The organism is Collinsella sp. LCP19S3_C9 (assembly GCF_052121575.1).
In the GTDB taxonomy this organism is placed as follows: Bacteria; Actinomycetota; Coriobacteriia; order Coriobacteriales; family Coriobacteriaceae; genus Collinsella.
This window is the reverse complement of record NZ_JBQKDZ010000010.1, coordinates 1-57,671: the sequence shown is the minus strand read 5'-3', so window position 1 is coordinate 57,671 and position 57,671 is coordinate 1. Positions and strand designations below refer to the sequence as shown.

The 57,671-nt window shown below is 61.2% G+C and carries 39 protein-coding genes, 1 tRNA gene and 1 pseudogene (1 of these 41 running past the window's edge); 15 read left to right on the top strand and 26 right to left on the bottom strand.

All coding sequences use genetic code 11. The features are described 5' to 3' along the window. From ACTQXI_RS06065 to ACTQXI_RS06055, 3 genes are all read right to left on the bottom strand, one after another. Positions 1-1,139: the 5' portion of a sensor histidine kinase gene (locus ACTQXI_RS06065; RefSeq protein WP_427728891.1), read on the bottom strand. Its footprint begins 247 nt before the window's first position; only the first 1,139 of its 1,386 coding nucleotides appear in the window; its start codon is at positions 1,137-1,139; its stop codon lies off the left edge, out of view. A 117-nt stretch (positions 1,140-1,256) separates the two neighbouring features. Next, the gene (locus ACTQXI_RS06060; RefSeq protein WP_154518625.1) at positions 1,257-2,534 is read right to left on the bottom strand and encodes a metal-dependent hydrolase family protein; all 1,278 of its coding nucleotides are present in this window, start codon (positions 2,532-2,534) and stop codon (positions 1,257-1,259) included. A 131-nt stretch (positions 2,535-2,665) separates the two neighbouring features. Beyond that, positions 2,666-4,117 (bottom strand): APC family permease, encoded by a 1,452-nt coding sequence (locus ACTQXI_RS06055; protein ID WP_427728889.1) that lies wholly within the window; start codon positions 4,115-4,117, stop codon positions 2,666-2,668. Positions 4,118-4,840: 723 nt separating this feature from the next. Here ACTQXI_RS06055 and ACTQXI_RS06050 point away from each other — a divergent pair. Continuing rightward, complete coding sequence (locus ACTQXI_RS06050) at positions 4,841-5,473, top strand: C39 family peptidase (RefSeq protein WP_441548422.1); 633 nt, start codon at positions 4,841-4,843, stop codon at positions 5,471-5,473. A 278-nt stretch (positions 5,474-5,751) separates the two neighbouring features. Here the strand turns inward: ACTQXI_RS06050 and arcC are convergent, their stop codons facing one another. After that, entirely contained in the window at positions 5,752-6,714 is a 963-nt protein-coding gene (gene arcC, locus ACTQXI_RS06045) for a carbamate kinase (protein WP_006235166.1), read from the bottom strand. Between the two features lie 602 nt (positions 6,715-7,316). Here arcC and ACTQXI_RS06040 point away from each other — a divergent pair. From ACTQXI_RS06040 to ACTQXI_RS06030, 3 genes are all read left to right on the top strand, one after another. Next, a complete protein-coding gene (locus ACTQXI_RS06040; RefSeq protein WP_154518619.1) occupies positions 7,317-7,733 on the top strand; it encodes a DUF3830 family protein in 417 nt (138 codons plus the stop codon). Between the two features lie 5 nt (positions 7,734-7,738). After that, positions 7,739-8,260 (top strand): hypothetical protein, encoded by a 522-nt coding sequence (locus ACTQXI_RS06035; protein ID WP_271758658.1) that lies wholly within the window; start codon positions 7,739-7,741, stop codon positions 8,258-8,260. A gap of 242 nt (positions 8,261-8,502) precedes the next feature. Then, positions 8,503-9,864: an ATP-binding protein gene (locus ACTQXI_RS06030; RefSeq protein WP_441064199.1), complete on the top strand. Its 1,362-nt coding sequence runs from the start codon at positions 8,503-8,505 to the stop codon at positions 9,862-9,864. Here ACTQXI_RS06030 and ACTQXI_RS06025 read toward each other — a convergent pair. The 8 genes from ACTQXI_RS06025 to dnaX all read right to left on the bottom strand — a co-directional run bounded on the left by ACTQXI_RS06025 (position 9,861) and on the right by dnaX (position 21,824). Continuing rightward, entirely contained in the window at positions 9,861-10,043 is a 183-nt protein-coding gene (locus ACTQXI_RS06025) for a hypothetical protein (RefSeq protein ID WP_427729279.1), read from the bottom strand. The genes ACTQXI_RS06030 and ACTQXI_RS06025 overlap by 4 nt on opposite strands. 191 nt (positions 10,044-10,234) lie before the next feature. Further along, complete coding sequence (gene nifJ / locus ACTQXI_RS06020; RefSeq protein ID WP_427748167.1) at positions 10,235-13,774, bottom strand: pyruvate:ferredoxin (flavodoxin) oxidoreductase; 3,540 nt, start codon at positions 13,772-13,774, stop codon at positions 10,235-10,237. 476 nt (positions 13,775-14,250) lie between these two features. Next, positions 14,251-15,189 (bottom strand): FHA domain-containing protein, encoded by a 939-nt coding sequence (locus ACTQXI_RS06015; protein ID WP_441548421.1) that lies wholly within the window; start codon positions 15,187-15,189, stop codon positions 14,251-14,253. Between the two features lie 3 nt (positions 15,190-15,192). Next, positions 15,193-17,034 carry a serine/threonine protein kinase gene (locus ACTQXI_RS06010; protein WP_441548420.1) on the bottom strand — a complete coding sequence of 614 codons (1,842 nt, stop codon included), beginning with the start codon at positions 17,032-17,034 and terminating at the stop codon, positions 15,193-15,195. Then, on the bottom strand, positions 17,031-17,933 hold the full coding sequence (locus ACTQXI_RS06005; protein ID WP_441083519.1) for a hypothetical protein: 903 nt from the start codon (positions 17,931-17,933) through the stop codon (positions 17,031-17,033). The genes ACTQXI_RS06010 and ACTQXI_RS06005 overlap by 4 nt, the downstream gene beginning before the upstream one ends. Before the next feature lie 243 nt (positions 17,934-18,176). After that, positions 18,177-18,773 (bottom strand): recombination mediator RecR, encoded by a 597-nt coding sequence (recR, locus tag ACTQXI_RS06000; RefSeq protein ID WP_099432550.1) that lies wholly within the window; start codon positions 18,771-18,773, stop codon positions 18,177-18,179. 13 nt (positions 18,774-18,786) lie between these two features. Then, entirely contained in the window at positions 18,787-19,107 is a 321-nt protein-coding gene (locus ACTQXI_RS05995; RefSeq protein WP_427719331.1) for a YbaB/EbfC family nucleoid-associated protein, read from the bottom strand. Between the two features lie 221 nt (positions 19,108-19,328). After that, positions 19,329-21,824, bottom strand: a complete 2,496-nt coding sequence (gene dnaX, locus ACTQXI_RS05990; RefSeq protein ID WP_441548419.1) for a DNA polymerase III subunit gamma/tau — start codon at positions 21,822-21,824, stop codon at positions 19,329-19,331. Between the two features lie 115 nt (positions 21,825-21,939). Here dnaX and ACTQXI_RS05985 point away from each other — a divergent pair, with 115 nt between their 5' ends. From ACTQXI_RS05985 to pknB, 7 genes are all read left to right on the top strand, one after another. Continuing rightward, the gene (locus ACTQXI_RS05985) at positions 21,940-22,665 is read left to right on the top strand and encodes a hypothetical protein (protein WP_427719328.1); all 726 of its coding nucleotides are present in this window, start codon (positions 21,940-21,942) and stop codon (positions 22,663-22,665) included. A gap of 144 nt (positions 22,666-22,809) precedes the next feature. Then, entirely contained in the window at positions 22,810-24,663 is a 1,854-nt protein-coding gene (locus ACTQXI_RS05980) for a serine/threonine-protein kinase (RefSeq protein WP_441548418.1), read from the top strand. Beyond that, positions 24,660-25,667: an FhaA domain-containing protein gene (locus ACTQXI_RS05975; protein ID WP_427719325.1), complete on the top strand. Its 1,008-nt coding sequence runs from the start codon at positions 24,660-24,662 to the stop codon at positions 25,665-25,667. Before ACTQXI_RS05980 ends, ACTQXI_RS05975 begins: the two co-directional genes overlap by 4 nt. Positions 25,668-25,673: 6 nt before the next feature. Continuing rightward, entirely contained in the window at positions 25,674-26,090 is a 417-nt protein-coding gene (locus ACTQXI_RS05970; RefSeq protein WP_055250779.1) for an FHA domain-containing protein, read from the top strand. After that, complete coding sequence (locus ACTQXI_RS05965; protein WP_441063848.1) at positions 26,087-28,024, top strand: Stp1/IreP family PP2C-type Ser/Thr phosphatase; 1,938 nt, start codon at positions 26,087-26,089, stop codon at positions 28,022-28,024. The genes ACTQXI_RS05970 and ACTQXI_RS05965 overlap by 4 nt, the downstream gene beginning before the upstream one ends. A 16-nt stretch (positions 28,025-28,040) precedes the next feature. After that, a complete protein-coding gene (locus ACTQXI_RS05960) occupies positions 28,041-30,911 on the top strand; it encodes an FtsW/RodA/SpoVE family cell cycle protein (RefSeq protein WP_441041749.1) in 2,871 nt (956 codons plus the stop codon). Between the two features lie 133 nt (positions 30,912-31,044). Beyond that, complete coding sequence (gene pknB, locus ACTQXI_RS05955) at positions 31,045-32,994, top strand: Stk1 family PASTA domain-containing Ser/Thr kinase (protein WP_427795137.1); 1,950 nt, start codon at positions 31,045-31,047, stop codon at positions 32,992-32,994. Between the two features lie 595 nt (positions 32,995-33,589). On the opposite strand, the gene ACTQXI_RS05950 is transcribed toward pknB, so the two are convergent. The 11 genes from ACTQXI_RS05950 to ACTQXI_RS05900 all read right to left on the bottom strand — a co-directional run bounded on the left by ACTQXI_RS05950 (position 33,590) and on the right by ACTQXI_RS05900 (position 47,352). After that, entirely contained in the window at positions 33,590-34,507 is a 918-nt protein-coding gene (locus tag ACTQXI_RS05950; protein WP_441067381.1) for a toll/interleukin-1 receptor domain-containing protein, read from the bottom strand. Between the two features lie 24 nt (positions 34,508-34,531). Further along, a complete protein-coding gene (locus tag ACTQXI_RS05945; RefSeq protein ID WP_441067383.1) occupies positions 34,532-36,301 on the bottom strand; it encodes a GmrSD restriction endonuclease domain-containing protein in 1,770 nt (589 codons plus the stop codon). After that, positions 36,294-36,737, bottom strand: a complete 444-nt coding sequence (locus tag ACTQXI_RS05940) for a hypothetical protein (RefSeq protein WP_441067385.1) — start codon at positions 36,735-36,737, stop codon at positions 36,294-36,296. The genes ACTQXI_RS05945 and ACTQXI_RS05940 overlap by 8 nt, the downstream gene beginning before the upstream one ends. Next, a complete protein-coding gene (locus ACTQXI_RS05935; protein WP_441535752.1) occupies positions 36,734-39,565 on the bottom strand; it encodes a DNA methyltransferase in 2,832 nt (943 codons plus the stop codon). The genes ACTQXI_RS05940 and ACTQXI_RS05935 overlap by 4 nt, the downstream gene beginning before the upstream one ends. A 510-nt stretch (positions 39,566-40,075) precedes the next feature. Continuing rightward, positions 40,076-40,151: transfer RNA gene (locus tag ACTQXI_RS05930), tRNA-Arg, on the bottom strand. Between the two features lie 135 nt (positions 40,152-40,286). Then, on the bottom strand, positions 40,287-40,685 hold the full coding sequence (locus tag ACTQXI_RS05925) for a DUF956 family protein (protein ID WP_117646410.1): 399 nt from the start codon (positions 40,683-40,685) through the stop codon (positions 40,287-40,289). 120 nt (positions 40,686-40,805) lie between these two features. Next, positions 40,806-41,726: a PTS system mannose/fructose/sorbose family transporter subunit IID gene (locus ACTQXI_RS05920; protein WP_154518429.1), complete on the bottom strand. Its 921-nt coding sequence runs from the start codon at positions 41,724-41,726 to the stop codon at positions 40,806-40,808. Between the two features lie 16 nt (positions 41,727-41,742). Continuing rightward, positions 41,743-42,561, bottom strand: a complete 819-nt coding sequence (locus tag ACTQXI_RS05915) for a PTS mannose/fructose/sorbose transporter subunit IIC (protein ID WP_055285302.1) — start codon at positions 42,559-42,561, stop codon at positions 41,743-41,745. Positions 42,562-42,579: 18 nt separating this feature from the next. Then, the gene (locus ACTQXI_RS05910) at positions 42,580-43,569 is read right to left on the bottom strand and encodes a PTS sugar transporter subunit IIB (RefSeq protein WP_154518426.1); all 990 of its coding nucleotides are present in this window, start codon (positions 43,567-43,569) and stop codon (positions 42,580-42,582) included. 378 nt (positions 43,570-43,947) lie between these two features. Continuing rightward, a complete protein-coding gene (locus tag ACTQXI_RS05905) occupies positions 43,948-44,376 on the bottom strand; it encodes a hydrogenase maturation nickel metallochaperone HypA/HybF (protein ID WP_441041753.1) in 429 nt (142 codons plus the stop codon). Positions 44,377-44,574: 198 nt separating this feature from the next. Continuing rightward, positions 44,575-47,352, bottom strand: coding sequence for an FAD-dependent oxidoreductase (locus ACTQXI_RS05900; protein ID WP_441548417.1), 2,778 nt, complete (start codon positions 47,350-47,352; stop codon positions 44,575-44,577). A gap of 189 nt (positions 47,353-47,541) precedes the next feature. On the opposite strand from ACTQXI_RS05900, the gene ACTQXI_RS05895 reads away from it, so the two are divergent. The 3 genes from ACTQXI_RS05895 (at position 47,542) to ACTQXI_RS05885 (ending at position 50,994) form a co-directional block, all read left to right on the top strand. After that, positions 47,542-48,204 carry a TetR/AcrR family transcriptional regulator gene (locus tag ACTQXI_RS05895; protein WP_427727359.1) on the top strand — a complete coding sequence of 221 codons (663 nt, stop codon included), beginning with the start codon at positions 47,542-47,544 and terminating at the stop codon, positions 48,202-48,204. Between the two features lie 62 nt (positions 48,205-48,266). Continuing rightward, positions 48,267-49,274: a DUF5692 family protein gene (locus tag ACTQXI_RS05890; RefSeq protein WP_154518417.1), complete on the top strand. Its 1,008-nt coding sequence runs from the start codon at positions 48,267-48,269 to the stop codon at positions 49,272-49,274. 232 nt (positions 49,275-49,506) lie between these two features. After that, positions 49,507-50,994, top strand: a complete 1,488-nt coding sequence (locus ACTQXI_RS05885) for a hypothetical protein (RefSeq protein ID WP_427795141.1) — start codon at positions 49,507-49,509, stop codon at positions 50,992-50,994. Positions 50,995-51,126: 132 nt separating this feature from the next. Here ACTQXI_RS05885 and ACTQXI_RS05880 read toward each other — a convergent pair whose 3' ends face one another. From ACTQXI_RS05880 to ACTQXI_RS05870, 3 genes are all read right to left on the bottom strand, one after another. Further along, positions 51,127-51,321: a hypothetical protein gene (locus tag ACTQXI_RS05880; RefSeq protein ID WP_229770727.1), complete on the bottom strand. Its 195-nt coding sequence runs from the start codon at positions 51,319-51,321 to the stop codon at positions 51,127-51,129. A 144-nt stretch (positions 51,322-51,465) separates the two neighbouring features. Continuing rightward, positions 51,466-54,093, bottom strand: coding sequence for an ATP-dependent chaperone ClpB (gene clpB / locus ACTQXI_RS05875; RefSeq protein ID WP_154518122.1), 2,628 nt, complete (start codon positions 54,091-54,093; stop codon positions 51,466-51,468). Between the two features lie 624 nt (positions 54,094-54,717). Then, on the bottom strand, positions 54,718-57,018 hold the full coding sequence (locus ACTQXI_RS05870; protein WP_441049043.1) for a hydratase: 2,301 nt from the start codon (positions 57,016-57,018) through the stop codon (positions 54,718-54,720). Between the two features lie 383 nt (positions 57,019-57,401). Between ACTQXI_RS05870 and ACTQXI_RS05865 the strand changes: the two are divergent. Beyond that, positions 57,402-57,671: pseudogene (locus ACTQXI_RS05865) on the top strand (IS110 family transposase); the annotation flags it as partial.

Here is a 57,671-nt window from a genome sequence, read left to right as displayed (position 1 = left end):
ATGCCGTCATCTTCGACGATGATCTCCAAGCCGTCATCGGTCTCAAAAGCCCTAACACGAATGGAAAGCGGCTCGGTCTCGCGCTGCGCATGCTTGATGCAGTTTTCGAGCAGCGGCTGCAAGATAAACGGCGGCACCAGGCTGTCGCGCACCTCAAAGTCGATGTCGACCGAAACGCGCAGACGGCCGTCGCCATACCGGGCCTGCATAAGATTGATATAACGGGTGCCCTGTTCCACCTCGTGCTCGAGCGTGGTGAGCGTATCGGAGTCAGAAAGCGTCTGACGATAGTAGTTGGAAAAGTCGATCAGCAGCGATCGCGCCTTGTCGGGCTCGGTTCGAACGAGCGAAACGATCGTGCTAATGGTATTGAATAGAAAATGCGGATCGACCTGCGACTGCAGAGCGCGGAGCTCAACGCGGGCCGTGAGCTCATCCTGGCGCTCGAGCTCAAAGCTGGCGAGCTGCGTGGAAATGAGATCGGCGAAACCCGAGGCAAGCGCCGTCTGGCGCATATCGATGCTGCTCAGGCGGGGGTAATACAGCTCGAGCGTGCCCACGCAATGCCCACGCACGCTAAGCGGCGCGACAATGCCGGCACGCAGACGGGGAAAATAGCCGCCCGTCTCATTGGAGGCATCACGCGAAAACACGCTCTGCTCGCCCGTCTCAATCACGTTGAGCGTGGTCTTGAGCACTACCGGGGTTCCGGCAGGGCACTTTGCCGAGTCCTCGCCCCAGCTTGCCAGCACCTGCCTGCCGTCAGTAAAGCAGATGGCAGAAGCGATGGTCTCGGACAGGATGATTTTAGAGGCACCCAGGGCCGCTTCGGGCGTAAGGCCGCGCGACGTGTAGGCGAATATTTTTGATGCGATGGCGAGCGTGCGGTCGGTTGCGCTCGATGTGAGGTCATCGGGGACCACAAAGACATACGAGAAGAAGAAGCACAGCATGACCAGGCCGGCAATAACGACAACGCCTGGAACGGGATTGGGATTATCGGTTAAATCCCAGATAAGCAGCAAGATAAGCGCCGGAACGACAACACCGAGCAGGATGGCCTGGACCACATGCTGGGCCGTACGAAAGACCTTGGTAGAGTTGTAACTCTTGCCCAGAATCAGCCTATTGAGATCCACCGTCATCCCCTCTTGTCCGTAGTACCGATAGCAATAAAGAGGGCCGCAAGCGACCCTCTCCATTGCATTATGCAATCAAAAACTGTGTTTTACATCCAGCCATCGACTAACGGTAGCTTAGGCGCTGTACTTGTTTGGCTCGCCGAAGGTGCCGGCCTCGACAATCCAGCCGTCCTTCATGATGACGTCCATGTTGTCGGTGTTGAGCACGTGGATGTCGGCGGCGACGTCACCGTTGACGACCAGCAGGTCGGCGCACTTGCCGGCCTCGATGGAACCGGTCTCGTCCTCGATGTGGCACATCTTGGCACCGTTGAGGGTGGCGCAGGTGATGGTCTCGACCGGGGTGAAGCCGATCTTGTCGACGAACTCGTACATCTCCTCGATGGAGCAGGTGCCGTACGGGGTGACGAAGGAGAAGGAGTCAGAGCCGATCGTCATGACGACGCCGCGCTTCTTGGCCTCGCGCAGGCAGTCATAGTTGCGCTGCAGCTCCTTCTCGACCAGGGTACCCTCGTACTTGTCGTGCAGCTCGGGGACATAGACGGGAGGATAGGTGGCGTACCAGGTGGGCAGGAAGGCGATCGTCGGGGTGAAGAAGGTGCCCTGCTCGGCCATAAGGTCCATGGTGCGCTCATCGATATCGAAGCCGTGAATCAGCTGCTCGCAGCCAAAGCGAACGGAATCGTAGGCGGCGGCGTGGTTGTTGTAGCAGTGGCTCCACACGGGGATACCGACCATCTTGGCCTCTTCGACCACGGCCTGGATCTCCTCGGAGCAATAGTGCTGGTCGCGACCGGAGTCCCAGCGCCAGATGCCGCCACCGGTAGCCCAGATCTTGATGGCATCGGGGTTCTCGCGCAGGCGACGACGGACGGCCTTGCGCAGATCCCAAGGACCGTCGACCTGGTCGCCCCAGGGATGGGATTCCTTGTTGAGCTCCTGGGTGCAGTGGTGGGAGTCACCGTGACCGGCAACACGGCAGAAGCCGAGGCCGGTGGCCAGAACGCGCGGGCCCTTAAAGACGCCCTTGTCGATGCAGTCGCGAATCTGGATACCAAAGCGGCCGATCTCGCAGACGGTGGTGAGGCCGTGGGTGAGGCAGTCGTAGGCCTGCTTGACGGCGACGGCCTGCTTCTCGAGGAGCGGCTGCATGACCCAATCGGTGTCATCGTCGGTCAGGTTGCCCGAGAAGTGCAGGTGGGTGTCGATCAGGCCGGGAAGGACAGTCTTGCCGGCGGCGTCGATAACCTCAACGCCCTCGGGAAGGTCCTGCATAACACCGGCGTACTCGATCTTGCCGTTATCGTCGACGAGAACGAGGGAGTTCTCGACCGGCTCGGCACCGGTACCGTCGATGAGCTTGCCGCCAACGATTGCATACTTAGTGGACATGGTTCCTCCTTATGGATCCATATAGTGGGTGAGGCCGTGTTGGGTTAAGGCCTCACAAAGCTACCCAAGTGATGCCGGGTTCGGTACGCGGGAGAGAGGGCACCGCGCACCCAATCCGCCCCGGCTCGGCGTTACTTTTTACGGGAATTGGTGAAAGCCATGAGAGCCAGGCCAATAGCCAACCAGCCGATCACGATGCTCCACTCCACCATGTTGAGGGAGGCGGGAGAGAACGGAATCACGAGCAGGCCGATGATGATGGCGCAGGCAGCGATGGCGAGGCTGATGCCAAACTTGCCGCCGGGCACCTCGTAGGGACGAGGTAGGTCGGGCTCGGTGAAGCGCATGCGCAGGCAGGCAAGAGCGACCATGCCGCAAGAGAAGATGAAGGCGAGAGCCGACACATTGGTCAGAGGGATGAGCATGTTCTTGCCCAGGAACGGACCGACGACGGTGATGATGGCCAGAACGACGCAGGCGAGCTTGGGAGCGCCGGAATTGGGATCGACCTCGGCAAACTTCTCGGGCAGCTGGCCCTTGCGGCCCATGGCGAGCATAATGCGGCTCGTGGCGCCGTAGAAGGAGTTCATCGGGCCCATGGGTCCAAGCGTGGCGATGACGAGCATGGCCAGGTACAGGAGCATGTTGATGCCCTTAAGACAGGCAAGCGCGGGAACGGGGCTCTTAACAAACTCATGCCAGTCAAGGATAGTGCCGAACGAGTAAATGCAGACCATGTAGAAGCCGCCGGCGGCCAGCAGGGCCAGGGAGATGATCTTGCCGAACTTGTTCCAGTTAAGGCCCTCGGCTGCTTCCTCAGCCTGCTGAGGAATGGTGTCGAAACCGGCGTAGAAGAACGGGGTCAGAACCAGGACCGACACGATACCGGCGAACAGGCTGGTGCCCTCGGTGGCGGCCTTACCGCCGCCAGCACCGGCGACCTGGGAGAACACAGGCATGGCGTTGTTCGGCGAGCCGGTGAACAGCGAGACGCCCATGGCGAGTAGCATGCCGCAGAGCAGGGCCTTGGTCAGGAAGGCTTGGAGCTTGGCGGCCGAGCTGGCACCGCGGAAATTGAGGAAGATGACGTAGACTGCAAAGCCGAGCGCGATCAGCGTCGGGAACAGGTAAACGTCGGCGCCCAGGATGGTGTAGAGCTTGATGGCGCGCAGCCACTCAAGACCGGGCAGGCTACCGAACATCTCGGACACGAGAGTCGAAATGGCAATGGCCTCCCACGGGCACAGGATGCCGTTGCCCAGGGCCAGGAGCCAACCGGTGATGTAGCTCAGTGTACGGCCAAAGCTACGATCGACATACTCGACGATGCCGCCCGAGATGGGGATAGCAGCCGTAAGCTCACCGAAAACAGCTCCGACGGGCACGAGGAAGATTGCACCCAAGAGGAATGCGATCATAGCGGGAACGGGACCGCCGCCCACGACCATCCAGTCGCCGACCTGCAGAACCCAACCGGTACCGATGATGGCACCGAAACCGATGGTGAAGAAGTTCCAGAGCGAAAGCGTTTTCTTCATGCCGCCGGTATCCTCGACTGCAACTTCTGCGTTCTTGTCCGCCATTGTTCCCCTCCTTTCCTTTCTGACGCCCCTTGGCGTCACCCCTTGCACGGCCTGTTTTGCCGCGCACTTTTTATTTCATGGCTTTAAGATACGGCCTTGGCACAGCAACGCCACTCGTAGCTCGACCGAAGGCAGAACTGCAAAACGAGCGGCGCCGTTTTTGGGACGAACGGCGAGGGGCGCCACTCGGTGCGGGCGTCCGTTTTGATGACGCGACTCAATCGCTCGCGGAGGGCGTCGCTTTATGGCGCCAGGCTCGCTCCCGTCCATGCCGCTTACCGAGGTTTTGGTGTATGTCCTCATTTGCTGCACGTCTTTTTTGTAGGATGGACGGGTTATACATGAGACGAGGCGGTGCAAATGGCATACGAATACAACGGCGGCGAACGACAGCGAAACGTTCGCCTTGCCGGGCGTACCACGCCAGCATCCAGGAGTGTTTCTGACAACGACGGGCCGCAGCGTCCGCAGGATCGCCCCTTGTCGTCTATGCCGCAGAATACCAGCACGCGTCAGGCGGGTCGCCCATGCTCGGGCACCCGTCAACGCCGGGCCGAAGTGCCTCGGCGGCAGAAAATCGATCGGCGAAAGCCTGACAACCACATCAGCCGTTTCTTTTCGAAGCCCCGCGGCGGACGCGGCGCAAAGCAGCCACGGCCGCTGGGACGCGGCCGGGCCGCCAATCCGCAGATTCATCGTCTCTGTCTTGCCCTGTGCTCCATCATGGCATGTCTGGCCTTTGTGTATCTGGGGTCGTGTGCCTCGCATGGCTCTGCCGGCCTAGAGCCCACCGCCGAGGAAAAGCTCCTCAAAGCCCCAGTCGCACCCGGCTACTCGTTTGCTTTTTCGACCCCACGTTCGCAGTGGAGTGCCGGCACCATGCCGCATATTTACCAGATCGACCCCGCATGGTCGGAGCTGCCCTACGCCGGCGGAACTATCCGCCAAAACGGCTGCGGACCCACCTGCCTCACCATGATCTACATCTTTAAAACGGGGCGCACCGATATGACACCGGTCGATATGTGCGCCCTTTCCGAGGCGGGCAACTATGCCCCCACCGGTGCCACCGAGTGGTCGTTTATGACGAGCGGCGCCGCGCAGCTGGGGCTTAACGGGACGCAGCTCTACAACGACCGAGACTCGATGGCCCAGGCCTTGCGCTCGGGTGCCCCCGTAATCGCCGTCGTGCGTCCCGGCACGTTTACCAACGTGGGTCATTACATCGTGCTTTACGGCATTGACGACGCCGACCAAATCGGTGTCTACGATCCCAATTCGCCCAGCCGTAGCGCCCGCCGTTGGGGCGTCGTAGAAGTCCTCAACGAAATCGAAACCATGTGGGCCTACTACTAGTCATTGGGGACAGACTTAAATGACCAGCCATTAAATGACTAGCCACTGGGGACGGTCTTTGCAGACGACCGCTCGCGCTGCCGAAAAGGACTATCCCAAGATGCCGGCAGAAAAGGAACGTCCCCAAGTGCCGGGTTTCCGCGGTCTTCAGCGCTTCTCATGAACAGTCACCTCAATAGCAAAAGCCCCGCAGTCGGAGCGGACTGCGGGGCTCATGAAGAGAGGCTAGTTTGTGGGCGCTTTGCCTGGCACCCACAAGAGAGGCAACAGAGTAGAGACTACTCGTGGATGCGGGTACCGGAGAGGCCGGCCATGGTCTCGGCGGCCTTGTCCAGGGCGCCGATAATGCAGGTGCGGCCCTTGCGGGAACGGGCGAACTTGATGGCAGCGCGGACCTTGGGCTCCATGGAACCCTTACCGAACTGGCCCTCGTCGGCCAGGCGCTCGGCCTCGTCGGCGGTGAGGTCCTCGAGCTCCTCCTGGTTGGGCTTGCCAAAGTTGATGGCGACATGCTCAACGGCGGTCAGCAGGAACAGAACGTCGGCGTCGCAGTCCTCGGCCAGCAGCTCGCCGCCCAGGTCCTTGTCGATGACGGCGGGAACGCCCTTGTAGCAACCCTTGTTCTCGTAGTCGCGGACGACGGGAATGCCGCCGCCACCGCAGGCGATGACGATGAACTCGTTGTCGAGCAGGTTGAGGATGGAGTCGGCCTCGACGATCTTCTTGGGATCGGGGGAGGCGACGACGCGGCGCCAGCCGCGGCCGGAATCCTCGACGAAGACCTTGGAGGGATCCTCGGCCATGAACTCCTTGGCCTGCTCCTCGGTGTAGAAGGGGCCGATCGGCTTGGTCGGGTTCTTGAACGCGGGATCGTCGGGATCGCACTCGATCTGGGTGACGACGGTGGCGGCGTGCCAACGCTTATAGCGCTTGTGCATCTCGCGGCCGATGCCCTGCTGCAGGTGATAACCAATGTAGCCCTGGGACATGGCGCCGCACTCGGGCAGCGGCATCTCGGGGGTGCCGATGGCGTCGTGGGCGGCGGCGAAGGCATTCTGGATCATGCCGACCTGCGGGCCGTTGCCGTGGGTGATGATGATCTCGTTACCCTGCTCGATGAGACCAAGGAGTGCGTGGGCGGTGTTGCTCACGGCCTCGATCTGCTCGACGGGGTTGTTGCCGAGGGCGTTGCCGCCAAGGGCGACGACAATACGATCGGGCTTGCCAAGAGGCTTAGACATTGCTGGAATCCTTTCTGTAAAAGGCCTACATCCCATTAATAACCCACGTCCGTGCAATACGCGAGTTTATTAAGGTTTATATTCTCTTTATCGCTCATTTTATTCATTTTGAAAACAGTTGAACGGTGAACGGTCGTTTTTACCCGTTCAGCGTAAAGATGCCCAGCTCAAGCATATCTAAGCTATTTACGTGCGACTTTATTTTGATAGAGCAGGGATTAGACCAGATTATGCAAACTATATCTTTGCTAAACACAAAACAGACAGCGCAATATCTTACTCACACTATACGAGATTCTATACATTTATAAGACGAGTATGCAGCCCTGCAATAACATAGCGTTTTTCATCCAACTTAGGGAATAGACGAGCACCTTTACCGCGCGTCGGCCGGCAGCCGGCGAGCCGTCTCGTCGATTGCCGCTTCCAGAAATTCAAAAACTGATATTGCGCGCGCAATTACGGCATGGTACTTTAGCGAAGAACAGCGCGGGCTGGGGCGACAGAGATCTGTCGTGAAGTTTGGGTTCGGCGACCCCGCTGCTGTCTTCTCCTTATCCGCCAGCGAACCCCTTGAGCGACGGATTGAGGAGGTCCTTACTATGACAAAAATGCTCAAGATCACGCTGAATGGCGAGACGTTTCTCGCCGACATGCTCTGGGACAAGGCTCCCGAGGCGTGCAAGCTGTTCGAATCGTCCTGTCCGGTCGAGTCACGTATCTTTTCGGCCAAGATCTGCGATGCCGAGGTAACCTATCCCGTATCGGGCCCCATCGCCAATTACGAGCACATCGAGAACCCCGTCTTTCACGAGCCAGCGGGCGCCGTGAGCTGGTATGGCGGCTGGTCGTCAATTTGCATCTTCTTTGACGTGTGCGAGCCCTTTGGCACCTGCAACATGTTCGCCCGCATCTGCGAAGCCGACCGCGAGCGCTTTGCCGCCGCCTGCCGCAATGTCTGGGACAACCAGGGCATGTACATTAAAAACGAAATCGTCGAGATCGAAACGGAGGCCTAAAGATGATGGATATCAACACCCTGCTCGCACTCGACCTTGCCGAGTACACCACTGCACTTGAGGCCCTCGCTGACCAAATGATGCTCGAAGAACCCCGTGACATCGACTACATGCGCCGCCGCAAGCTCGACACCGGCCGCGAATTCGCCGTCTGGAACTTCACCGTCGGCTACTGTATGAACGCCGCCGACGCTCTCTCCCTCCTGCGAGCCCAGGCCAACGAAAACGCCAACGACGGCACCGCCGACCTCGCAACGATCAACAACAGCGCCGCGCGCCTGTGCGACTGGTTCTCGGGCGCCTTTGACGTCACCGGCAAAATGGATGACACTACGGCAATCCTCGCCCACAGCCGCGACCTCTACGCCCAGGTAGAGACTCACGAACAGTTCGCGGCCCTCACCCGTGCCACTGAGCGCTATCTGGTCCAGCTCCAATTTTGGGTCGACCGCCAGATTCCCTGGCCAGCTATTAGCGACCTCGTCCACGGCTACCGCCTACGCACAGAGAGCGGCGAGACAAGGTAAAAACAGCCAGGTAGCACCAACATAGTCCCACCACGGGACCCAAAGTAAGAATCAGAGGGCTGGAGACGCACGCAACAGCGTCCCCAGCCCCTTCGCAAAGTAGAGCGCTGTTTCAGTGGCTTTGAGACCTTATCGGACCTTTGCTATCTTCCAATTTTTGTATATTTACGACGTTATTATCTGCCAATTTTTGTATGATTTTAGGCGATTCTATCTGTCAATTTTTGTCATTTGGGGGTTTAATGCTACGCCGTAAGGTCACTGATAGGCTTTTGAGCTGGAAGAATAACTCCAATAAGGCATTACTTGTTACTGGTGCGCGTCAGATCGGCAAGAGCTATGCGATTCGCGCGTTTGGAAAAAGCAACTACGCTTCGTATTTTGAGGTCAATTTACTACTCGATATCGAAGCAAGGAATGCACTTGTTGGCGCAAAGAACTCCGTTGACTTTATCAACCGCGTAGCCCTTCTTGCGGATGCGCCGCTTGTTGAGGGCGATACGCTTGTCTTTGTCGATGAGATTCAGGAGTATCCGCAGATCGTTACACTCATGAAGGCGTTGGTCGAGGATGGGCGCTTTAGCTATGTCTTCTCGGGGTCTATGCTTGGGACTGAGTTTAAGGGGATCTCTTCTTTTCCGGTGGGGTATGTAGAGCACATTGTTATGCGCCCGATGGATTTTGAAGAGTTTTGTTGGGCAAACAGCGTTAGCGAGAATGTGCTTGCAGGCATTCGCAGCTGCCTTGTCGAGAAACATCCTGTCGAAAACTATATTCATGAGGCGATGCTCAAGAACTATAGAGCTTATATCGTTTGCGGCGGCATGCCGGAGGTCGTTCAGAATTATATTGATTCGGGTTATTCGCTCGTGAGCACACGTGAGCTTCAAACTCAGTTGGTCGATCAGTACAAAAGCGATATCTCAAAATATGCATCGACTCGAGCGTTTAACGTTCGGTCGATTTTTGAGCAAATTCCCGTTCAGCTTGAGGCGGAGTCTCATCGCTTTGTTGTTTCGTCTCTGGGTGAGGGAGCTCGCCTTAAAAAATATGAGCAGGATTTCCTGTGGCTTGTTAACGCAGGTGTTGGATTGATGGTCGCCAGGGTGACGGAGCCACGGAGTCCCCTCAAGAGGACGGAGAAAACGACAGCCTTCAAACTATACGAGTCTGATACAGGCATGCTCGCATCGCGATACCCCGGTAGCACTGCACGCGCTGTCTATCTTGATATGAAAACTCCCAACCTTGGTGGTCTCTATGAGAACGTGGTCGCGCAGGAACTCGTTGCCCTCGGGGCGGATGCATGGTACTACCAAACGCGTGAGGTCGGTGAAGTTGACTTTGTGATCGAAGGCGCCCACGGGCATGTTGTCCCAATCGAGGTCAAATCGGGCAAGAAAGTTCGAGCGCATGCGGCCCTCGATCGTCTGATGAGTGTAGGCGAGTACAAAATTCCCGAGGCCGTTGTACTGAGCCACGAGAATCTCAGCAAAGAGGGCAAGGTTCTGTACGTTCCAATCTACATGACGTTTTGTCTCGATGAGTTTATGGAAAAGGATGACCCCAATAACGATTTCTCGTTCGCACCCATATCTCTCTAGCCATTTGAATCCGCAATCCAGCCCCGCCCACGCATCAATGCATTTCCCAAGGTGCTGCGCGTTTCGCGGCAAAGCCGCGAAAAAGCAAAGGGATAAGAAGCGGCAACAGCCAAATCCTCCATCCATCCCCAAAGTAGCGCGACTTTCGCGGCAAAGCCGCGAAACAGCGAAAGGGGCAAAAGGCCCCCTCAGCCACGTCCTTCATTCAGCCCCACAATCCGAGGACGTAGTCGTAGCAGGATCTGAGGGCTAACCTTCGCGGACATTCCGCAGGACGAAAGAACCCCCGCCGCACGTAGTGCGCAGCGGGGGTTCTTTCATGTCCGAGGACGTCCGCGAAGGTTAGCCCTCAGATCCTGCGGTGGGAGACCTAGGCCTCGTTGTACACCGTCTTAAGCTTCAGCAGGTGAGCGTAGCGGTCCATAGCGGCCTGCTCGTTCTCCTTGAAGAGCTCCTCGGCGCGCTCGGGGAAGGAGCGCGTCAGCGAAGCGTAACGGGCCTCGTTCATCAGGAACTCCTGATAGCCGCCCGCGGGCTCCTTGGAATCGAGCGAGAACTTCTTGCCGGCAGCAGCCTCGGGGTTGAAGCGGAAGAGGTTCCAGTAACCGCACTCGACAGCCTTCTTCATCTCGGCCTGGCAGTTCTGCATGCCGCCCTTCTTGATGGAGTGCATCTCGCAGGGGCTGTAGCCGATGATGAGGGACGGGCCGTCATAGGCCTCGGCCTCGTGGATGGCCTTGAGAGTCTGAGCCGGGTTGGCGCCCATGGCGACCTGCGCCACGTAGACGTAACCATAGCTCATAGCGATCTCGGCCAGAGACTTCTTCTTGGTCACCTTGCCGGCAGCGGCGAACTGGGCAACCTGGCCCAGGTTCGAAGCCTTGGAGGCCTGACCGCCGGTGTTGGAGTAGACCTCGGTGTCGAAGACGAAGACGTTGACGTTGTGGCCAGAAGCCAGGACGTGGTCCAGACCACCGAAGCCGATGTCGTAGGCCCAACCGTCGCCACCGAAGATCCAGAAGGACTTCTTGGTGAGGTAAGCCTTGTCGGCGAGGATCGCCTTGGAAGCGTCGCAGCCGCACTTCTCGAGCTCGGCAACGTAGGCGGCAGCAGCAGTCTTGGAGGCCTCGACGTCGTTGACGGAGTCGATCCAAGCCTGACCGGCGGCCTTGAGCTCGTCGGACGGACCATCGGCAGCGATGAGCTCCTGGGTGGCGGCGATCAGCTTATTCTGGACGGCCTCGTAACCGATGGCCATGCCCAGACCGTGCTCAGCATTGTCCTCGAACAGGGAGTTGTTCCACGCCGGGCCGTGACCGTCCTTGTCCTTGCAGTAAGGAGCGGTGGCAGCGGGGTTGCCCCAAATGGAGGAGCAGCCGGTGGCGTTGGAGATGAACATGCGGTCGCCGGCGACCTGGGTCACCAGACGTGCATAAGCGGTCTCGGCGCAGCCGGCGCAGGAGCCGGAGAACTCCAGGTAGGGCTGCTTAAACTGGCTGCCCTTGACGTTGGCCGCGATGAGCTCCTTCTTCTCGGAGACGTTCTTGACCATGTAGTCCCAAACGGGCTGCTGATCCATCTCCTGCTCGGCGGGAGCCATCTCGAGGGCGCCCTTGGGGCAGACCTTGACGCAGTTGGTGCAGCCCATGCAGTCGAGCGGGGACACGGCCATGGTGAACTTCATGCCCTTGGCCTTGGGACCCATGGCGTCGAGCGTACGGGTAGCCTCGGGCGCGGCGGCAGCCTCGTCCTCGGTCATCGCGAACGGACGGATGGTGGCATGCGGGCACACATAGGCGCACTGGTTGCACTGGATGCACTTGGTCTCGTCCCAGTGAGGAACGACCACGGCGACGCCGCGCTTCTCGTATGCGGAGGCGCCCAGCTCAAACTGACCGTCGGCACAATCGACAAAGGCAGAAACGGGCAGGCTGTCGCCATCCATGCGATCGATGGGCTCGAGCAGGTTCTTGACCTGCTGGGCGATAGCGGACTTGGTCTCCTCGGAAAGCTCGACAGGAGCGGCGTCCTCGGCGGTAGCCCAGTCGGCCGGAACCTCGAACTTACGGAAGGCGGTAGCGCCGGCATCGATGGCCTTGTGGTTGGCGTCGACGATGGCCTGGCCCTTCTTCATGTAGGACTTGGTAGCCGCGTCCTTCATGTACTGCAGGGCGTCCTCGGCGGGCAGGACCTTGGCCAGCGCGAAGAAGGCGGACTGGAGCACCGTGTTGGTGCGCTTGCCCATGCCAACCTTGGCGGCCAGGTCGATAGCGTCGATCAGGTAGACGTTGATGTTGTTGTTCGCGATGTAGCGCTTGGCCACGGCGGACATGTGCTCGGCGAACTCCTCGTCGCTCCACTGGCAGTTGACCAGGAAGGTGCCGCCAGGCTTGACGTCGCGGACCATCTTGAAGCCCTTGACGATGTAGCTGGGGTTGTGGCAAGCGACAAAGTCGGCCTTGGTCACGTAGTACGGCGAGCGGATCGGGGAATCACCAAAGCGCAGGTGCGAGACGGTAACGCCGCCGGTCTTCTTGGAGTCGTACTGGAAGTAGGCCTGAACGTACTTGTCGGTGTGGTCGCCGATGATCTTAATCGAGTTCTTGTTGGCGCCGACGGTACCGTCGCCACCCAGACCCCAGAACTTGCACTCGATGGTGCCGGGAGCTGCGGTGTTGGGCGCATCCTCGGCCTCGGGCAGGCTCAGGTTGGTCACGTCATCGACAATGCCGATGGTGAACTCGCGCTTGGGCTCGTCCTTCTTGAGCTCCTCGAAGACGGCAAACGCGGACGCGGGAGGCGTGTCCTTGCTGCCCAGGCCGTAACGGCCGCCGACGACCTTGATACCCGTCTTGCCGGCCTCGTAGAGAGCGGAGACGACGTCCTGGTAGAGCGGCTCGCCGATGGAACCCGGCTCCTTGGTGCGGTCCATGACGGCGATCTTCTGGACGGTCTCGGGGAGAACGTCCACGAAGTGCTTGATGGAGAACGGACGGAACAGGCGAACCTTGACCAGGCCGACCTTCTCACCGTGAGCGTTGAGGTAGTCGATGACTTCCTCGAGCACGTCGCAGAAGGAGCCCATGCACACGACGACACGATCGGCATCGGGAGCGCCGTAGTAGTTGAACAGGCCGTAATCGGTGCCGAGCTTCTCGTTGATCTTCTTCATGTAGCCCTCGACGACGGCAGGGAGCTCGTCGTAGACCTTGTTGCAGGCCTCGCGGTTCTGGAAGAAGATGTCGCCGTTCTCATGGCTGCCGCGGGTGTGCGGGTGCTCAGGGTTGAGCGCGTGGTCGCGGAAAGCCTGGACGGCGTCCATGTCGCACATCTCGGCAAGATCCTTGTAGTCCCACATGGCGACCTTCTGGATCTCGTGGCTGGTGCGGAAGCCGTCGAAGAAGTTGAGGAACGGGGTCTTACCCTCGATGGCGGCAAGGTGAGCCACCGGCGAGAGGTCCATGACCTCCTGGACGTTGCCCTCGGCGAGCATGGCGAAACCGGTCTGGCGGCAGGCCATGACGTCGGAGTGATCGCCAAAGATGTTCAGGGCGTGGGAAGCGACGCAACGCGCGGAGACGTGGAAGACGCCCGGGAGCTGCTCGCCCGCGATCTTGTACATGTTCGGGATCATCAGGAGCAGGCCCTGAGAAGCCGTGTAGGTGGTGGTCAGAGCACCGGCGCCCAGCGAACCGTGAACGGTACCGGCTGCACCCGCCTCGGACTCCATCTCGACGACCTTGACCGGGGTGCCAAAGATGTTCTTGCGACCCTGGGCCGCCCACTGGTCGACATGGTCGGCCATCGGGCTGGACGGCGTAATGGGATAAATTCCCGCTACCTCGGTGTACGCATACGAAACATATGCGGCCGCCTCGTTGCCGTCCATAGACTTAAACTTACGCGCCATATACCCCTCTCCTCTCATATAGGTATACAGGCCCCGGCGATTACCGGGATGTTGGCGTGATGGGATTTTCGCTGTTGCTTCCAGTCATCTGACAGGCGGACTCAGCAGCAGGTACATGGCGTGGAGAGAAGGCATGCCGAGGCGAGGAGGCTGCACGCGCTCCACAGGCCCAGCTACCCGTCTTGCACATGATCGAGCGCCGCAAAGGCCGCATGCCGGATGCTCCCGGGCACGCCCCGGTGATGGGAAGCGCCCGCAACGGAAATCCGCATGCGGGTTTATTGTACCCCGCCGTCAAGTGTAATTTCGACAAATATAGGCGGGCGGTAAAGGTTTATCCCGAGCGACCATCAAGGGCAAAAATAATCCTTCCGTCACCGAGGGACCAAATGGCAGTTGCGGTGAAATAGGGACTGTTTTTGCCGGCCGTAGCCTTAAACAGTCCCTATTTCACCGCAACTTATTTAGGAGATGAGTCAGAGGGCGCCGAGGAGGATGGCGTAGGTTGTGGATTCTCCGAGCCTGAGCTCGTCACCGGGGTTGAGCCGAGCGGAGCGGCCGGGCTCGACCTGGGTGCAGACGTTCGTCGCGCCGTTTACCACCACGGTTCCGTTGGTGGACGACAGGTCCTCGACGTACCAGACATTTTGGTCATCGCACCACACGTGGGCATGGCGAGCCGAAACGTCATCGCCCACATCGGTGATATCGCCCTCCCCCGTCGCCAGCGCGCCGATCTCGACGCCCTCCTCACTCGGCTGAATCCAGCGCGGGGCGCTCACCACGTAGCCGTTTTGCACGCGCAGCAGTCCCAACGGGTGCGCAGGCGCCGCCTCGTGCTCGCCCGTGACCGTCGAGGTGCTCAGCGAGCGCGGCGTCGACGTGGCGCCGCCACAGGTCGCATGAGCGTAGTCGAGGGCATAGGTCACCGACGAGCGGACATCTGCCGAGCAGCCCACGGCGACAAACAGCACCAGGATGGCCTCGGCGCGCTCGGCGGGCATGAGCTCAGCCGCCTGCGACAGGCGCTCGAGCGCATTGCGATAGAGATTCGTGTCCTGATGGCATTCCTCGAGTGCCCGCACCATGGGCTCGCCAGCGGGGCCGCACACCATGTTGGTCACGGCCGTGGCGTCCATGGGATTGCGGCGGCGCAGGGCCAGCTGCGACATAATGCGCGCGGCCGAGGTGCCGTAATCGGCAAAATAACGTTCCTGCAGCGTGCCGACCGGCGCGCGCACGATAAAGCGCGAAACCCAAGAGCGATCGGCAGCACGGCTCTGCGGACTACGGCCGTCGACGAGCGGGCGGCTCGAGAGCACCAGGCCGCACAGTTCGATATGACTCAGGTGCGCTGCGCGCTTAAAGATGTCAAACATTGCCCCGCACGGGGTGAGCTCAGCTTGAGAAGCCATGGCTTAGCCCTCCTTGGTCGCAGAGATAGTGTCGGATACTTCGGCCGGCCCGCCAAAGGCGCGAGCAGCCGCGGCTCCGCCGGCAAGCGGCGTCGCCATGGAAATTTTCGCACGTCGCGCTGACACGACGGGAAGCTCAAAGGCAAACCCCATCGCCAGCAAAAACCACGTGAGCGCATAGGTTGCAATTAAGGCGGCAACGAAGCCGCTCGCTACGGCGCGCTGGGAAAACACGGTGCATGCAACCGCGATCAGCACCGGAACCTCGCAGGCAGAAAGCACCAGTACGCCTTGCAGGAACCCCGTGCGACGATCGTGTGCCATGGCGCCGGCAGCGATGCCCACCATGCCCGGCGGTGCCAACGCCAGTGCGGCGATAATGGCCGGCAGCTTCCCGGACCACATAAGCGGTCCCACGACGAGTGTCACATGGGCGCCCGACGCCAACAGCGCAGCTGATACCACGACCACAGCCCAAAGCACGCCGCATACCGCCGTCGCCCCAACCATCGCCGCACGCCGGGCCGTGTGCCCCGATACCTCCATCGGGCACGGCAAGAGCGGCTCGGCGCGAAGCGAGCGGGCGACATTTTGCGCATAGTGGTCGCAAAATGCCGAGAGCGCCGCCTCCACCGCAGCCGGCTCGGGACGATCTTCCTGATGGCAGGACAGGCAGGCCATGACCACGTCGAACAACTGGGCATCGACAAACGCCAGCGCATCGCGCAGATCCTCGGAATTTGGATCGAGTCCCAGCTGCTGAGCCTGTTCGGCCGCGGCAAGTGCCACATCGGGCTCGCGTCGCAGCAGTTGCGTCAAGTCGCAGCCGGGCGCGTGGGCGCCAACGGGATAATCGGGCAGCGTATCCATCTTGAGGCGATAAGGGCTGGCGATATCGCACGTCTTTTTGCGCGAGCCCGAAGTACCCGACGCACCCGGCGCTACTTCGTACGGCGCGACACCGGCGATGAGCTCGTAGACCGTACTCGCCGCTGCATACACATCGATTGCCGGCGACATGCGAAGCATGCGCAGGTCGGGGATATCGTCGGTGAGCATCTCGGGCGGGGCGTAGGCCACCGTCGCGCGGCGCAACGTGGCATAGCGCTCGGTAAACGACGCCTTGCCGCCGGTGCCGGCCACCGCAGAGGCGGGCTCGAGCGCCAGCGAAGAGCCAAAGTCGATCAAGCACAGGTCGAAGGTGCCTTCGGCAAGCTGTCGGTCGAGCGGCAGGCGCGCCGTGCGCACCATAATATTAGCGGGCGAGATATCGCGATGGACGAACCCCTCGCCTACCAAGCTCATGCGGCAGAGCAGATCGAACAGGTCGCGACCCAGGCGCGCCGCCAGGAGCGGCGACAGACGCCCGGCATCGTCCACGGCAAGGCGCGAGCGCAGGCGAGCGAGCGTCTCGCCCTCGACCCACTCCATGACAATCGCGGGAACGCCGTCAACCTCGCCCCATCCATACAGGCGGGGAAAGCCTCTAAGGCCCGAAAGGGCGCGATGGCATTCATATTCCTCGCGAAACGCCGCCTTGAACTTGGTGACCAGCGCCTCGTGGGCGACATCGTCATCAAATTCGTCGCGCGTTGGCAAGATGAGCTGCTTGAGTGCCACGGCCTCGCCCTGCGCGTTGACGGCACGCGTCACACGGCCGATACCGCCGCGGCGCATGGTGGCGTCATCGGCAAACAGCATCGTAAAACGGCGCAGGTAGGCGGGAAGCTCGTCCGGGCCCAGCGCAATGGCGGGCTCAAACCCTCCAACGCGCGCCAGGCGCAGGCCCACCATAGGGTCACGGCTGAGCGACTGGGTTGCCACAGAAGCAAGGCTATTCGTCATAGGGCGATCGCCGCCACTTTGGTATTGAAGTTGTTGAGCGCGACGTCGTCATCGCCATAATGCCCCACCCATTGGCACAGATTGGTGTAGCAACCCCATAGGTTGGCGTATTGCTGATACCACTTTGACTTGGGAGAAAACGTTTGCCGGCCAAACTCGGCACGGATGACAAACATATCGTTGGTCAGGCTATCGCACGGTCCGGTATCGCCTGTTGCGTTATAGGTCGAAACCACGCTGTTGGCGCGGGCGACATAGCCATCGAGCATGTTGTATTTGGTCACGAGCCAGCTGTGAATACTCTCCTCCTCGGCAGCCGAGAGACCACCCGAGCCCGTGTCGCCGCCGGCACCGCCGTCCGTCGAGCCATCACTCGAAGATCCACCGCCAGAGGCGGAGCCCGAACCGGAACCGCCGCCCGACGAATCGGAGCTGGAGCCAGACGAACCCGAACCGCCGGGCTGGCCTGCCTGTTGGGCGTCCTGCCCCTTCTGCTGCTCGGCCTTATTGACGACAGAAGCCACACTGTTGTTGGAAAGCTTCGTAATGACCTTGGTGTTGGTGAGCACGATGGTCTTGCCGTTTGCCAGCGTAACCTCGTTGTCCGATGTTTCTGGACTGTCCGCATCGTCGCCACCGAACACAACATGCGAGACCACGCTCGCCCACGCATATCCGGTTGTCGTTCCCAAGTCGCTTTTGGCCTTGCGCCCAATATGCAGCTCGCGCTCAGCATGCGCCTGTACCATGGACGGCACCGTCATGCCATAAGCCGAAACACCGGCTATGACCAGCACGAGCGAGCAAGACAGCAGCACGTACGCCCGAGGCGCCAGGCCCAGCCGGCGTCGAATGCGCACCGCGGCGCCATGCTTTGTCTGAGTGCTAGCGGGCCGCATGCGTTCTCCTCCAACAAAAACACGCCGCTTAAAAGCGGCGCATTCTTTCATATCCACATTTGAGTGTATCAGCGAACTCAAAAGGTTGTGCAACGAATGGGCAAATACGAGGTGAGAGTGGACCCATCCACGCGATAAGCGGATGAAAAGCAGGTTTGTTGCGCAACAAATGCATGAACTCGCGCCCAATTATGAGCGCCCCGTGCGGCAGGCTGACGGGACATGCCGCGGAGCTGACGCCGCCTAGATCGCACGACGGGCCTCGATGGCACGGCCGAGCGTAAGCTCGTCAGCATACTCCAGGTCGCCGCCCACGGGCAGGCCGCTCGCCAGACGCGACACCTCGACGCCCAGAGGCTTGATGGTGCGGGCAAGGTAGCTCGCCGTGGTCTCGCCCTCAATGTTGGGGTTGGTGGCGATAATGACCTCGTGGATGTCCTCGTGGCCCAAGCGCGCCAGCAACTCGCGGATGTGCAGCTGCTCGGGGCCGATCTTGTCCATGGGGCTGATCACGCCGCCCAGCACGTGGTAGAGGCCGTGGTAGCTGCCCGTGCGCTCAATCGCCTGGACATCGCGCGGCTCACCCACCACGCAGATGCGGGTGGTGTCGCGCATCGAGTCTTGGCAGATGGAGCACTCGTCGGCCGTGGCGTAGTTAAAGCAACGGCTGCAAAAGTGGACCTCCTGCTTGACCTCCAGGATGGCCTCGGCCAGGCGGCGCGCCTCCTCGGCGTCGGCCTCGAGCAGGTAGTAGGCGATGCGCTGGGCCGATTTGGGGCCAATGCCCGGCAGACGGCCCAGCTCATCGAGCAGTTTTTGCAGACTATGGTTGGCACTCATATATGTGCGCGTCTTAGAACGGCATGCCCGGGATGTTGAGGCCGCCGGCGATGGCGCCCATCTGCTTGTTGGCGAGCTCGTTGACGCCGCGGACGGCCTCGTTGACGGCAGCCATAATCATGTCCTGCAGCATATCGACGTCCTCGGGATCGAGCGCATCGGGGTCGATGGTGAGGTTGACGAGCTCCATCTCGCCGTTAACGGTCACCTTGACCATGCCGCCGCCGGCAGAAGCGTCGACGGTCTGGGACTTGAGGTTCTCCTGCGCGGCGGCAAGCTGCTCCTGCATCTTGCGGGCCTGCTTCATCATCTGCTGCATGTTCATACCGGCCATGATGGCTCCTTTACGTGTGGTCGCGCGACAAGCTGCAAGGGCAGCCGGGCACGGCGGGACTTTCAAACTCAAAAATCGTACCACGGCGCGGGGCAAACGAGCGGGGCGGTCGCGCTAACTCAGTCGATGTACATGTCCTCTAGCGTGACGCGCCGCCCAAGACTATGCAAGGTCGAATTATGCAAGGTCTCACAACTCGGCGTATATACCCGCCCGCATAGTTACTCCACCGGCTTGAAGATGGTGGACTGGCCAAAGACACTACGTATGAGGGCTTTGGCCTCGTCCTCGGTCTGCGGGATGCCCGGGGCTGCGCCCTGGTGACCGAAGGGACTGCCAGCACCGGGGCTGGACTCCCAAGGGGCAGCGAGGGCGTCGTCACTTGCAGGAGCGGACGTCGCAGCCGCGGGAGCTGCGGCCGAAGCGGCAGGGCTGGGCGCAGGCGCCGCGGCAGGCACGTCGAACGGAGGAAGATCTTCCCCGCTCGCATCGCCGGCGAAGCCGCCGACCATGGCGTCGTCGTAGGGTACCTGCTCGGATTCCCATGGCGCAGCCTGCGCAGACGGCTGAATCTTGGGAGCAGACGCGCACTCGGGCGCTCGGGGCGCGGGCTCGGTCGGGAGCTTGCCCGTGGCAGGAGCACCGGCAGGGTTGTCGGAGCGCAGCCAGGGGGCCTTGGCCAGGTCGGATGACTTGGGTGCAGGCGCGGCAGCGGGCTTGGACGCGGGGATCGGAGCAGCCGGTTTGGGCACGGCGGGTTCAGTCACCGACGGGATCGGTGCCGCTACCGGTGCCGCTTTTGGCTGCGTCGCGCTGGCGCTCAAGGATGCAGGGGCCGCCGAGGACACGGGTTGCGGGTCCGCAGATGCCGCAGCCCGTGCAGATGGAGAATGCTCCTCATGTTGAGGAGCCGGCCTGACACCCCCATCCAGGACATAGTCGACGGTGCGACGACCGAAGACCGCACTGACTGTCGGCAAAAACACCGCCTGTGTATCAGCACGCCCGAGCATCTTGATAGCAAATGCCGTAGGGAACGAGACCGTGAGCTTAGAACCATCGTCTGCCGTAGCGCGAGCGTTCAACAGGAGTGCCGCATAAGAAGGTTGTTGGGCCTTGACGCGCTCGACGACCTCGACCCATTTGCGCTGGAGCTCGCCGGCATCCTCTACCGCAGGGGTCTCGGCGGCGCCGGCGGCAGCAACCTGAGCGGCAGTGTTGGGCTGGGGCTTAGGCGCCGGAGCGGTGATAGGCGCGGGGGCCGCAACGGGCTGAGGCGTCGGAGCTGGCGCAGGCCGAGGCGCAGGCGCCGCAGGCTTGGAAGCTGACACGGACGCAGGCTGCGTCGCCGGAGCGGCGGCGCCGCGATCCCAAGGCATGCCGCCCTGGCGCGCGGGCGTAGCAGTGGGAGCGGTGGATGCCACAGGGGCAGCAGCTCGGGCACCCGAGATCAGCGTCGGTTGTTGTGTCGCCACAGGTGCAGCCGCGACAGCCGCAGGCGCAGCACCAGCAGCAGCCACGCTCGCCGGCACCGCGGCGTTGGCGACCATGGCCTCCAAGCGTGCCACGCGCTCGGCCAGGGCCTCAATGGTCAGATCGGCCTCGGGACGTGCCAGGCGCGTGCAGGCGATCTCGAGCACCAGGCGCACGTCGCTCGCACCCCTCATCTCCAACGCGGCATCGTCGAGCACTGTCAGCACGCGGGCCAGACGGTCGGCCGGATGCCCGCCAAAGGCAGCGGCCTCGGCAGCAAGCGCCTCAGCCTGCTCGGCCCCGCCCTCAAACAGCTCGGCACGGGTACCGGCAACGCAGGCCACATACACGTCGCGCACGTGCGCCACCAGGTCGCGCGTCAGCTCAAGCAAGTCATTGCCCTCCTCGACCTGTGCGCGAATGAGCCCATAGAGTTCAGCAATATCACGCTCGGCGATGGCGCGGGCAAACTCGCCCAGGATCTGGTCCGAAACCTCGCCCAAAAGCGAGCGGGCATCGTCCGCATGCACGGCGCCGTTGCCAAAAACGCTCAGCTGCTCCAGCGTGGAAAGCGCGTCGCGCATGCCGCCCTTGGCATGGCGCGCCACGATGGCCAGCGCCTCGTCGTCGTAATCGAAGCCCTCCTGCTCGCACACGTAGGACAGACGATGCTCGATATCCTCGTTGCCGATGCGGTGGAAATCGAAGCGCTGGCAGCGCGAGAGGATGGTCTCCAGAATCTTTTGCGGATCGGTGGTGCACAACACAAAGATCACGTGCGCCGGCGGCTCCTCGAGCGTCTTGAGCAGCGCGTTAAACGCCGCCGTCGTGAGCATATGGACCTCGTCGATGATATAGATCTTGTACTTGCCACGCACCGGGGCAAAGTTAACGGAGTTGATGATCTCCTCGCGCACATTGTCCACGCCCGTACGGCTTGCGGCATCGAGCTCGTAGACATCGGGGTGGTTGCCCTCGGCGATGAGCTCGCACTCTTCGCAAGTGCCGTCGGGCATGCAGCCGCTTGCGCCCTCGGCGCGCGCCGCCTCGGCATTGCGGCATAGCAGCGCCTTGGCCAGAATGCGCGCCATGGTGGTCTTGCCCGTGCCGCGCGGTCCGCAGAACAGGTACGCGTGGGACAGGCGTCCCTCGGTGATGGCGTGCTCGAGCGTCGAGACGATATGCTGCTGGCCCACCACGGAGTCGAAGGTGAGCGGGCGATACTTTCGGTACAACGATTCCATGGGTGCTCCCCCGGGTATACTGAGTTTTGTTGCCGCGACGGCCATGCGGTCGCACGGCATACTGCACTCATAATAACCCGTACGGCGAGCCCGCCGCGATAGGAGTCCAAAGAGCATGGCAGACGCAGAGAGCAACCTCGTTCCCTCCGAAGCAGCCGACCAGGTCGAGGTCGCGCTCGAGAAACAGGCAGCAGCCGACGACGGCATCCTGTACCTCAACGAGTATCAGTACGAAAACGACCTCGTCACCGACTTCGCCCGCTTGGTCGCCTCGCCCAGGCGTCGCGGCTCGCTGTATGTCGCCGCGGCAATTGCCGCGCTGCTCGGCATCGGCATGTTGGTGGCCGGCGGCAACTGGATCAAGTTTGGCGTCGTCCTGATCGTGTTCGGCGCCTTTTTGGCCTGGTGGAGCAAAAACCTGCACCACACGCTCGCCCGCGACTTTATCGACGCCGTCGAGGCCGACAAGTCCATGGGTGGCCGCTATCGCCGCGTCGCCGCCAACGAGGACGGCTTGATGGTTTGGGGCAAGAGCGGCAAGTCGCAGTTCTTCCCGTTTGAGAAGCTCGACCACGTACTCGACGGCGAGCGCATCTTTGTTGCCATGTTCGCAGACCAGGGCGTGACGATCCCCAAGGACACCTTTGTTCGCGGCGACGCCGAGCAGTTTGGCTCCTTCCTTAAGGCGCGCATCAACAAAAAGCTCCGCATCGAGACCAAGAAGAAGAAAATGAAGGCCGAGAAGGCTGCAGCCGAGGCCAAGCAGGGAGACAAGGCAGACAAGCCCCAGGACAACAAGGGCAAGCAGTGCAAGCAGAAGAAGGGCAAGAAGAAGCGCTAAGGCCAAGTCAGACAGGCAGCCTCGCATCCCGCTATCCTCCCCATGCACCAGAGCGTGCTACACTAGCAGCATCTATGCCACCGCGAATGGCTCGGCCCCGCGCCCGCCGCTCGCAAACGAACTTTAAACGCACGAGGGTTGGCCATGCCGCTTTTCTCGCAACATACCGCCCGGTTCTCGCCGGACGTCCCTTTGGAGGGCACCAGCTCTCGCGAGCTGCTCAAGCGGTACCAGCCGCTCGAGACGCTTGCGACCGGCGGTTTTGGCTCCATCGAGATTTGCCGCGACACGCACCTGCGCCGTCGCGTGGCCATTAAGCGCATCCCTCTTATCAACGGCTCCGGCATGCCCGCCAGCGACATCATGGATGTACTGCGCGAGGCACATACCGCCGCCATGCTTCAACATCCCAATATCGTGCAGGTTATCGACTTTACGCATGACACCGCCTATGCCTACCTGGTCATGGAGTATGTCGACGGCATGTCGCTGGCCGAGTTTTTGCATCGCGTGGACGGCCACTCGCTCACCTTTGACGAGGCAGCGACCATTGCCGACGCGTTGGGTCAGGCGCTCACCTTTGCCCATGCAAACGGCGTGCTTCATCTGGACATAAAGCCCGCCAATGTGCTCATTGACCACTCGGGCAATGTAAAGCTCACCGACTTTGGCATGGCGCGGCTGTCATCTGCCGGCGGCTTTGGCGGATCGCGCGGCGGCACCATCGGCTACATGCCGCCCGAACAGCTCGATATCGAGACCGGCACGGTCGACGAGCGCGCCGATGTCTTTGCCCTTGCCTGCGTGATCTACGAGGGCCTGTGCGGCAGCGCCCCCTTTATGGCGGCAACGCCTGCCGACTCGCTCGACCGCATCATCGGCGGCGCCACCTACCCCAGCGAGCTGATCCCGCACTTTCCCCCGGGGGCCGAGGCAGCGCTCATGAGCGCCCTCTCCCCTATGCCGCAAGACCGCCCCGATAGCATCGAGGCATTCTGCGACCAACTCCTTGCCGGCTTGGGGAGCGTGCGCGAAGGCCGTCGCAGCTTGGAGCAGATGGTAAGCGAGCTTTCGGACGACGAGCACGCGGCAGACGATATGGAGTCGCTGCCTTACGAGGATAACGCCATCGAAGTCGACCCCGCGCTCGGTTGGGCGGGCACGCGCTGGAGCTGCGCGCGCGATTACACCATGCGCGGTATCTCGGCGCTAACGTGTGCAACCTTCAGCTTTTTGCTTATGCAGACAGCGGGCGTCGCGGCGCTTCCCGGGCTGGTCGCCGCGGCCATCGCTATTGGCGCGGCGGCAGGCTTGGCACCGCAGATCGGCTCGGCTATCTCGGCCGTGGGCTTTTTGGTGCTCATGGCCAACGCCACCATGCAGGCGCAGGGCATCCTGTCGATGCTGCCGGTCGCGGTCATTTTTGCCGCCGCCATGTCCGGATGGTGGATTGCCTGGGGACGCACCGAAGCGGCCGCGAGCGCGGCACTCACCTGCACGCTTGCGCTAGGTTGTCTAACCGGCGACGCCATCCTTGCCGCCGGGGCCGCCGCGGGCTTCGCGGCGTTTTGGCTCGGCCCGGCAAGCGCCGCTGCCGCCACGGGTATAGGCGCGCTTTTTGCCCGCCTGGCCGCAGCTGCCCTCCCTACGGGAGGCGTGCTGGGGCTTGGCAATGTCGCCGCAGCGCTGGGCGACGCGTTCCTCTGGGCCGCCTTCGCACTGATTGCAGCAGCAGCCGCGGCAACGTCGCTGCTGCTCAATGCCCATGCCAAGCGCGCCGAGCAGGGGTCAAACCTCGCCGCCATCGTCGCAATTGCCGTCGCCGGTATCGGCTCGGCCGTATCGTTTTGTCTTGCACACCATATGGAAATTGCCAGCCTTGCGGGCACGGTCGTCGCCAAGGCGGCGGTTGCGGGAATCCTATCCTCTATAATCGTTGGGATATGCCTGTATTTGCTCGGATACCAAAGAACCTATACGGAGAGTGATCTTTCGTGAACTTCCTGAACATCTTCGAGGACCACGTGGCCGGCATCTTCGGTGCCACCCGTGCCCCGTTCTCCTTTAAGAAGCTTGCCAAGCAGGCTGCTCGCGACATGGAGGATCAAACTCTGGTGATCAACGGCGTCAACACCGCGCCGGCGCTCTATACCATCCTGATCGCCACCGATGACGATCCCATGCTTGCCCCGTTCTATCCCGAGCTTTCGCGCGAGGTGCGCGAGTTTGTGAAGGCGCAGGCCGAAAAACGCCGCTACGTCTTTGTCGGCGAGCCCCTTGTTCGCTTTATGATCGACCCTCAGCTGCGCGCCGGCAAGTTCTCGGTCTTTGCCGAGAACGTCGACGCTCCCACACTCGGCCGTCTGTACGAGGAAGAGCGCGCCTATCAAAATGGCCTGGGACAGAACAGCTCGGCCACAAGCCGTGCCGCAAGCGCCCCCCGCGCCGGTCAGCAGCAGTTTGCATCGCCGCAGCAACACCCGGCCGCCATGCCCCAGCAGCAGCCGACACCCCGCGCTGCCACTCCCGACCCGCTCGCTGTGGCCGACCCCTTTGCACCCAATGTCCCCGATCCCGCAGCCCCCATCCCTGTGCCGCAAACCGTCTCGCGCGACGCACTTGCCGGTATGGGCGGAGCGGCTGCCACTGGCGCCGCCGTGGGCCTTGGCGCTGCGACCAGCATCGCCTCCAACATGGCAAGCCCCCGCGCCCCGCAGCGTCCGCTCGCCCAACTCGTCGACGTCGTGAGCGGCGAGAGCCACAACATCACCTCCGCGCAGGTGACCATCGGTCGTGAGCGCTCGGTATCCGACATCGCCCTGCGCGATCCCAACGTGTCGCGCCGTCATGCCCAACTCACCTTTACCGGCTCTGACTGGTCGATCGAGGACCTCAACTCCACCAACGGCACGCTCGTCAACAACCGCCGCATCACGCGCTGCCCGCTGCGCAACGGCGATCTGCTAACGTTTGGCCTGAGCACCTTTGAATTTAGGGGTTAATCGCTTATGAACATCGATATCGTCCTTTTTGCAGGCCGCATCGTACTGGTCGTCCTGCTTTATATCTTCTTGTTCGCCGTCATGAAGACCGGCGTGGGGCTCGTGCGCGGCCAGCGCCGAGACTCTGCCATCTGGACGATCGATGTGGACAAGGGCCCGCGCGGCATCCGCGGTATTCACGTGGATATGCTTGGCCCCGTCATCGTCGGTCGTTCGCCGTCATCTGACATCTGCATCAACGAGCCGTTTGTCTCTGCCTCGCATGCGCGTTTTTCGCTGCAGGGCCCGGCACTTATTATCGAGGACCTCAACTCGCTCAACGGCACCCTTGTTAACGGCCGCCAGCTGGTGGAGCCCGCAACGCTGCGCGAGGGCGACGAAGTCCAGATTGGCGACGTGGTCATGAAGGTGAACCGTCGATGATCGACGAGGAGAACAAGTCCACAACCATGTCCGAGGCGCTGGCTGCCCCCGCGGCCGTGCCGGCTCATGCCGCCCCGGCGGGCCCTGCGCCCGTTGAGCCCGAGGACACCGTGTTCTCCCTGCCTCTTTCGCATGTAACGCAAGACCATCCAATGCCCATCGATGGCCAGGATGAAGATAATTCCACCGATGCCCCCATCGGCGCGCACGCCGTTGCCGATCAACCTTCGGCACCGGAAACTACACCTGCGCCGGCCCACTTTGCCGAGTCTGTCGCCGCGGCAATCGATGAGAGCGCCGCGGTGTTTTTGGCCCCCGAGCCCACGGCACCGGTGTTTCCCGTAGTTCCAGCACCCACCGCAGCGCCCGAGCCCGCATCTACACCGGCACCCGCGGCGGCATCCTCCCCCGCGGCCGCATCGGCGCCCGAGGCCGTGCAGCCTACGGCCGAAGAGATGCCCGTCACAGCGACGGAGGACGCCTCTCAGCCCCACAGCACGCCCGCGCCCGCGCACTTCGCGGCACCCGAGCCCGCAGCCGTCGCCCCGCAAGACGAAGAGCCTGCCGACAACACAACCGAAGTGCCCGCCACGTCTAAAGTCGACGATCCGAGCAACGAGGCCAACGCCGTCTCGCCCGGCGACACGGCTGAGATTGATGTCGCCGCCGTGGAGGCCAAGCTCAAGGACCCTGGTTCGACCATGAGTTTTGAGCCGCTGGCCGACGAGCGCATCGAGACCGATTCGACCTACGATGCCGGCACCACCACGCAACTCATGTGGGGCGCCCGCTCCGATGTTGGCTGCGTGCGTCCGCACAACGAGGACTCCTACCTGGTACAGTCGCCGCTCTTTTGCGTGTGCGACGGCATGGGTGGTCACGCCGCCGGCGAGGTAGCCTCCTCCATCGCGGTCGAGACCATCGCCAAGACGGCGCCACAGGCTGCCGACGCCGCGCGCCTAGCCGCAGCCGTCGAAGCTGCCAACGCCGCCGTCATCGAGGCCGCACTCAACGGCCTGGGCAAGCCCGGTATGGGCTGCACGGCAACCTGCGCCTATATCGAAAACGACATGCTCGCCATCGCCCACGTGGGCGACTCGCGCGCCTACCTGCTCCACGAGGGCACGCTCATCCGCGTGACCCGCGACCACTCCTATGTGGAGGAGCTCGTGGACGCTGGCGAAATTACGGCCGACGAGGCGCGCGTCCATCCCAACCGCTCGGTTATCACGCGTGCGCTGGGTTCGGACCCCGCCATGTATGCCGACCACTTTACCCTGCACATCGAAGAGGGCGACCGCCTGATCCTGTGCTCGGACGGCCTTTCGAGCATGATTCCCGATAGCGAAATCGAAAACATCGCCACGCAATCGTCTACGGCGCAGATTTGCGTCGACAACCTGGTGGACGCCGCGCTCGCTGCCGGCGGCCACGACAACGTGACGGTAGTCGTTGTGGACCTGGTCGACGACGGCGTCATGCGCGAGGCAAAGCGTGTTCGCCGCCGCAACGTCACCATTGCCGCCATCCTGGGCATCGCTTTTGTGCTGGCGGCAACCATCTGGGCCTACGCGGGCGTCACCGGCTCGTATTACCTGGGCACCTACAAGGACACCGTCGCGGTCTACCGGGGCATTCCCGGCAAGCCGCTCGGCCTTAAGCTGCACTGGCTCGAGAGCACGACCGCCATCAAGCTATCCGACCTACCCGAAGACACGCAGAATCGTCTGAAAGCAGGCATTCCGCAAACGAGTGTCGACGACGCGCAGGACACTATCTCCAAGTACCGTCATCAGATCGATGAGGAACAGACCCGCCAGGTGATCGACGCGCAAACGATTCGCGACAACACCGACCAGGAATCGACTTCCAAATCGAATTCCGAAAAAACCGCCGAACAGTCCGCCGAGGCCGAAGCCTCCGATAAGAATTAGAAAGGGAGTGCCGCTTATGAGTCGCCGCAACACCGAAATGCTCTTGCTCATCGCCTCGGCGTTCCCCGTCATCCTGCTGTATGCGATGTACGTGCTCACCGCAGGCGCTTCCATCTCGTTTGAAACGCTCGCCGTGCCGATCGGTCTTTTTGCCGCCTTCGCCGCGGCGCATATCGCCGTGCGCATCCTGGCGCCCGGTGCCGATCCGGCCATCCTGCCCATCGTCTTTGTGCTTTCGGGTATCGGCATCACGTTCGTAACGCGTCTGGCACCCGCCCTCGCCATCTCGCAGCTCGTCATTCTGTTTGTCTCGGTGGCACTGATGGTGGGCACGCTCGCGATGATCAAGAATCTCGATGTGGTCATGCGCTACAAGTACACCTTTGGCATCATCGGCATCATCTTGCTGATGCTGCCCATCTTTATCGGCACCACCATCTCGGGCTCCAAGCTGTGGATTCGCATCGCCGGCTTCACCATCCAGCCCGGCGAGTTCGCCAAGATTTTTATCGTATTGTTCTTGGCCGGATACCTAGCCGAGAACCGCGAGCTACTCTCCATCTCCAATCGCAAGATCTTGGGCCTCAAGGTCCCGCGCCTGCGCCTGCTGCTACCGCTGTTCGCTGTGTGGGGTGTATGCCTTCTGGTCGTTGTCTTCGAGCGCGACTTGGGCTCCGCCGTGCTGTTCTACACCATCTTCTTGCTGATGCTCTACGTCGCCACGGGACGTTTCTCGTATGTCGTCATCGGCCTTGCGCTTTTGGCAGTGGGTGCCGTGGGCGCCTACAAGTTCCTGTCGCATGTCCAGGTACGTTTCCAGATCTGGGCCGACCCCTTTAAGGATGCCCAGGGCCAGGGCTACCAGATTGTGCAATCCCTCTTCTCGTTGGCTGACGGCGGTCTTATCGGCGTTGGCATCGGTAATGGCATGGCCAATAACATCCCCGTCGTCGAGTCCGACTTCATTTTCTCGGCCATCGGCGAGGAAATGGGCCTTTTGGGCGGCGGCGCCGTACTCGTCCTGTTTATGCTCTTTGCCGTGCGAGGCCTGACCACGGCCGCCCGCGCTAAGTCTGACCTTGCCGCATTTAGCGCCACGGGCCTCACGGCCGCCATTAGCTTCCAGGCCTTCTTGATCGTTGGCGGCGTTACCCGCCTGATTCCGCTGACCGGCGTCACCCTGCCCTTTATGAGCCAGGGCGGCTCCTCGCTGCTGGCGAGCTTTATCATTGTCGCGCTTTTGCTGCGCGCCGGCGATGAGGCCACCGGTCGCGAGGCCGAGCTCACCGGCACCGGCACCATGGCCGCCATCACTGACGACCAGGTCGCTTCTGCCGCGGCGCATGCCGGCACGCGCTTCGCTTCTTCGTCTTCCTACGGCCGTGGCAGCCACTCCACCGGCTCGCGCATGCGTCGTCGCCTGCTCGATACGCCCGAATCTGGCGTGCTCGGCCGCGTGGCGCTCGCTAACCGCCTAACCCGCGCGGTATTTGCCTTTACGGCCCTGTTCGCCATCCTCATCGGCAACCTCACCTATGTCCAGGTCATCAAGGCCAAGGATTACCAGGATATGCCGACCAACAATCACACCATCGCCCGTTCCAAGTACATCCAGCGCGGCTCCATCATCACGTCCGACGGCGTGACGCTGGCCGAATCGCTGCAACAGGAGGACGGCACCTACGTACGCTCCTACCCTAACGGCAACCTGGCCGCCCATGTGGTTGGCTATGTGAGCCAGCAGTACGGCACCGCCGGTATCGAGAGCGTGATGAACGACACGCTCACCGGTTCCAAGGATTACTCCAGCTGGAACAACGCCATCGCGTCGCTCGCGGGCCAAAACCAGCCGGGCAACACCGCCAAACTCACCATCGACTCCCGCATCCAGACGGCTGCCGAACAGGCTCTCAAGGGCTTTAAGGGCGCCGTTGTGGTCATGGACCCGCGCACTGGCGCGGTGCTCGCATGTGCCAGCTCGCCCACCTACGACAACACCAACATCGACGCCCTGCTGCAATCGGGTGGCGGTGAGGACGGTTCTATGTACGACCGCGCCATGGACGCCCTCTATACTCCGGGCTCCACGTTTAAGGTCGTCACGCTTTCGGCGGCGCTCGAGTCCGGTGCAGCGACGCTCGACACCACCTATAGCGCTCCGGCCGAGATGGAGATCGGCGGCGCTGCCGTCACCAATGCCGACGACATCGGCTACGGCACCATCTCGCTCCGCCGCGCGTTTGCCGTGTCGTCCAACGTCGCCTACGGCCAGCTGGCCCGCGACCTCGGCGCCGAGACGCTCGTCAACCAGGCGAACGCCTTTGGGTTTGGCCAGTCGCTCGGCCAAGACTTCTCCACCACGCCCTCCATCATGCCCGACCCGTCGGTGATGACGGAATGGGAGCTCGCCTGGGCCGGCGCCGGCCAGCCCGTCGGCATGGACCACACGCCGGGTCCGCAGACCACCGTCATGCAGAACGCCGTTATCGCGGCGGCCATCGCCAACAGCGGCGTCGTCATGGACCCGTTCTTCGTTGCCCAGGTGCTCGCCCCAGACGGAACCGTGGTCAAGACCACGCAGTCCCGCTCACTGGGCCAGGCCGTCAGCGCCACCACGGCCGAACAGGTCAAACAGGCCATGCTCGACGTCGTTCAATCCGGCACCGGCACCGATGCCCAGATTCCGGGCGTCAAGGTTGCCGGCAAGACCGGCTCTGCCGAGATCGTCGGCACCAAGGTCAACTCGATGTTCGTCGGTTTTGCGCCTTACGATTCACCCACGGTCGCCATCTCGGTAGCCTTGGAGGATTACGACAAGCACGACGTCGAGGCGGCAAAGATCGCCGGCATCGTCCTGACCGCGGCGCTTGCCGCCCAGGGAGCGTGATGCCCGTGATTGATGCGCAAGCATGGGGCGTGCCGCGGCCGATAACACTAGCGGCAATGCGCCACACGGCCCCAGCGGCCTCAAATTTGGTACTACACACATCGTTGAGCGAATAGTCATGTTAGGAGCAGGAATGGAACAGAGGGTCCTCGGGGGAAGATACCTCCTCAAGGATAAGGTAGGGACAGGCGGCATGGCGACCGTCTACCGTGCACAGGACCAGGTCCTCGACCGCACGGTAGCTATCAAAATCATGCTGCCGCAATATGCCGGCGACGCCACCTTTGCTGCACGCTTTAAGCAGGAGGCCCAGGCAGCCGCCGGCCTCTCCTCCCCCTATATCGTCGGCGTCTACGATTGGGGCAAGGACGGCGACACCTATTACATCGTCATGGAATACCTGCGCGGCACCGACCTTAAGAGCGGCATCAAGAGCCACGGCGCCCTTGATCCCAAAAAGGTCGCTCAGATCGGCTCGCAGATCAGCTCCGCACTTTCGGTCGCCCACAAGCACGAGATCATCCACCGCGATATTAAGCCGCAGAACATCATGGTGCTGCCCGACGGCAACATCAAGGTCATGGACTTTGGCATCGCGCGCGCCAAGAACAGCCACCTTACGCAGGACAACAACGTTTTGGGCACCGCCCACTACGTAAGCCCCGAGCAGACCCGCGGGCAGGATCTAGGCCCCACCTCGGACATTTACTCGCTGGGCGTCGTGATGTACGAGTGCGCCACCGGCCGCGTGCCTTTCGACGGCGACGATGCCATCTCGGTCGCACTCAAGCAGGTCAACGAGCTGCCCGTGCCGCCGAGCCAGATCAACTCCGGTGTCGATGCCGATCTTGAGCGCATTATCCTCAAGTGCATGGAAAAAGATCCGGCTAACCGTTTCCAGACGGCCGACGAGCTGCGTCAGGTGCTCAACAGCTACCTGTCTGGTCGCGCCGTCAACGTGCCGGAGCCTACGCGCGTTATCGGCGCCGTTGGCGACCTGGGTGCCACCAAGACCCGAGAGCTATCCGACCAGACGCGCGCCATGGTACGCCCCGTCTCGGGCGTGAGCGGACAAAATAACGCTCGCAGCTCCGTCTCGGGTTCAACCGGCTCTTACGCCACCGAGCAGCCCAAATCCAACAAGAACAAGATCATCGCCGCCGTAGTTGCTGCGGTAGCCGTAATCGGCGTCATCGTGGCCTTTGCCACCGGACTCTTTGGCGGCGAGCAGGTCCCGGTTCCCGATGTGTTGGGTAAGGACCAGGAGACCGCCGTCGAACTGATTAAGGATGCCGGCCTTGACGTCGGAACCATTGACCAGAGCTACAACGACGACGTCGACGAGGGAAAGGTTGTCGAGCAGACTCCTAACGGTCACACCAAGAAGCCCAAGGGCACCAAGGTGAATCTGGTAATCTCCAAGGGTCCCAAGCCCTCCGAGAAGGTTGATGTCCCGCAGCTCGTTGGTCTGACCAAGGACCAGGCAGAGGCGGCGCTGGCAAGCGTCGGCCTTAAGGGCAATGCCACCGAGGAAGCCAACGAGGCCGAAAAGGGCGAAGTCTTTGAACAGGGCACCGATGCGGGCAAGGAAGTCGAGAAGGGCACGACCATTTCGTACAAAGTCTCGAGTGGACCCGACACCACCTCCGTTCCCGATCTGACCGACATGACCGAGGCTCAGGCACGCAACGCCCTCGATATGGCCGGCTTCGGCGTCGATGTGACCTACCAGGAGAACGATTCCGTCACCGAGGGCACCGTCATTAGCTGGAACCCCAGCGGTAAGCAAAAGCCCGGCGCCACGATTACCGTCGTCATCGCCAAGAAGTCCGGCAAGGCAAACGTTCCGGGCAACCTGTACGGCAAGAGTATCTCCTCCGCCGTCACCGCGCTCAACAACGCCGGATTCTACAACATCGCATTCTGCGATCAGAACGGCAACCCCGTGAGTGGTAACGAAAACGCCACCGTGACGGGCGTCTCCCCCACTGGCAAGCAGTCCACCGACAGCACGATCACGCTGACGGTTTCGATTTCTGGCTCTGGCACCGATTCAGGCGACGATTCCGGCACGACCAACTAGTCATCGAGACATTGCCCACAGCAGCTGATGCCACAAACATATTCGCTCACAGGCGCCCGCTTGCTCCCCCAGCAAGCGGGCGCTTTCTTTATCCGAAGCAGTGAAAACTACGGTATGCCTTTAAACCAGAAGAGCCCGGTACCGCAGTGGTACCGGGCTCGATATTGCTCTGGTGCCCCCAGGCGGATTCGAAAACTCCCCCGCGGGGAAATCGGTGACGCGGGTGTCGACGGCCCGAATCCGGCGAGCGCGACATGGCCTGCAGGGGACTGACCGAGCACTCGGAGAGCGCCGGTTGAGCCGACGCCGAGAAGACGCGATCGACAGGGGGCGTCGCACGACGGCGCTCGGCGACCCGGCGCGAGAGGCCCCCGCCCGGCGACCACGGAGGAGCGATGGCGACTACTGGAAGCCATCGAGCGAAGCCGCTCGGCGAACGGGGCCGGTGTGAGCGGAGGCGGACGAAACGCGGCCCCGGGGAGCGTTGCCAGGGAGCCGCAGCGAGAGCGGCGCCATGCGTCGCGGGCCCCGCCCATAAGCGGGACCCATCAGCCGCGAGGCCAATTGTTATGGCGGTCCTACGATGGAAGCCGGTCTAGAAGTCTATCGTCCCCGCAACGTCCTCGACGTTCTTTCGATAGGCTGACCGAGCAGCCTCTTCGCGAGCTTGGCGTTTCCGTTCCCTCTCAAGATATTCGGCCTCAAGTTTGTTAGCTTCTTCCACGCACAAGACGAGGGTGTCACGGTGATAGTCCCTAACTTCTTCGACGGTGGTCCCATTAAGGATTATTTCGTCGCCGACGACCGATGCGATATGGGGCCTATGCATGGTGGTAAATCTTGGCGGCAAGTCCCAGGACTTCAAGAAGAGCTCGCGCCACAGAGAGCTGGGGCGTCTCGACAATCGGAATGGCACTTCGTACAGGGCACTCCCCCTCGTTCCATCGTTCCTCGGTTCTCCCACCTCATCGACCACAATACCGACAATTCTGATGGGCTCAGAGCCCTCGCCCTCTTCTTCGCGTTTTTTCGAAGATGTCTGAGCGATGCGGCGCTTGGGCGCAACCGACGGCTTCTTCTTGACCCCATAAAGGGTCGCAAGCAAATCGTTATAGCCACGAGACTCGACTCCATCGCCCAAGTCGACCGCCAATTTCCCCTTGAGGAAGGTCGGGAGACATTCCTCGACGCCCCCTTCCTTTATTACCGGGATAAACTTCCTCTCATTATGCCCAGAGAACAGTTCTCCGCTGATGATATGGCCCTCGTATCCAACCCCACCGATTCTCGCATCGGCCTTCTGCTTATATGCTGGGGTGCAGACAATAAGAACATAGTCCGATGATCTGACCGACTGCTCCATGAACTGAGGCAACCTGTCACCCAGTTCGAGATCATATTGGTCCAGGACTGCATCGATCCCGTCCGACAGAAGGCGGTTGGCCAGCGCCTTTACCCATTCGAGGTGTTCTTCGCTTTCCCATGCGTAGGATATGAAAACCTTAGTCAACATGACCCCCAAAGACTAGTCCGTAATCTACAGCCGCTCATATGCCCTCTTCACGAACTCACCCATTAGCCTCCTGCGCTGACCGAGGAAGTCCTCGTAATCAAGCTCTTCGAACCCGAGGGGCAGGGCGTGTTCCTCGCAGTTGCGGCGGTATTCGTCCTCGCCCAGGGCTTCACGGTACCTCCTGACGTACTCGCTCGGCGCGTCATCCGAGATGTAGATGTTGTTCTGGTAGTCAACGAGGGTGAAGTTACCTCGGTTGCTGCGCTGCGAAAGGTAACCCTTGGCCCTCAGGTAGTTATCTGGGAACAGATGGTGCTTGTCCAGGGCCTTCTTGGAGCCCGACGAACCGGTAAGCAGCAGCTGAGAAAGAGGGGCCGTGCTGAACAGTGCCTTGGCACCGAGCACAACCTGAGCCGCGACGAAGCCCCACCAGGTCGGACCCGTCGCCTCGTTTGCATCAAGGGAGCTGGGCAGCGTAATGGAGAAATAATCGTCCGTCATGATGGCGGCAAGCCTACGGTCGAAGTACGCCTGAAACTCGTCGGCAGTATCAAGGCGCGAGACGTCGTTAAGCTGCTGCTCGAACTCGGATTCGAAGGACCCCACATAGAGCCCCGTTATGGCTGCGGCGAAATACCAGCGCCGCACGAGCCCGCGCACAGCCAGTGGCTCCATGTCGAACTCATAGCGCCCGATAAGGTAGAACGCATAGCAGAACATGAGCGCGTTGCCCGACCCCACCTGGTCGGAGCAGACGTAGCCCGCCTCCGCCAGCGTGTTGATGAAGGCGTGCCAGTTGTTCAAGTCAAGCACGAGATCGAGAGCACGACCGAACGTGGCAAAGTTCTCGGCCCTCGTCTCGGGCGTCGTTTCCTTTGTCTTGAGATCTCGCCCGCGAAGAATCTGGTAGGCATAACGCAGGCGACCCCTCTTGAACCCCACGCCCACCGTGGCGCGAATGATATGCGTCGGCGAGACGGTCATGAGCGGGTTGTACGAGGTGCCCTTTGCGGGCGCATGGCTCATGGCGCAGAACTCCTCTATGCGCTCCCTCATGGCAGGTTCGTAGACCGAAAGCAGGGTCATGATGAAGTCATCCTGCTTAAGCGCCTGCCCTTGCGAGTTCACACGCACAAAGATGTCCGATACGGTCTCCTCGTCCGCCGATTCGGAAATCTCCAGCGTCGGCAGAAGATAACGCTCAAGCCCGAGCAATGCGTTGAGCCCACTCTCGACGGCATCCTCGCCGCCATCGTCGAGCTCGGGTTCGCCCTTTTTGGCATTCGCCTCGTTAAGGCGTTTGATGAACGCTCTGCGATAGGCGCTCAGCTTGTTGTCGTGGTTCGCTGCAAAAGCCTCGGATACGTCCGGCACATAGTGCGAATCCCTCTCGGTCGAGGCGTCGGCATTCTTGAATGAGCGTGCGATGGGGTCGTAGGCGATCTTCACCGTACGCTCCCTGAAGTTCTTGTCTCGCACGGGTACGCCGTACAGAGAGCTCAAGAGGGCAGTGAGCCTCTGCTGCCCGTCGATGACAAGGGACTTGGGAACGGCATACACCTTTTGGTTCGAGCCTATGGCAGACTTCTTGCCCGCATTATCGCTCGGAGAGTCCCACAACATCACATAGCCGATAGGGTATCCGCGGAGCATGGAATCAAGCAAATCACGGACCTTTTCGTTTCCCCACACGAAGGGTCGTTGCAGATCGGGCAGGCCGATCTTGCCCGTCTGAACATCCTTCAGGATGTTACCAACCTCTAGCGATATGGGGGTATAGATGGAGTTAGGCATTGGCGGTATTCCTATCTCTACATTTGTATAACTCGTCGCTCAATTCTTGATTTCTGTCGATGAAGGAGCAGAGCAGCTCACGGTCAATCTGGTATTGATAGTTGGGGCGTTCTTCGTCCTTGGCCTTAACCTTCGTTCGGAGCTCCTGTCGCCCATCATGCGTCACCGGAAAACTGTGAATGATTCTGTTCCTCTCATTTCCAAGATCACAGAGCAGTTCCAGGATTCTTACATCCTCTTCGTTCACAAGCCATTTCTTTCCTTCGTCCTTGAGCCGCCCCGTCGTCATGTCGGTAAGCTCATACCAATTGGGAGCCCCGGCGTGCATAAGATTCTCTACAAAGAAGGAGACGTTCGAGTTGAATACGTATACCGCCTCCCCAAGAAGGGTCAGGTATTCCTCGTCAGGCAGGGAGAAACGCGTGGGGTGGATCATTCGCTATCACCGACCTTCTTGGCGTACAGGTTGAAGAGATGGGCGACTATCTTCTCCTCGTCCCCACCGAAGTCGACGCCATAGGCGGCTTCGACGGCGGCGTCGAGCGCCTCGTGCGCTGCCATCAGCTCGGGGAAGAACGTCTCGTTCTTGGGATCGTACATGTCCGCGAGCGTTGCACCTTCTTGAGCATCCCGGGCGTCGAGCACGGCTTGGGCGCAACGCTCGACTTCCTCGCGTTGGGATTCCGTGGGCTCGGGCCAGACGAAGTTGTTGTAGACGATGCCTCCCGAGTAGCGGTAATCAGATTTGAGACGACCTGCAACCGTGCGCATCCATGCATTGTGAAACTGAGACTGAAGCACGCCAAAGTGATAGAGGGAGGCGTTAGGGATAAGGAACACCAGGTCACTGCAGAGCGTCTCTGGACCCACGAAACCCATAGGGATATAACGCCTACGCTCGGATGATACCTTGGGGACCACGATCGAGTTCCCCTTCGGCATATTTTCAACGTGAAAATGAGCTGGTCTGTCTGCGAGCTTTCGAGTTGGCACGCTTTTACTAGCCAAACGATATTCGCGAACAGCCTCGATGCGCTCACGACAGCGGGGAAGCTCCTTCAACTCCGCAAAGGTAGCGTCTCCAAGATAGAGACACCAGCGGCTTTCACCATGCAGGAATTCCCTGGAACCAATCCACCTGTGAAAGTACGACTCGGCTCCTGGTTCTTTATTTAGGAAATCAGTCTTCTCCTCATCGGCGAACAGGTAGAAGCCGCCGTCAATGGGCTTGTTTCCAATTCCGATTTTGGGAACATCACAAATAGGCTTATTCCGATTCCAAATAAATGCGTCTGGAGCATCGGAAAGGTATGCATTGATGCTCTTCGCGGCTTTCTTAACTTCAGCCGTATCGGGCGTGCCGTGGACATACAGTCTCTTCTCGCAGTTCTCCCGCGAGAAGCCCACGATGACGCAGAACACGTGGGCCTTATCCGCCGCCTCGTTGTCCCAACGGAACGTGTTGTGAGCGAAGTCGATGTGGATACCCAGGTCGTGCAGGGGTTTCCAGAGGTTGGCGACCTGCTCGCTCTGACATATCGAGTTGGTAGAGACCAGGGCGCAGCGCGTACGCTTTCCCTGCGTGAACCTCGCGGCCTTCATGTACCAGGCCCCGCAGTAGTCGATGTTGCCTGCGTTCTTCGCTCCGTCGAAGACCTCAAGAAGCTCTACCTTCTGCTCCTTGGACTGGTTGCGAGCACCCAGGAACGGCGGGTTGCCTACAAGATAAGTAAGGTCATCGGGGAACACCTCGGACCAATCGGTCTTGAGGGCGTTGCCCTCATGAAGGTTGCTGAGGCTCCTGAGCGGCAGGAAGTCGAAGTCGTAGCCGACATATATCTCCTGCGTCTTACGCAGCATCTGCTCCTCGGTGATCCACAGGGCAGTCTTTGCGACCGAGACGGCGAAATCGTTTATCTCGATGCCATACAGCTGGTCGAGGGAGACGCGGACGGGACTGCCCTGCGCAATGACGAGGGACGTCTGCCCCGCGTTGCCGGTCTCCTCGCTGAGCTCGTCTTCGATGATTCGGTTCTCGATGGTGCGCAGCTGCCGGTACGCCTCGGTAAGGAAGTTGCCCGAGCCGCATGCCGGGTCGCCGATGGTGATGGAGGCCACCTTGTCGTGCAGCCTCGCCAGGGTCTGCTTGCGCTTGGCAGCTGTCCTCTCACCCTCGGCCTCGTGCAGTTCATCCCACAGCTCGTCGAGGAAGAGCGGCCTGAGGCAGCGCTCAATGTTCTCGACGCTCGTATAGTGCATGCCCCCGGCGTGGCGCGTCTCGGGGTTCAGTGTGCCCTCGAACACGCCGCCGAAGATGACGCCCGAAATCTCGTGCCAGTCGAAGTCCTGGGACGCGTCGGTGATGGCCTCGAGGATCTCCGGGGTCATCTGCGGGACGATGATGGAGGAGTCGGCGAACAGACCGCCGTTCACGTAGGGGAAGGCTGTGAGGTCGTCGTCCATGTACTCGTCCCTCTGCTCTAGAGGCGTGTCGATTGTCTCAAACAATTCGACCAGTTTGCGGCGGAGCTTCGCGGGGTCCCCCTCGCAGTACCTGCCGAACGCCTGATGCGATTGCAGGAGGTCGGCGTCCTCGGCGTAGAGCAGGAAGATGATTCGGGTGATGAGCACGTTGAGGGAGCGCTGCTCCTCTTTTGCCCGCTCGTCCCTCTCCTCAATGTGGTGGTACTGCTTGGCGAGGGCATCGTAGAGCCTGGAGACGTAGGCCCCGGCCTCGACGGAGAGCTGCTGCTCCTTATGCAGGCGGCTCGTCTCGTTAGAGGTCAGGAAAGACAGGAGATACAGGCTGTCCTGGAGCTCTTCGAGGGAGAACTCTTGCACGGTGTCCTCGGGCCGCTCGTTGTCGAGGTCGTAGAGGCGGAAGGTCCCGAAGTTGCACGTCATCACCCAGCGGGGGCGCTCGGAGTACGGCAGGTGCCGCGCGTACCACATGGCCTGCTGGAGCGGCGTCTCCATGCCGCCGTTCCTGGGTTCGGGCTTGTCGAGGTCGATGCCCCACGACTTCTGCTCGCACAGGAAGTTGTGGTCGGAGACGAACACGTCGATGCGACGGCCTCTCACCTTCCGCTCGAAGTCGACGAAACTGTCTATGGTGTTGGACGGGATGCCCAGGACGTTGATGAGCAGGTCGACCCAGAACTTCTGCGTATCCTGCTGCTCGTTGTTGGAGCCTGCGGGGATGGCACCGAGGCGCTTCTTCCACCGTTTGACGAACTCCTTTGCCTCCTTCTTGCTGGCAGGCATACCGGACCTCCTGCGTCGTTGTCTCTTCCGGACAATTTTAAGGCGTAAGGGCAGTACTGCGAACGGAAGAGGCGAGTTTTCAAAGGCCCACGGCATCGGAGGATCCCGAATGAAACCCGAAAACGCCGGGGCCGCTGGAGACTCGCCCATACCGCTGCGATGTCACCCAAGATTCTCAAGGCCTTCCATGGCCGAAAGGCTTCTTATAAGCCTGTAGGCAGTGGGAAGCCTTGAGAACCGGACATTTGTGTGAAAATTCGGAGTGAAATATGGAGATGAGCTGTTGTCGTCATGGGGCTTTCTTGCACCCCTCTACCGTCCACTTCGCTCTATCTATCCAAAAACAGGTCAGACAATTTTTACCATCTGACCTGCTGTTTTTCTGGTGCCCCCGGGCGGATTCGAAAACTCCCCCGCGGGGAAATTGGTGACGCGGGTGTCGACGGCCCGAATCCGGCCTTTAGACCAGAAGAGCCCGGCACCGTAGCAGTACCGGGCTCGATGTTCCTCTGGTGCCCCCGGGCGGATTCGAACCGTCGACACCCGCTTTAGGAGAGCGGTGCTCTATCCCCTGAGCTACGGAGGCATGTTGTACTAGTGTAGCAGATTTACTGCATCGCCATACGTCGCATGACTAGACTTCGAAGTTGCGGTGGAATAGTTCCTGTCTGAAGCATCTAAAGCCGTATTTAGGAACTATTTCACCGCAACTTATGAGGAGCTAGTTGCCTTTGTGGAAGAGGTTTTTGATAACGGAGGGGATGCTCTTGGCGCCCTTGGCCGTCACATCGATAAAGTCGGGCGAACGCACGAGTTTATCCTCGTCGACGTACTTGCGAACTGCACGAAGCGTCTCTTTGTCGTCGCGCGTCGAAAACGTAAAATGGCCGTTATCCTTGGTAAAGATAGCAAAACGCGTGATCTTCTTAGTGCCGCGCAAAACCTCGGCGGCAATATAGTCGACCTCGTCCCACGGAATTTGAATAAAATCCTCGGGATTGCGCTCGTTGTAATACTCGAACGCCTTATTGCCCACCATCACGTTACCGTGGCTGGTAAGCCCCATCAGGCAGGTTGCCGGTGTTGCCAGATCGACCGTGCTGTTCTGAGATTGCGCCATGCGCGCCTCGCCCTCCAAATAAAACAATCGGACCGCATCCAGTGTACCCACCGGGTGCGGTCCGTTTCAATGGCTCAAAAGCCCTTGCCTAGCAACTCTCGGTCTTAAGCCGAAGCGCGCTTACATGAAGCCGCAAACGCGACCGATGATACCGACGGCGAAGAGAGCCAGAATGATGACAATCGGGCTGACCTTCTTCTTGAGCAGCTTGCAGACGAACAGCGTCAGGCACACGGCAGCAAGGCCGGGGATGAGCTGATCGAGGTTAGCCTGAAGCGTGGTGACCTTCACCTGATCAAGAGCGGTAGCACCGACGGAGTTGTACATCGTCAGCGCTTCCTTGATGCCCTCGGCACCGGAAGGCAGGTTAGCCCAGTCAATGAAGGCGCCGGCAGACTGCGTGACCTTGGAGACGACCGGGGTGAAGGAGATGGACACCCAGCGCTCGACCAGGGCGCCGATGATGAACATACCCAGGATGGAAGCGCCCTCGGTAACCTTGCCCATCAGACCGCCGGAGAGGTCCTTGGCGATGGAGGAGCCGACCTTATAGCCAAACTCCTGTGTGTACCACAGGAAGGCGTAACGGATGATGTTCCACGCGAAGAAGAACAGCAGCGGACCGGCGATGCTGCCGGACAGGGCCAGGGAAGCGCCCAGAGCGCCCAGGATCGGGCGAAGGGTGAACCAGAAGGCGGGGTCGCCGACGCCGGCGAGCGGGCCCATCATACCGACCTTGACGCCCTGAATGGCGACGTCATCGATCGGTGCACCGTTGGCGCGCTCCTCCTCGAGAGCGAGGGTAACGCCAATGACGGGGGCGGAAACATAGGGATGGGTGTTATAGAACTCCAGGTGGCGCTTAAGCGCGGAAATCTGGTCGTCCTTGCTGGTGTAGAGCTTCTTGATCGCAGGGATCATTGCGAAGCACCAGCCGCCATTCTGCATACGCTCGTAGTTCCACGAGCCCTGAAGGAACTGATGACGGAAGCAAACCTTCTTGCGGTCAGCCTTGGTGAGCTGAATCTTGTTCTCTGCCATATGTATCACTCCCCTCCTACTCGTAATCGTTCAGAATGTCGCCGAGCGGGTCACCGGAGCCGCCGCCCATGCCGCCACCCTGCTTGGCCAGATCCTTGAGGCCAAGGTAGATGAGGGCAAGGGAGATGCCGATGAGGCCAAGAGCGATCAGCGTGAGCTGAGGGATGGCAGCAAGGACAAAGCCGAGGATGAAGAACGGCCAGGTCTCCTTGGTGGCCATCATGTTGATGACCATGGCGTAACCGACGGAAGCGACCATGCCGCCGCCGACAGCCATGCCGCCGGACAGCCAGTCGGGCATAGCGTTAAGCGCGTTGGTAACTGCCTCGGCCGGGATGATGCACAGAAGTACTGCCGGGATGGCGATACGAAGGCCCTGCATGAGGATGGCGGCGTACTGCCAGCGCTCGATGCCGGAGAAGTCGCCCTTCTCGGCGCAACCGTCCATGGCGTGAGCGATAGCGGTAGCCAGGGTACGGCAGATCATGGTCAGGAACAGACCAGCGACCGACAGCGGGACGGCGACGGCGATGGCGGCGGTAACGGCCTTGGCCGAATCGGTAGCGCCACCGTTGAGGGCGAGCACCATGATGATCGAAGAAGCGACCGAGGCCAGAGCGGCGTCAGGTGCGACGGCGGCGCCGACGTTAGCCCAGCCAAGGGCCATCATCTGGAGCGAACCGCCCAGGAGGATGCCCTCCTGAAGGTGACCGGTTACGAGACCGATAAGCGTGCATGCCACGAGCGGCTGATGGAACTGGAACTCATCCAGAATGCCTTCCATACCGGCAAGCAACGCGACAATCGCAACAAGCAGAATAGTGATTGCAGACATGTATCGGACCCTCCTTTACTATGCTTGAGCGGCCAGTTCGGCCTTAGCTTTCTTCAACATGGCGTCGAGATCCTCGGAGGAATCCGAAGGAACCTTGCGGACCTCGAACTTGACGCCCTTGGCCTTGAGGGCCTCGAGAGTCTTAACGTCGTCATCGCCCATAGCGACGGCGTTGGTGACGACGACCTTGCCCTTGGAGTGAGCCATGGAACCGATGTTGACTTCCTTGATGTCGACGCCGGCCTCGATAGCCTTGAGCAGATCCTGCGGGTTCTCAAAGAGCAGCATGGCCTTGGTGTCACCAAAGCGCGTGTCCTTGACAACCTCGGCCATCTTCTTGATGGGCACGACGTTGGCATGGACTCCCGGAGGGGCAGCCTGCTCGATCATGGTCTTGCGGAGCTCGTCGTGAGCAACGCCGTCGGAAACCACGATGATGCGGTTGGGGTTGATCTGCTTGGTCCACGTGGTGGCCACCTGACCATGCAGCAGACGGGTGTCGATACGGACGTGGGCGATCTTGATGTGCCCATCGCCGATGACCGTTCCCGGAGGGATGGCGCCTGCAGGAGCAGCGGCGGCCGTGGCCGGCTTCTTCTCCTCGGGCTCCAGAGACTCGGGCTTGACGCGCACGCCAGCCTTAGCCTCAGTCACGAGATGTTTTGCGATCGCATGTGCAGTGTTCTTTGCGTCAAAGCGCTGCGAATATGCCTCGATGAGCATAGGCAGGTTGACACCGGTGACGATAGCCCAGGAATCGTGGCCCTCGATGAGACCGCTGATCTGGTTGAACGGCGTGCCGCCCCACAGATCAACGAGGAAGAGCACCTGCTCCTGGTCCTCGAAGGAAGCGATTGCTTCCTCGACCTTGGCACGGAAGTCGTCGGGGCCCATGCTCGGCTCGAGCGAGACCACGGCCACAGACGGCTGATCGCCAAAGACCATCGAGCCCGTCTGCTTGATTCCGGCTGCCAAGTCCCCGTGGCTAGCAAGAACAATACTTACCATCACATAACCTCCTCTTTGTCTACGTATTTCCTACACGACATGAAAGGAGTATACCTGTTCGTCCTGTAAAATTATAGAGAAAAATGCGAATGATTGGATAATTTGTTTAAACGTCTAGGTTTGTTACAAGTTGATTACGTTACTGCTTTTTGACGGATTACACGCCATGGCGTCACTTATCAAGCCATTCATTTTACAGATACAAGCAGGCTGGTCATTAATATCGATTTTAGGCAAGCGCAAATGCGCTTGTACTGCAGTTATTTTGTTTAAACAGACATAACTTGACTATTAGCGTGACTTGTGCACTAACGTAAGTAGTCATTGGGGACGTTCTTAAACGACTAGTCAAACAAGAACGTCCCCAACGACTAGGGGCTAGACGATGTGGAGGGGGTTGGCAGCGTCGACGGCATCGGGGGCGTCGGAGAGGCCGTCGGGAGCAGCATCTGCCGGGTCCTCGTCGGGGGTCTCAATCTGCTTGATCATGACCTCCTGGCCCTGCAGCAGGTATGTCTCGCCGCTACCGCAATGGGGGCAGATCTTGCCGTGCTCGACCGTCGCATAGTCGCGGCCGCACGCCTCGCAATGCGTCACGGCCTCGACAGGCTCCACGATAAGCTCCGCGCCCTCGGTGATAGGCTTTTTATCTGCCGCCCAGCGCCAAGCGTCGAGCAGCAAGTCGGGAACGACGCCCGAGACCTCGCCCAGCAGCAGCGTGACGCTCGAAACGCGACTCACGCCATTGGCGCGCGCCACGTTCTCGACATCGCGAATAATGTGATAGACGATTCCCAATTCATGCAAGGCGAAAACCCTTCTGCAGCGGTTGATACGATGTCAATCCATATATCAGCGAGCGGCGATCCAGGTGCCCCAGGTTGCCCCGAAACAAGGCATCCGCTGGGCTTTTGCCCGCGGCGCCGCAGTTGAGGGGCAGGATGGGGTATCTGGGCGCCGCGCAGCGTCGGCAGTGCCGCCGTTCGTTAGAACGGCGGAACCTCATTACTTCTTCCCGAATTTGATCTTGATGGCACGCTTGAGCGCGTACTTGCCCAAGCTGGGGAGCTTTTGTTCGTATTTGACCATCGTGGAGCACTCGGGGCGGTCGCGATCCAGGTGGATGGCGTCGAACGCGCACTTGGTAGTGCACAGACCGCAGCCGATACACTTGTTGGGGTCGACGATCGAGGCACCGCAACCCAGGCAGCGGGCGGTCTCGGCGCGTACCTGCTCCTCGGTAAAGGTCTCGACGTACTCGCTAAAGGGCGCGGCCTTCTCGCGCTCGCGGTCGACATGTGCCACCTCGCGCCTCGCGTTGTCGTAGCTCTCGATAACGACATCGTCGCGGTCGAGCGCGATGTAGCGGCGCTGGTTGCGGCCGATGGTGAGCGTGGAGCCCGGTTGCACAAAGCGGTGGATGGACACGGCGGCCTCGTGACCGGCAGCGATGGCGTTGATGGCAAAGCTCGGACCGGTGTAGACGTCGCCGCCCACAAAGATGTCGGGCTCAGCGGTCTGGTAGGTCTGAGGATCGGCAAGGGCACCCTGGCCGCGGCCAAGCTCCACCTTGGAGCCAGCCAGCAGGTCGCCCCACACGATGGACTGACCGATCGACATGACCACGCGGTCGGCGTCGACACGACGCAGGTCGTTCTCGTCGTACTCGGGCGCAAAACGGCCCTCGTCGTCAAAGACACGCGTGCAGCGCTTGAAGGTGATACCGCACACACGACCGGCCTCGTCCAGATGGACCTCCTTGGGGCCCCAGCCGCAGCTGATGTGGGCGCCGTCCTCAACGGCCTCGCGACGCTCCTCCTCGCTGGCGGGCATCTGGGCCTCGCTCTCCAGGCAGAATATCTCAACGTGCTCGGAACCCAGACGGCAGGCGTTGCGCGCGACGTCGATAGCCACGTTGCCGCCGCCCACCACGATGGTGCGGCCGGACAGCGCGTCGATCTTGCCACTGTTGACCTTGCGCAAAAAGTCGACGGCCACGGTCACGTCCTCGGCATCCTCGCCCGGAATACCGGCGAGGCGGCCGCCCTGGCAGCCAATGGCAACATAAAAGGCCTTAAAGCCCTGCTCGCGCAGCTCGTCGAGCGTCACATCGCGACCGACCTCCACGCCATAGCGGAACTCGGCGCCCATCAGGCGAATGACCTCGACCTCGGCCTCGATAACATCCTTCTGCAGCTTAAAGCTGGGAATGCCATAGGTGAGCATGCCGCCCGGGCGCTCATTCTTCTCGAACACGACGGGCTTGTAGCCCTTCTCGGCCAGGTAGAAAGCGCAGGACAGGCCGGCCGGACCGGCACCGATGATGGCGATCTTCTGGTCGAAGCCGCCGGCACGCGTCGGGGTCACCACAGGTGGGACATAGCGGGTCGCGGCATCCAGATCGCGCTGGGCGATAAACTTCTTGACCTCGTCGATGGCCACGGCCTCGTCCACGCGACCGCGGGTGCAGGCATCCTCGCAGCGGCGATTGCACACACGGCCGCAGATAGCGGGCAGCGGGTTCTCGCGCTTGATGAGCGCTAGCGCCTCGTCATAGCGGCCCTGCGCCGCGAGCTTCAGATAGCCCTGAACGGCAATGTGCGCGGGGCAGGCCGTCTTGCAGGGCGCGGTGCCGGAATCGTGTGTCTCGATGCGGTTGTCGTTGCGGTAGTTGGGCGACCACTTGGTGTGGTCCCACTTGGTGGCATCGGGCAGCTCCTGGCGCGGATACTCGGGCACCTGTCCGCCGGCCTTTTTGCTGCAGAGCTTCTGGCCGAGCTTGACGGCACCGGCCGGGCACACCTCAACGCAGCGACCGCAGGCTACGCACTTGTCCTTCTCGACCTTGGCGACATAGGCCGAGCGCGACAGGTTGGGCGTGTTGAACAGCTGAGAGGTGCGCAGGGCATAGCACACGTTGACGTTGCAGTTGCAGATGGCGAAGATCTTGTTCTCGCCGTCGATATTGGTGATCTGGTGCACAAAGCCGTTGTCCTCGGCCTGGCGCAAGATGTCATAGACCTCCTCACGCGTCACATAATGGCCGCGGTCGGTCTCAACCACATAGTCGGCCATATCGCCCACGGCAATGCACCAGTCGGCGGGGTCGTCGGCGCAGCCCTCGCCCATCACACGACGGCTCGCGCGGCAGCTGCAGGTGCTGGCGGCATATTTGCCCTCGTATTTGTCGAGCCAATGCTCGATATGCTCGATCGGCACCGAGGTGCTCGAAGCATCGATAGCCTTCTCGACCGGAATGACGTGCATGCCGATGCCGGCGCCTCCGGGCGGCACCATCGGCGTGGCTTTGGACAGCGGCCCCTTGGACGCCTGCTCAAAGAACTTGGCATAGACCGGATGCTCCTCGAGCTGGCTCACGCGCATGTTGAGGAACTCGGCGGAACCCGGTACCAGCATGGGCAGCACCCACTGCTTGGCGCGCTCGGGATTTTCCCAGTTGTACTCGAGCAGACCCGTGTAGCTCATGTCGTCGAGCATCTTCTCGATCTGGGCCTCGGGCATGCCGGTGAGCTTGACCATCTCGGGCAGCGTATAGGGACGGCGCATCTTCATCTTGCAGAGCACTTCGGCCTGCTCGTCGGTTGCGGCCTCGGCAAACGACCAGTACTCGTAGCCCAGCAGCACGTCGCGATGCAGCAGACGGTTGGTGCAATGCTCGCACAGCTTGACAATGGCCTCGCGCGGATGTTCCGGCAGCGGCGGCACGAACTCCGAACCGATGTCGGGCTCGGTGTAGCTAATTCCCGGTCCGTTGAGAATCATGGTTGTCCCTTCTCTTGCCGCAGCCCGACGAGGCCGCAGCGCCCCTCTTTTTTGCAGGCCGGGCATGCCCCCATGCCGTTCACCCGCCATTGTTGACATTATGTCAAAAATAGTATTGACGAACCGTCAACACTATTCAAGACTATTAGGCGAACGGTCGGGCCCAAACGGATGAAAGGCGGCAAGCGCATGAGCGATAACGCAGCGAGCACCCCTGTGGCCGACGCCGTCCCCACGCCCGACAGCGCGGCAAAGCGCCTGACAGGTGACGAGCGCCGTCGCGAGATTCTCGCCGCCGTGCGCGCCGTGAGCTCCGAGCTGGGCGTGTCCCATCTATCCGTCTCGGCCGTGACCAAGCGAGCCGGCTGCACGCGCTCGCTGTTCTACCACTACTTCGTCGACATGGACGCCGCCGTCACCGCCGTCATGGACGAGGCAATCGACGGTTTTATCTCCGAGCTCGAGCAGTGGAATGCCAGCCGCATCGTCGGTGATATCGAGGGCGCACTCGACACCGTCGCCCCGCTCTTTAAGCGCCTGGTTGTGAGCGGCCACGAGCTGCCGAGCACGCTCACTTCGAGCAGCGGCGCGCTCTACGGCGGCTTTCTGCACAACGTGGTCCAGCGCGTGGCGCAATACATCTGCGACACCACCGTGGTGGACTTTGTCGCCCATCATGACCTGCGCATCGACCATGTCTACGAGACGTTTTACACCCTCATCATGGGGCTGTTGATGTACATCCGCACGCACCCCGATGTGCCCGACGAGACGGTTAAGGAGATTATCGCCTCGACACTCCACATCGAGGGCTACACCGCCAAGTATTCCGAGCGCAAGCCCAGGAACTGATGACATTTGGCCAAACTGCCCGCGACGGAAGAGGGGCCGCGGGCGTATGAAAGGAGAGCAGCATGCTGTTCGATGTTTGGGGTAGCGATACCCTTATCCACTGGGCCGGCTGGGCGATGGTCTTTATCGGCTTGATCGTACTCAACGAGGTCGGCCGCCGTACCAAGCTCGGCGCGGCCATCATCTTTGGCGTGGCTCCGCTGGCCATGACCATCTACTGCATCGCCATCGCCGTCGGCGTTTCGCAGGGTGCCGAGTGGGCGCTCACCAACCCCACCCATGTATACCAGAACAGCTGGTTCCATTACGCCAAGGTATACGCGGCGCTGGCCGGCTGCTGGGGCTTCATTGCCATTAAGTACCAGTGGGGCAAGATCGGCAAGGCGCATTGGTTCCGCGCATGGCCGTTTGTGATCGTCGCCATCAACATCTTGATTGCCGTCGTGTCCGACTTTGAGAGCGCCTATCACTTCTTTGTCCTGGGCGAGTCCACCTGGGTCACCTCCGAAGGTGCTACGCAGCTGGCCGGCTGGAACAACGTGTTCAACGGCATCGCGGGCATCATCAACATCTTCTGCATGACCGGTTGGTGGAGCGTCTACGCCTCCGAGGACAAGACCGACATGCTGTGGCCCGACATGACCTGGGTCTACATCATCGCCTACGATATCTGGAACTTCTGCTACACCTACAACTGCCTGCCCACCCACTCCTGGTTCTGCGGCTTTGCGCTGCTGCTGGCGCCCACCGTCGCCGCCTTTATCTGGAACAAGGGCGGCTGGATCCAGAACCGCGCCTTTACGCTGGCCATTTGGTGCATGTTTGCCCAGGTGTTCCCCTACTTCCAGGAGGAGTCCATCTTTGTGACGCACTCCACGCTCGACCCCGGCGCCGCCACCGCGGTCTCGATCGTCGCGCTGGTCGCCAACATCGCCGCGATCATCTACGTCGCCTACCGTGCCAAGAAGCTCGGCCGCAACCCCTACAAGCAGGATGTCTTTGAGGGCACCAGCGATTGGGAGAAGGCCACTGCCCGTCGCGCCAAGGTTGATTACGCGCACGCCGAGTAACGCGCCTGACGCAAACATCGCTTGAGCACGAAGCGGCATAGCCGGCTCCGCGCAACTCAACGCACTGCAGAGCCCCCGAAACGTGATTCGTTCGCGTTCCGGGGGCCTTTTGCTGCCGCGAGGATGCGGCTGAACGATACGCTCGGGTTAAATCGGATCTTATATTTCGCATGCGCTTTATATGGCTCCATTTTTGGGTACAGTGTTGAGCCGATATTGCATTGGGGGATATATGAGCGATGAGACACGTGGCCGCGAGGATGCGGCCCAGGATGCGGAAGCATGTGCCGAGGCCCTGGAAAGCCTTGACCGGATTGCGTTAGACGAGCTCTCGTTGAGCGATTTGGCCGTCGACGCGCAGGACGAGGTGCGCGAAGGCACTGAGGACGAAGGCAGCGACGCCAAAGACGCTTCTGACGAGGCCGAAGCCGAAGAGGACGATAGCAAGGACGACGTCCAGTCGGAATCCGCCTCGGGAGAAGAGACCGCCCTGCTTGGCAGCTTGCCTGCCGATGACTCGCTCACCCGCGAGCTTCCTGGCCTGGGTTCTGCGCCGGCCGTCGACGAGACCATCGCCATGGGCGATATTCCCCTGCCGTCCGTTCCCTCGGCACGCGAAGCCAAGGCTCGCCATCACAAGATGTCGCCCAAGCGACGCAATTTGATGGTTGCCGGCGTCGTTGCCGCCGCGCTCGTTGCCGGCGGCGCGGGCTATGCCGCTTGGAACGGATACCAACAAGAACAGGCCGCCGTCGCTGCCGTCAACGCCCACACCATGATGTCGGTGCAGATTGGCGTACATGCCGCAGGGCTCGACTGTTCCACCGGCTCCAAGATTCCCGTGCAGGTGAGCGGGCAAGACTCTGACGGCTCCTCCGTGAGCGAGACGCTCTATGTTGATGAGCACGGTCGCGGTATTAAGCTGCTGCCTGGCGACTATACGCTCTCCATCGCTGGGTCCCCCATCGCAGCTGACGGTACCATTTACACCGTGCCAACCACCAAGGCGCAGGTTAGCGTAAAGAGCGACGGGCAGGACCTGAGCGCTCAGGCATCCTTTAAGCTTAAGGTACCTTCGGCAGACACGGTGACCGACGACCAGATCGATGCCGCGGCCAAGTACGCCGAGGAGGGTGGCGCGAGCTCTGCCGCGGTCGCAAAGGTGCTCCAGCAGGCGGCAACCGCGCGCCGTGACGCCGCCGTCAATGCCATGAGTTCCCGCGAGGCGCAGGCGGCCCGCGACGCCGATGCCCGGCATAAGGCAACGAACCTGTATCAGCTCGATATTCCCGTTGAGTGGTACGGCAAAGTCGCGACTTGGCAAAACGGCAATACGCTGTGCATCTATCTTGCCAGCGACAGCAATACGCCGATCGTGACGCTTGTCGCAGTGCGCGACGGCGAGAGCTTTACGCCCGATAAGGGTGATACGGTTTTGGGTGCGGCAAGCCTTGGCAACGGCTACACGGTCTACGCCAGCGGCCCCGTCTATCCGTATGTGGTGCCCCAGACCATCAACGGGCGCACGCAAGACCCCGTGTCGACCTACCCCATGGACACGGCCATCGATCTTGTCGAGCTTACAACCGGCAACCGCTATACCTATAGCCAGATCAAGAACGTACTGGTCGGCAAAGACGGCAAGGCCGACGCTGCCACCAAACTCGAGACCGACTACCTCGCTCAGATTCTGATGCCAAGCATTAAGGCCCAAGACTAGCCGGCCGTAGCGAGGGTAGCTAATTTGGGACGGGGCTTTTTTAGCTGCCCCGACCGTTAATCGACTAAGCCGGCACATTACCAGCCGGGGCAGCTAAAAAAGCCCCGTCCCAAATTAGCTACCCTGCAGGAGTTAGCGCCACGGGTCGGCTTCGAACATCGGCTCGCGCTCGGGGCGGCGATCGCTGTAGGGATCGTAGCCGTCGTCGTCCTCGTTCTCGGCACGGATGTAGGGGTCACGCGGCTTGGGTGCCGGCTTGGGCGCAGGCTTGGGTGCGGCGGGCGCTGACTCAGGCGCCGGTGCGTTCGTCTCGTTCTCGTCTTTCATCTGCATAGCTCCTTGCCATGTACTCATGTTCAACATCATCGATTGTCGCACGAAAAAGGGCGGCGGACCCAATTGGATCCGCCGCCCTTGGCGTTTAGAGACGTTTAGAGACGACTGGCAGATTTTAAGGCATGGCCCAACAATCTACTCGGCGTCGGGCACCTCGTAGGTGGCAGACGGCGTGTTATCGCACACGACGGTAAAGGCACCGTCCTTGTCGACGTCAACCGTCACCTGATCGCCCTCGCGCACCGTACCGTCGATGATAGCGGCGGCGATGGCGTCCACGACCTCGCGCTGCACCAGACGCTTGAGCGGACGGGCACCAAAGACCGGGTCCAGACCGCCCACGGCGAGCATCTGCTTGGCCGCCGGGGTGATGGCAAGCGTCATGCGCTCCTTGGCCAGACGTGCGCGGACGTCGGCGAGCTGAATATCGACGATCTTTTCGATCTGCGCCATGCCGAGCGGATGGAACACCACGATATCGTCGATACGGTTGAGGAACTCGGGACGGAAAGTCTGAGCCATGGCCGCGTCAACCTGATGGCGCATCTCCTCCTCGTCCTTGCCCGAAAGATCGGCGATGGCCTTGGAGCCCACGTTAGACGTCATGATGATGATCGTGTTCTTGAAGGACACCTGACGACCCTGACCATCGGTCAGACGACCGTCGTCGAGCACCTGCAGCAGCACGTTGAAGACATCCGGGTGAGCCTTCTCCATCTCGTCGAGCAAGATCACGGAGTACGGGCGACGGCGCACGGCCTCGGTGAGCTGTCCACCCTCGTCGTAGCCCACGTATCCCGGGGGCGCACCGATCAGACGCTGGACGCTGAACTTCTCCATGTACTCGGACATGTCGATACGCACGAGCGCGCGCTCGTCGTCGAACAGGCACTCGGCAAGTGCCTTGGCGAGCTCGGTCTTGCCCACGCCGGTGGGGCCCAGGAAGAAGAAGCTGCCGATGGGCTTGTCCGGATCGGAGAGGCCCGCACGGCTGCGGCGCACAGCCGCGGCGACGGCGGAGACGGCCTCGTCCTGGCCGATGACGCGCTTATGCAGCTCGCCTTCCAAGCCCTTCAGCTTGTCGAGCTCACCCTGCATCATCTTGGAGACGGGCACACCGGTCCAGGCGCTCACGACCTCGGCGATCTCGTCGGAGGTCACCTGCTCGTTGAGGCCTTCACCGTCCTGCTGCTTTTGTGCCTCGAGCGCGGCCTCGGAATCCTGAATCTGCTGCTGCAGACCCGGAATCACGGAGTAACGCAGCTCGGACGCACGGCCCAAGTCTCCGTTGCGCGTCGCACGTTCCTCTTCGCTCTTGGCCTCATCGAGCTGGCCCTTGAGCTCCTGCACATGGTCGATGGCGTTCTTTTGGTTGAGCCAACCGGCCTTTTGCACGTTGAGCTTTTCCTGGACCTCGGCGATTTCCTGGCGCAGGGTCTCCAGACGCTCCTTGGAGGCGTCGTCGGTCTCCTTCATGAGCGCCTGTTCCTCAATCTGCAACTGGGTGAGCTGACGCGTGGTGGCGTCGATCTCGACCGGCATGCTGTCGAGCTCCATGCGCAGGCGGCTTGCGGCCTCATCGACCAGGTCGATGGCCTTGTCGGGCAGGAAGCGGTCGGCGATGTAACGATCGGAGAGGTCGGCGGCGGCCACGAGCGCGCTATCGGTAATGTGCACGCCGTGGAAGATCTCGTACTTCTCCTTGAGGCCACGCAGAATCGAGATGGTGTCCTCGACGGTAGGCTCGCTCACCATAACGGTCTGGAAACGACGGGCGAGCGCCGCGTCCTTCTCGATGTACTTGCGGTATTCGTCGAGCGTGGTCGCACCGATCGCGTGCAGGTCGCCGCGGGCGAGCGCCGGTTTGAGGATGTTGCCGGCGTCCATGGAGCCCTCGGTGGCACCCGCGCCCACAATGGTGTGGAGCTCATCGATGAACAGGATGACCTTGCCTTCGGACTTTTGCACTTCCTTGAGCACGGCCTTCAAGCGGTCCTCGAACTCGCCGCGGTACTTGGCACCGGCGACCAGCGCGCTCATGTCGAGCTCGATGAGGTCGCGGTCGCGCAGCGTGCTCGGCACGTCGCCGGCCACGATACGCTGGGCGATGCCCTCGACGATGGCCGTTTTACCGACACCCGGCTCACCGATGAGCACAGGGTTGTTCTTGGTGCGACGGGACAGGACCTGGATAGTACGACGGATCTCGTCGGTACGGCCGATAACCGGATCGAGCTTGCCGGCACGGGCCAGGTCGCAGATGTTGCGGCCGTACTGCTCCAGTGCCTCAAACTGGGTCTTGTCCTCGGCGGACGTCACGCGGTCATCGCCGCGCAGCTCCTCGTAGACTTGCTCGATACGCTCCTTGGTAACGCCGGCGTCGCGCAGCACGCGGCCCGCCTCACCTTTGTCCTCGGCAAGCGCCATCAGCAGATGCTCGGTCACTACGAAGCTGTCGCCCATCTTGGTGGCCTTTTTCTCGGCCTTCTCGATGACGCGAACGAGCTCGTTGGACAGGCCCATCTGCTGGCCCTCGCCCGAAACCTTGGGTGCGCGGTCGATGGCATCTTGCGTGGAGTGTGCAAGCTGGGCTGGGTCGGCGCCGATGCGCTCGATAATCACGGAGATATTGCGCTCGCCGGCACCGAGCAGGGCGGACAGCAGGTGAATCGGCTCCACCGCGCCGGCCTGTGCGTCGGCAGCTGTGCTCATGGCGGTCTGCAACGCCTCGCGCGACGTCATTGCTAGCTTATCGATTCTCATGGAATCACCTCTCTTGGGGCGGCCGCCCTACGGGGCGGCTTCACGTTGTCCGAGAAGTATTGTTGCCAGCTTTGTACGATCTTATACACAAATCTAAGTCTCTATATATAAGATTTTCTGAGTGATTAAGAGATAGGGAGCAGGCATGCTCACCCGCTGCGGCCTCGTCCCCTTACTATCTCAATATGTAACATCTAGCGGCTGTTTATGGCTCCAGATGTTACAAATCAAGATGAAATGACCAGCGGCACCCGTTTGTCTCAATCTGTAACATCTACTCGGCAAATTAGGGTCTAACTGTTACAGATCGAGACGAACAGAAGACACCCGAATCGAAAATCTAAATCTGTAACACCAGGCCCACTTTTAGCGGCCAAGATGTTACAGGTCGAGAAAAACCGAGAACCGCCACAAAGGTGCCTGTCCCCTTTGTGGCGGTTCTCGACAAAAAAGAAGCCGCCCCATTAACAGAGGCGGCATCAAGCAAGTCTATTTATTAGCGTCCCTCAAGACCCAACGAGAACGCAGAAATGTAGCCCGGGGCTTACCCTTTCCCGAACGCGACCCTCGCGAAGCGCGTGAGCGGGCGGGAAAGGGTAAGCCCCGGGCGGACAATTAAGTGCGTTACTCGGCAGCGGCCTTGAACTTGTTGTAGTTGATCAGGCAGCCGGCCTTGACGATGGCACGCTCCTCAGCCGTCATATCGGCAATGTAGAGCTCAATCTGCTCGACCGTGCCGTCGGCGCGCACCACGTAGGCGGCGATGTTCTGCAGGTCGCCATCGAGCGCGGCACGGATACCCGGCACGAAGACGTAGTCGCCCACCTCAAAGTTGGGCTCGGCCTCCATCTGGAAGGGCACCATGCCCCAGTTCATCACATTGGAGCGATAGCGCTTGGTGGCGTACTCGTGGACGATGTTGGCCAGACCGCCAATCACGCGCTGGCAGCTCGCGGCCTGCTCGCGGGCAGAACCGTCACCGGGCTTCTTGGCATAGAGCATGGAGCCGTACTCGGTCGCCTTGGCATCGGCCGCGACGCCGGCGCCGGCCAGCGCCTCAAACACGCCGGCAAGCTCGGCATCGAGTGCCGCCAGATCGCCCGCCGCCTCGCCGGCAACGCGGCGCTTCTCCACGGCGTCGACCTCCTTGGAACGACCCACGTAGGCCGGATCGCGGCGGCTGAGCGTAAACTCTGCCAGGCCCAGCGGGTTGGAGCGGAAGGAGCTCGTCTCGCCCGAGGGAATGAGCTCGTCGGTCGTGGTGACCGGGTCCATGATCTTGGAGCACACCTTGAGCAGGATATCGTCGCCGAGAGGCTCCATCGCGGGCCACGGCTTGATGTTGGGGCCTTCGACCAGCTCGTCAGCAGGCTCGGCCTTGCCAAAGCCCCAGTACACGCGCTTTTTGTACGGCGCGTCGTCAAAGGTGTACTCGCAGGCCTCGTCCCAAGTCTCCTCGGGCAGGTCGGTCGCCGGCGTCAGGACGCCTCCGTTGGCGGCCGTCGCCGCAATGGAGCGAGCGTCCATTAGGGCCACGGCGCTCAGCTGACCATTGCCCGGCTTGGAACCCTCGCGGTTGGGGAAGTTGCGCGTGGTGTGGCGGATGGACAGGCCGTTGTTGGCAGGCGTGTCGCCGGCACCAAAGCACGGACCGCAGAACGCCGTGCGCACGATCGCGCCGGCCTCCATAAGGTCGTAGATATAGCCACGGCGCGTAAGTTCGAGTGCCACGGGCTGGCTCGTGGGATAGACCGATAGCGAGAACTCGCCGCAGCCGGTGTTGGCGCCCTTGAGCACGCGGGCAGCCTGGACCACGGAGTCGTAGTTGCCGCCCGAGCAGCCGGCGATAACGCCCTGTTGCACGTGCAGCTTGCCGTCGACGATCTTGTCGAGCAGGCTAAAGTGCGTCTTGCCCTCGCCGATCTTGGCGGCCTCGAGCTCCACCTCATGCAGGATGTCCTCGAGGTTCTCGTTGAGCTCCTCGATCTCAAAGCCGTTGGAAGGATGGAATGGCAGCGCGATCATGGGCTTGATGCTCGACAGATCGACCTCGACGCAACCGTCGTAGTAGGCGACATCGGCGGGCTTGAGCTCGCGGTAGTCGTCGCCGCGACCGTGCATGGCCAAAAACGCGTGTGTGTCCTCGTCAGTGGCCCAGATGCTCGACAGGCAGGTGGTCTCGGTGGTCATGACGTCGACGCCGTTGCGGTAATCGGTCGTCATGCTCGCGATGCCGGGGCCCACAAACTCCATGACCTTGTTCTTGACATAGCCCTTGGCAAAAACGGCACGGATGATGGCGAGCGCCACGTCGTGCGGGCCGACGCCGGGACGCGGGGCGCCCGTGAGGTAGATAGCGACGACGCCGGGATAGGCAACGTCGTAGGTGTCGCGCAGCAACTGCTTTGCCAGCTCGCCGCCGCCCTCGCCCACGGCCATGGTGCCCAGGGCGCCATAGCGGGTGTGCGAGTCGGAGCCCAGGATCATCTTGCCGCAACCGGCGAAGTTCTCGCGCATAAAGGAGTGGATGACGGCGATGTGCGGCGGAACGAAGATGCCGCCGTACTTTTTGGCCGCGGAAAGGCCAAAGACGTGGTCGTCCTCGTTGATGGTGCCGCCCACGGCGCACAGCGAGTTATGGCAGTTGGTGAGCACGTAGGGCAGCGGGAACTGCTCCATGCCCGAGGCACGCGCCGTCTGGATGATGCCGACGAAGGTGATGTCGTGGCTCGCCATGGCATCGAAGCGAATCTTGAGCGACTCGGGGTCGCCGGACGTATTGTGTGCCTGGAGGATCGAATACGCGATGGTGCCGCGCTTGGCATCCTCGGGCGTCTGCGTAATACCGCGCTCGGCAGCCTCGGCCGCAGGCACAACCTCGCTGCCGCCGCGCAGGTAGATGCCGTCCTCGTACAGCTTGACCATACTGTCTCCCACTCTGCCCAAAAGATTTGGGCGCATAGCATGCATTCGTTCAATATCGTGCCATAGAACGGTTGCGAGTGGGTTACGAATCTGCACGTTCACTTTATCTCGGTAAAGTACAGGACGAGCCCGATGTGGGTCAGCAGATTTGGTGCAAGAGCGTCCCTTTCGACTAGTCATTTAAGAACGTCCCCAATGACTACCAACGACTACCGCATCCGGAGCAAGGCAACGCCGCAGGTAGAGGATGGACAGACACTATGACCCAATCCGAGGGCACTAAAAAGATAGGAGCCCCCGCTCGTGACCGCGGGTCGGGGCTGCGACAATGATGTTGAAGTGCCATAGGCGCAGCCGCGCCGCAACGAGGTTGGGAGGCTCCCATGCCAAAGTATTCTACCGCGTTCGGGATGGACGTCCACCTGAGGTCGACCACCGTCTGCGCCCTCGACGCGGACACCGGCGAGGCCGTGACGAGGAGGTTCCCCGGCAACCCCTGGGGCGAGATCGCCGGGTGGATGGATGGGTTCCCCGGGCCGTCGCTCGCGGCCTACGAGAGCGGCTACCTCGGCTTCGCCCCGCAAAGGGAGCTCGCCGGGCTCGGCGTCGAGTGCGTCGTCGCCGCGGTCTCGAAGATCCCCAGGTCGGCCGCC

What these genes read in the sequence shown, in the direction of transcription:
- ACTQXI_RS06060 (WP_154518625.1), bottom strand. Translation starts at nt 2,534, where the DNA reads ATGTCCACTAAGTATGCAATCGTTGGCGGCAAGCTCATCGACGGTACC.
- ACTQXI_RS06055 (WP_427728889.1), bottom strand. Translation starts at nt 4,117, where the DNA reads ATGGCGGACAAGAACGCAGAAGTTGCAGTCGAGGATACCGGCGGCATG.
- ACTQXI_RS06050 (WP_441548422.1), top strand. Translation starts at nt 4,841, where the DNA reads ATGGCATGTCTGGCCTTTGTGTATCTGGGGTCGTGTGCCTCGCATGGC.
- arcC (WP_006235166.1), bottom strand. Translation starts at nt 6,714, where the DNA reads ATGTCTAAGCCTCTTGGCAAGCCCGATCGTATTGTCGTCGCCCTTGGC.
- ACTQXI_RS06040 (WP_154518619.1), top strand. Translation starts at nt 7,317, where the DNA reads ATGACAAAAATGCTCAAGATCACGCTGAATGGCGAGACGTTTCTCGCC.
- ACTQXI_RS06035 (WP_271758658.1), top strand. Translation starts at nt 7,739, where the DNA reads ATGGATATCAACACCCTGCTCGCACTCGACCTTGCCGAGTACACCACT.
- ACTQXI_RS06030 (WP_441064199.1), top strand. Translation starts at nt 8,503, where the DNA reads ATGCTACGCCGTAAGGTCACTGATAGGCTTTTGAGCTGGAAGAATAAC.
- nifJ (WP_427748167.1), bottom strand. Translation starts at nt 13,774, where the DNA reads ATGGCGCGTAAGTTTAAGTCTATGGACGGCAACGAGGCGGCCGCATAT.
- ACTQXI_RS06015 (WP_441548421.1), bottom strand. Translation starts at nt 15,189, where the DNA reads ATGGCTTCTCAAGCTGAGCTCACCCCGTGCGGGGCAATGTTTGACATC.
- ACTQXI_RS06010 (WP_441548420.1), bottom strand. Translation starts at nt 17,034, where the DNA reads ATGACGAATAGCCTTGCTTCTGTGGCAACCCAGTCGCTCAGCCGTGAC.
- ACTQXI_RS06005 (WP_441083519.1), bottom strand. Translation starts at nt 17,933, where the DNA reads ATGCGGCCCGCTAGCACTCAGACAAAGCATGGCGCCGCGGTGCGCATT.
- recR (WP_099432550.1), bottom strand. Translation starts at nt 18,773, where the DNA reads ATGAGTGCCAACCATAGTCTGCAAAAACTGCTCGATGAGCTGGGCCGT.
- ACTQXI_RS05995 (WP_427719331.1), bottom strand. Translation starts at nt 19,107, where the DNA reads ATGGCCGGTATGAACATGCAGCAGATGATGAAGCAGGCCCGCAAGATG.
- dnaX (WP_441548419.1), bottom strand. Translation starts at nt 21,824, where the DNA reads ATGGAATCGTTGTACCGAAAGTATCGCCCGCTCACCTTCGACTCCGTG.
- ACTQXI_RS05985 (WP_427719328.1), top strand. Translation starts at nt 21,940, where the DNA reads ATGGCAGACGCAGAGAGCAACCTCGTTCCCTCCGAAGCAGCCGACCAG.
- ACTQXI_RS05980 (WP_441548418.1), top strand. Translation starts at nt 22,810, where the DNA reads ATGCCGCTTTTCTCGCAACATACCGCCCGGTTCTCGCCGGACGTCCCT.
- ACTQXI_RS05970 (WP_055250779.1), top strand. Translation starts at nt 25,674, where the DNA reads ATGAACATCGATATCGTCCTTTTTGCAGGCCGCATCGTACTGGTCGTC.
- ACTQXI_RS05965 (WP_441063848.1), top strand. Translation starts at nt 26,087, where the DNA reads ATGATCGACGAGGAGAACAAGTCCACAACCATGTCCGAGGCGCTGGCT.
- ACTQXI_RS05960 (WP_441041749.1), top strand. Translation starts at nt 28,041, where the DNA reads ATGAGTCGCCGCAACACCGAAATGCTCTTGCTCATCGCCTCGGCGTTC.
- pknB (WP_427795137.1), top strand. Translation starts at nt 31,045, where the DNA reads ATGGAACAGAGGGTCCTCGGGGGAAGATACCTCCTCAAGGATAAGGTA.
- ACTQXI_RS05950 (WP_441067381.1), bottom strand. Translation starts at nt 34,507, where the DNA reads ATGTTGACTAAGGTTTTCATATCCTACGCATGGGAAAGCGAAGAACAC.
- ACTQXI_RS05945 (WP_441067383.1), bottom strand. Translation starts at nt 36,301, where the DNA reads ATGCCTAACTCCATCTATACCCCCATATCGCTAGAGGTTGGTAACATC.
- ACTQXI_RS05940 (WP_441067385.1), bottom strand. Translation starts at nt 36,737, where the DNA reads ATGATCCACCCCACGCGTTTCTCCCTGCCTGACGAGGAATACCTGACC.
- ACTQXI_RS05935 (WP_441535752.1), bottom strand. Translation starts at nt 39,565, where the DNA reads ATGCCTGCCAGCAAGAAGGAGGCAAAGGAGTTCGTCAAACGGTGGAAG.
- ACTQXI_RS05925 (WP_117646410.1), bottom strand. Translation starts at nt 40,685, where the DNA reads ATGGCGCAATCTCAGAACAGCACGGTCGATCTGGCAACACCGGCAACC.
- ACTQXI_RS05920 (WP_154518429.1), bottom strand. Translation starts at nt 41,726, where the DNA reads ATGGCAGAGAACAAGATTCAGCTCACCAAGGCTGACCGCAAGAAGGTT.
- ACTQXI_RS05915 (WP_055285302.1), bottom strand. Translation starts at nt 42,561, where the DNA reads ATGTCTGCAATCACTATTCTGCTTGTTGCGATTGTCGCGTTGCTTGCC.
- ACTQXI_RS05910 (WP_154518426.1), bottom strand. Translation starts at nt 43,569, where the DNA reads ATGGTAAGTATTGTTCTTGCTAGCCACGGGGACTTGGCAGCCGGAATC.
- ACTQXI_RS05900 (WP_441548417.1), bottom strand. Translation starts at nt 47,352, where the DNA reads ATGATTCTCAACGGACCGGGAATTAGCTACACCGAGCCCGACATCGGT.
- ACTQXI_RS05895 (WP_427727359.1), top strand. Translation starts at nt 47,542, where the DNA reads ATGAGCGATAACGCAGCGAGCACCCCTGTGGCCGACGCCGTCCCCACG.
- ACTQXI_RS05890 (WP_154518417.1), top strand. Translation starts at nt 48,267, where the DNA reads ATGCTGTTCGATGTTTGGGGTAGCGATACCCTTATCCACTGGGCCGGC.
- ACTQXI_RS05885 (WP_427795141.1), top strand. Translation starts at nt 49,507, where the DNA reads ATGAGCGATGAGACACGTGGCCGCGAGGATGCGGCCCAGGATGCGGAA.
- ACTQXI_RS05880 (WP_229770727.1), bottom strand. Translation starts at nt 51,321, where the DNA reads ATGAAAGACGAGAACGAGACGAACGCACCGGCGCCTGAGTCAGCGCCC.
- clpB (WP_154518122.1), bottom strand. Translation starts at nt 54,093, where the DNA reads ATGAGAATCGATAAGCTAGCAATGACGTCGCGCGAGGCGTTGCAGACC.
- ACTQXI_RS05870 (WP_441049043.1), bottom strand. Translation starts at nt 57,018, where the DNA reads ATGGTCAAGCTGTACGAGGACGGCATCTACCTGCGCGGCGGCAGCGAG.